Source organism: Caballeronia sp. ATUFL_F2_KS9A, from assembly GCF_023630765.1.
In the GTDB taxonomy this organism is placed as follows: domain Bacteria; phylum Pseudomonadota; class Gammaproteobacteria; order Burkholderiales; family Burkholderiaceae; genus Caballeronia; species Caballeronia zhejiangensis.
Genome location: NZ_JALQEK010000022.1, coordinates 172,241 through 229,118, shown reverse-complemented (window position 1 = coordinate 229,118; position 56,878 = coordinate 172,241). Strand labels below are relative to the sequence as shown.

The window sequence follows — 56,878 nt, the reverse complement described above, 5'->3', positions numbered from 1 at the left end:
ATTCTGCTGAAGCTCGTCGGCATCAATCCGGTGATCGTGCATGGCGGCGGCCCTCAGATCGATCAGGCGCTGAAGAAGATCGGCAAGCAGGGCACCTTCATTCAAGGCATGCGCGTCACCGACGAAGAGACGATGGAAGTCGTCGAGTGGGTGCTCGGCGGCGAAGTGCAGCAGGATATCGTCACGCTCATCAATCACTTCGGCGGCCACGCGGTCGGTCTGACCGGCAAGGACGGCGGCCTGATCCACGCGCGCAAGCTGATGATGCCGGACCGCGACAATCCGGGCCAGTTCATCGACATCGGTCAGGTCGGCGAGGTCGAGGCGATCAATCCGGCGGTCGTCAAGGCGCTGCAGGACGACGCGTTCATCCCGGTCATTTCACCGATCGGCTTCGGCGAAGACGGCCTCTCGTACAACATCAACGCGGACCTCGTCGCGGGCAAGCTCGCCGTCGTCCTGAACGCGGAGAAGCTCGTCATGATGACGAACATCCCCGGCGTGATGGACAAGGAAGGCAATCTGCTCACCGATCTTTCCGCGCGCGAGATCGACGCCCTCTTCGCCGACGGCACCATCTCCGGCGGCATGCTGCCGAAGATTTCGTCCGCGCTGGATGCCGCGAAGAGCGGCGTGCGCTCGGTGCACATCATCGATGGCCGCATCGAACATTCGGTGCTGCTCGAAATCCTGACCGAGCAGCCGTTCGGCACGATGATCCGCTCGCATTGAGCTCGTTCCCTTGCTAAAGACGCCCGCCTTCGCGCGGGCGTTCTTACGATAACGGCGCACGATGACCGCGCAACGCATTTCCCGCCGACGCCGCGTCAAGACGCGCGGCCCCGTCTGGCTCTTCGATCTCGACAACACGCTGCATCACGCGTCGCACGCGGTGTTTCCGGCGATCAATCGCGGCATGACGCAGTACATCATGGATCGCCTGAACGTCGACGTCGACGAGGCGAACCGGCTGCGCGTCGGCTATACCGTGCGTTACGGCGCGACGCTGCTCGGGCTCGTGCGGCATCACGGCGTCGATGCCGCCGACTTCCTGCACGAGGTGCACACGTTTCCCGATCTTGCGTCGATGCTGCGCGCCGAACGCGGCCTCACGCGCATGCTGCGCGCGCTGCCCGGACGCAAGATCGTGCTCACCAACGCGCCGACGCTCTACGCGCGCACGGTGCTCGCGGAACTGGGCATCGCGAAGCTGTTCGAGCGCGTGATTGCCATCGAAGACATGCGCAGCGGCCACCATTGGCGCGCCAAGCCGGATGCGCCGATGCTCCGCCACGCGATGCGCCGCGCGCACGTGCGTCTCGAGGACGCGATTCTCGTCGAGGACACGCGCGGGCATCTGAAGTCGTATCGGCGGCTCGGGATTCGCACCGTGTGGATCGTCGGACATCTGCCGGTCGCGAAAACGTCGAACGGCGGGCTGTCGATTCGCAAGCCCGGTTCCGGGCGGCCGCACTATGTGGATCGCACGGTGCGCTCGCTGCGCGCGCTGACGCAATCGCGCCGATTGCCGCTACATCCGAAATAAGCGGCGCGCGAGTATGTCTTCGAGGTCCGAGCGTGCATCGACGACGAGATGCACGTAAATCGTGTCGCCATCGACCTTGTAGATGATGCGGTTCGTGCCGCTCGGCACTTCGTAATAGCCCGACATGCGAAAGTCGACGAGCTCGGGCGGCGTCGAGCCGTTGCGCGGCGCGGCTTCGATCTCGGCAATGGTTTCCGCGAACTTGTTGCGCGTAGCGGCCCACGCCGTGCCGCCGAACTTGTTGATGACATAGCGCCGGAAATCCTGCAGATCCCGACGCACCGGATCCAGGAAAACGGTCTTCATTTGAAGCCTTCCTCGCGGTCCATGCGCTCTATCTCGGCGAAGACATCGCCGGCGCTCACGCAGTGGCCGGCTTCGATGGTCTTCTGTCCCATCGCGAGAATCTTCAGCAAGGCAAGCGTCTGATGCAGGTCTTCATAGGACTGCACATCCTGCACGACGACCCTGCCTTCACCGTTCTGCGTGATGAGCATCGGCTCGCGGCTCTCGACGATATTGCGGATCATCTCGGCCGCGCGGCTCTTCAGGTGACTGAGCGGTCTGACCCGGCTCGGTTTCATGTCCTTTCCTCGGGACGACGAGGCGATTAGACAATATAGACGCTAAAGCGGGCCGCATCCAAGGCGCGGCAGATGGCGGCATTATTGACGGCGTTATGACGTTTTCCGCTATACTTCCCCGCTAACGAGATTTTCTCGAACATGAACAGTGCGCCGATTTGCTGACTCGATTGCGGGCGCGCGAACCTCAGTGATCTTTCGCGGGGTTCACTATAAATGCGGCTAAAGAGGTCGTCAGCCGCGCTCGATTTCTCAGGCAGCGCATCGCCGACACCGTTTAGCCGCCAGGTCAAAGGCGGAATGAATGGAATCGATCGGCATCGTCACTCCCCAAACAATGCGCTTCACCGAGCCGCTGCGGATGCAGAACGGCTCGTCGCTCGGCGACTACGAACTCGTCGTCGAAACCTATGGCGAACTGAACGCCGCGCGCTCGAACGCCGTGCTCGTGTGCCATGCGCTGAACGCGTCGCATCACGTCGCCGGCATTCACGCCGATAACCCGAAGAACGTCGGCTGGTGGGACAACATGGTCGGCCCCGGCAAGCCGCTCGACACGAACCGCTTCTTTGTCATCGGCGTGAACAATCTCGGCTCGTGTTTCGGCTCGACCGGACCGATGAGCATCGACGGCGCAACCGGAAAACCGTATGGCGCGAGCTTTCCGGTCGTCACCGTCGAGGACTGGGTGAACGCGCAGGCGCGTCTCGCGGACCGCTTCGGTATCGAGCGCTTCGCGGCCGTGATGGGCGGCAGCTTGGGCGGCATGCAGGCGCTCGCGTGGAGCATGATGTATCCGGAGCGGCTCGCGCATTGCATCGTGGTGGCGTCGACGCCGAAGCTGTCCGCACAGAACATCGCGTTCAACGAGACGGCGCGCTCCGCGATCCTCTCGGACCCCGACTTCCACGGCGGCGATTACTACGCGCACGGCGTGAAGCCGCGCCGCGGCTTGCGCGTCGCGCGGATGATCGGCCACATCACGTATCTGTCGGACGACGACATGGCCGTGAAATTCGGCCGCGCGCTGCGCCGTGCCGAAGGCGCGCTCGACGCGTACAACTTCAATTTCGATGTCGAATTCGAAGTGGAGTCGTATCTGCGCTATCAGGCCGACAAGTTCGCCGAATACTTCGATGCGAACACGTATCTGCTCATCACGCGCGCGCTCGATTATTTCGATCCCGCGAAAGCCTTCGACGGCGATCTAACGAAAGCGCTCGCCAATACATCGGCGAAATATCTCATCACCAGCTTTACGACCGACTGGCGTTTCGCGCCGGCGCGCTCGCGCGAGATCGTGAAGGCGCTGCTCGACAACAAGCGCACGGTGAGCTACGCGGAAATCGACGCGCCGCACGGCCACGACGCCTTCCTGCTCGACGACGCGCGCTATCACAATCTGATGCGCGCCTACTACGAACGCATTGCCACGGAGATCGGCGCATGAACCAGCACACTCTCGATTCCCTCGCGCTGCGCTCGGACTTTCGCGCGATCGCCCGCTGGGTCGAACCGCGCTCGACGGTGCTCGATCTCGGCTGCGGCGACGGTTCGCTGCTGTCGCTGCTCGGTGAAGAACTGGAAGTGAAGGGCTACGGCATCGAAATCAACGATGCCGGCGTGCTCGCGTGCGCGCAAAAAGGCGTGAACGTGATCCAGCAGAATCTCGAAGACGGCTTGCGTCTCTTCGAAGACGACAGCTTCGACTTCGCGATCCTCTCGCAGACGCTGCAGACGATCCATCAGACCGCCGCGATCCTGCGCGAAACGGTGCGCGTCGGACGCGAATGCATTGTGTCGTTTCCGAATTTCGGTTACTGGCAGCATCGGCTTTCGGTGATTCAGGGACGCATGCCGGTGTCGAAATCGCTGCCTTATCAATGGCACAACACGCCGAACGTGCGCGTGCTCACGATCAAGGACTTCGAGGCGCTCGCGCCGGAAGTGGGCATCGAGATTCTGGATCGCGTGGTGCTGCACGGCGGGCAGGCGGTCCGTTGGGGCGCGAACTGGCGTGGTAGTCTTGCGGTCTATCGCGTGAAGCGCCGGTAACATCGACCGGCGGGTTCCCGCATCGACAACTGCCCGTTATCTGACATGCCCGATACGCCACACGAGGCGCCCGCTCTAACTGCTCACGAAGATCATCCCGGATGGCGCGCGTTCCTCAACAAGCGCATCCTCATTTGCGTCTTTCTCGGCTTTACGTCCGGATTGCCGCTCTTCACGCTTTATAGCCTGTTGCAGGCGTGGCTCACGACCGCGCACATCAACGTCAAGGAGATCGGTCTCTTCGCGCTGATCGGACTTCCGTACACGTGGAAATTCGTCTGGTCGCCGCTGATGGACCGTTTCATTCCGCGCTTTCCCGGCTGGAGTCCGGGCAGGCGGCGCGGCTGGATGTTCGTCACGCAAGTGCTCGTGATGATCGCGATCGGCTCGTTCGGCTTCTTCTCGCCCGAGCAGAATCTCTGGGCCGTCGCCGCGATCGCCGCGCTCGTCGCGTTCTTCAGCGCGAGTCAGGATATCGTCATCGATGCCTATCGCCGCGAGCTCCTCGCCGACACCGAACAAGGGCTCGGCAACGCGGTGCACGTCAACGCATATAAGGTCGCGGGACTCGTGCCCGGTTCGCTGTCGCTGATTCTCGCGACCGTCCTGCCGTGGAAAAGCGTCTTTCTGATCACGGCCGCGTTCATGCTGCCGGGACTCATCATGACGCTCGTCGTGAAGGAGCCGCAGATTCATGGCGCGCCGCCGAAAAATCTGCGCGAGGCGATCGTCGAGCCCTTTCACGAGTTCGTCACGCGTGACGGCTGGCGCGCGGCGCTGCTCGTGCTCAGTTTCATCTTCCTGTACAAGCTCGGCGATACGATGGCCACCGCGCTCGCGACGAAGTTCTTCATCGACGTCGGATTCTCGCTCGCGCAGATCGGCGTGATCGCGAAAGCGGTCGCGTTCTGGGCGAGCATCGCGGGCGGCTTGCTCGGCGGCATCGCGCTCGTGAAGATCGGCATTGCGCGCGGCTTGTGGATCTTCGGAATTCTGCAGATCGTCGCGACGCTCGGCTTCGCATGGCTCGCGAAGATCGGGCCGTCGCCGTTCGCGCTCGGCGTGCTGTACGGCTTCGAAACCTTCGCGACGGGTCTCACGCTCGCGACCTTCACGGCGTATATCGCGAGCACGACCGACCCGCGCTACACCGCGACGCAATTCGCGCTCTTCACGAGCCTCGCGGCCGTGCCGCGCACCTTCGCGGCGGCGGGCAGCGGCTACATCGTGAATGAAACCGGCTGGTTTCCGTACTTCATGATCTGCGTCGCGCTGTCCATTCCGGGCATGTTACTGTTGCCCAAGATCGCGCCCTGGAGAATTCGACGATGACGGTTTCTTTCAAGCTTCGCGCCTTGGTTTGCGCATGGACATGGGCGTCGCTCGCGCCTTCGTCCGCGCATGCCCAGGACGAACAAAAGACGCCGCCGCCGTACTCCGCACCGAACAACCAGATCCGTTTCGGCAATACGGCGCTGTTTCGCAACCTGATTGCGCCCGCGACGCTCGAAGCGCAGGCCGCCGACGAATACGCGCAGGTCATCCACGATGCCGAGCGCAACAAGACGCTGCTCCCCGATACCAACCCGCTCGTCAAACGCGTGCGCGATATCGCGAATCACGAGATTCCGTTCGCGCTCAAGTGGAACGATCGCGCGAAGAGCTGGAAGTGGGAGATCAACGTCATCAAGTCGGCCGACGAGCGCATGGTCTGCCTGCCGGGCGGGAAGATCGTCGTGTACAGCGGGCTGATCGACAAGCTGCATCTGAACGACAACGAGATCGGCATGATGATCGGCCATGAAATCGCGCACGCGTTGCGCGAGCATGCGCGCGAGCGGCTCGGGCGGCAGCAGGCGGCGCAGCTCTCGTCGAACGGCATGCCGCAGCTTTTCGGCTTTTCGAATTACGCGTCGCAGCAGCCCGATATCGGCGATGAACTGCTGACGATGCGCTATTCCCCCGCCGACGAAACCGAAGCCGACGTGATCGGCAGCGAGATCGCGTCGCGCGCGGGCTACGATCCGCGCGCGGCCGTCACGTTGTGGAACAAGATCGATTCGGGCACGCGCCGCGCGGACGATGGCTTCATCTGGCTGCATCCGTACGGGCCGGATCGCCGGCAGGATCTGCTCAAACGCATGCCGGACATGATGCCGCTCTATGCGAAGGCGGTCGGCAAGACCATCGATCAATTGCCGAATTACGCCGGGATGGGGCGGTTCAAGAAGAGCGGGCGCTAGCTCACTTCTTCTTCGCGATCTTCCAGTCGTAATCGATCGTCAGCGGCGCGTGGTCGCTGAACTTGATATCCCGGAAAATCGACGTCTTCTTCGCGGTCGCGGCGACTTCCTTCGTCGCGATCTGATAATCGATACGCCACCCGACGTTCTTCGCATACGCCTGGCCGCGATTGCTCCACCACGTATATTGCTCGGGACGCTGATCGAGCGTGCGGAATACATCGACATAACCGACGTCGTCGAAAAGCTTCGTGAGCCACGCGCGTTCTTCGGGCAAACAACCGGAATTCTTCTGGTTGCTCTTCCAGTTCTTGATGTCGATTTCCTTGTGCACGATATTCACATCGCCGCACAGGATGACTTCGCGCTCCTTCGAAAGCGCGTCCAGATGCGGCATGAACTCGTCCATGAAGCGATACTTCGCCTGCTGACGCTCGTCGCCGCTCGAACCCGACGGCACATACACCGAAACGACCGACAACTTGCTGAAACGCGCTTCGACATAGCGCCCTTCCGGATCGAACTCTTCCGAACCGAAGCCGATGATCACGTCATCCGGTTCGTGGCGCGTGTACAGACCGGCGCCGCTGTAGCCCTTCTTCACCGCGTGCTGGAAATAGCCCTGGAAACCGTGCGGCGCGAGAAATTCCGGCGTCAGATCGTCCTGCGAGCATTTGATTTCCTGGACGCACACGACGTCGGATTTCTGCTCTCCGAACCAGTCGAAGAAACCTTTCTTGGCGGCCGAACGGATGCCGTTGAGATTGGCGGTTATCACGCGAAACATGTTCTTCCTTTTTGATCTTGATTATTCGACCTTCACGCCCTTCAGCGATTCTTTCGCCGGCGGGAATTCGAGCTTCATGTCCTGCATCGTGCGCAACAGCAGCTCTGCGACCATCACGTTGCGATGCGTCTTCGAATTGCCCGGAATGATGTACCAAGGCGCGTAATCCGTCGATGTCGCCGCGAGCGCGTCGGCGTATGCGGCCTGATAGTCGTCCCATTGCTTGCGCGCTTCGAGATCGGAGACGTCGAACTTCCAGTGTTTCGTCGGATCGTCGATGCGCGCCTGCAGTCGCTCGCGCTGCTCGTCCTTCGAAATGTGCAGGAAGCATTTGACGATGGTGGTGCCGCTGTCAGCGAGCAGCGCCTCGAATTCGCGAATATGCCGATAACGCCGTTCGCATTCGTCGGCATCGATCGACTTCAGCACGAGCGGCACGAGCACGTCTTCGTAGTGACTGCGGTTGAAGATCGCGAATTCGCCGGCCATCGGCGCCTGCGCGTGCACGCGCCACAGAAAATCGTGCGCGGCCTCGCGCTCGGACGGCGCGCGAAACGGCACGATGCGCAAGCCGAGCGGATCGACATCGTGAAACACCGCGCGCACCGTGCCGTCCTTGCCGCTCGTGTCCATGCCCTGCAGCACGAGCAGCACGCGCCGGCGGCGCTGCGCGTGCAGTTTCTCCTGAAGATCGTCGAGTTGCACGCCGATCGCCGTGAGACGCTCGCGGTCGATGTCCTTCGTGCCGCTGGAAAACGGCTTCGCGGACGGATCGATCGCGCTCAGGTCGAATGGCTTGCGCTTCTTGCCGGCGTCGAAGAAAGGCACACGGAAGTCGTCGAGTTCGGGTTTTTTTGCCATATTTTTGTGATCACCAAAAAGAAAGGCCGTCGCCTAGCTTAACCGGCAACGGCCCTGTCTTTCACGCACCGAAACAATCAGCCGAGCTTCTTCTTCAAAAGCTCGTTCACCTGCTGCGGATTCGCCTTGCCCTTGGTCGCCTTCATCGCCTGGCCGATCAGCGCGTTGAACGCCTTCTCTTTGCCCGCGCGGAATTCCTCGACCGACTTCTGGTTTGCCGCAAGCACCTCGTCGATGATCGCCTCGAGCGCGCCGGTGTCGGAAATCTGCTTCAAACCCTTCGCGTCGATGATGCGATCCGCGGCGGCCTCGTCGGTCGCCTTCTCTTCCCAGATCGTCTGGAAAATGTCCTTCGCGATCTTGTTGGAGATGGTGCCATCGGCGATGCGCTGAATGATGAGCGCGAGCTGCGCAGCCGATACCGGCGATTCGCTGATATCGAGCGATTCGCGATTCAGTTGCGCGGAGACGTCGCCCATCATCCAGTTCGCGGCGATCTTCGCCTGGGCCGCGCCCGCTTTCTGCACGAGCGCTTCGAAGTAGGACGCCATCGCCTTCGACGAAGTCAGCACGCCCGCGTCATACGGCGTCAAACCGTACGTGTCGACGAAACGCTTCTGCATGTCCGCCGGCAGCTCGGGCATCTCGCCCTTCACGCGATCGATCCACGATGCATCGATCACGAGCGGCATCAGATCGGGATCGGGGAAATAGCGGTAATCGTGCGCGTCTTCCTTGCTGCGCATCGAACGCGTTTCGCGCTTGTCCGGGTCATAAAGACGCGTTTCCTGAACCACCGTGCCGCCGTCTTCGATCAGCTCGATCTGACGGCGCACTTCGTACTGGATCGCTTCTTCGAGAAAGCGGAACGAGTTCAAGTTCTTGATCTCGGCGCGCGTGCCGAATTCCTTCTGGCCGACCGGGCGCACCGAGACGTTCGCGTCGCAACGGAACGAGCCTTCCTGCATGTTGCCGTCGCAGATGCCGAGCCACACGACGAGACCGTGCAGTGCCTTCGCATACGCGACCGCTTCCGCGGCGCTGCGCATTTCCGGCTCAGTGACGATTTCGAGCAGCGGCGTGCCCGCGCGGTTCAGGTCGATGCCCGTCATGCCCGCGAAGTCTTCGTGCAGCGACTTGCCCGCGTCCTCTTCGAGGTGCGCGCGCGTCAGGTTGATGGTCTTCTCGTACGCTTCCTTGCCCGCCTTCTCGTTGGCCGGCACCTGAATCGTGATCTGCCCGCCCTGCACGACCGGAATCTCGTACTGGCTGATCTGATAGCCCTTCGGAAGATCCGGATAGAAGTAGTTCTTGCGCGCGAAGATGCTGCGCGGCGCGATGTGCGAACCGATCGCGAGACCGAAGCGGATCGCGCGCTCGACGGCGCCGCGGTTCATCACAGGCAACACGCCGGGCAACGCGAGATCGACGGGACTCGCCTGCGAATTCGGGCTCGCGCCGAACTGCGTGGGCGCGCCGGAAAAAATCTTGGAGACGGTGGAAAGCTGCGCGTGCGTTTCCAGACCGATGACGACTTCCCACTGCATGTTCACACTCCCGATGCCAATGCCGATGCAGGTGCCTTGCGGTGCCAGTCGGTCGCGCGCTGATAAGCGTCGGCGACCTGGAGCATCCGGGCTTCGTTGAAATAGTTGCCGATGATCTGCAGACCGACCGGCCGATTCGCATTCGCGCCCGCGCCGAAACCGCACGGCACGCTCATGCCGGGCAGGCCCGCGAGGCTCACGGAAAGCGTGTAGATATCGGCGAGATACATCTGCACGGGATCGTCGGCCTTCTCGCCGAGATTCCACGCGACCGACGGCGCGACCGGTCCCATGATGACGTCGCACTGCTTGAACGCTTCCTGGAAATCGCGCGCGATGATGCGGCGAATCTTCTGCGCCTGCAGGTAGTACGCGTCGTAATAACCGTGCGACAACACGTACGTGCCGACGAGAATCCGCCGCTTCACTTCCGGCCCGAAGCCTTCCGCGCGCGACTTCTTGTACATGTCGAGCAGATCGCGGTACTCGGCCGCGCGATGCCCGTAGCGCACGCCATCGAAGCGCGACAGATTCGACGATGCCTCCGCCGGCGCGATAATGTAGTACACGGGAATCGAAAGCTCGGTCTTCGGCAGCGACACTTCGACGAGCGTCGCGCCGAGCGCCTCGTATTGCTTCAATGCGGCGTCGATGGACGCGCGCACGTCGTCGGCGAGACCCGCGCCGAAATACTCCTTCGGCATGCCGATGCGCAGGCCCTTCAGCGGCTTGCCGGCATCATCGCTGCCGTTCCACGTCTTGCCGAGATAGCGCGTGTAGTCTTCGTTCTCGCGTTGAAGGCTCGTGGAATCGCGCTCGTCGAAGCCGCCCATCGCGTTCAGCAGCAGCGCGCAGTCGTGCGCCGTTTGCGCCATCGGGCCGCCCTGATCCAGCGACGACGCGAACGCGATCATTCCATAACGCGAAACGCGGCCATACGTCGGTTTGATGCCGGTGATGCCGGTGAACGAAGCGGGCTGGCGGATGGAGCCGCCGGTGTCCGTGCCGGTCGCGGCGGGCGCGAGACGCGCGGCCACGGCAGCAGCCGAACCGCCCGACGAACCGCCCGGCACGGCCTTCATATCCCACGGATTCTTCACCGCGCCGAAGTACGAATTCTCGTTGGACGAGCCCATCGCGAACTCGTCCATGTTGGTCTTGCCGAGCGTGACCATACCGGCGTTCGCGAGGCGATCGACGACGGTCGCATCGAACGGACTCGAATAGTTTTCGAGCATGTGCGAGCCGGCGGTCGATGTCCAGCCGCGCGTGACGAAGACGTCCTTGTGCGCGATCGGCAAGCCGGTGAGCGCGCCCGCGCGGCCTTCGCCGATGAGCGCGTCGGCGGCTTTCGCCTGTTCGAGCGTGAGCGCGGCGTCGACGCCGATGAACGCGTTCAGTTCCTTCGCGCCCTCGATGCGCCGCAGATACGACTGCGCCAGTTCGACCGCGGATACTTCCTTCGAGTCGAGCGCGGCGCGCAGTTCGGTCAAGCTTTTCTGATGCATTGCAGTTTCCTGATGAGCGCGGTGTGAATCACGCGCTGACGCTGAATGTTTGATGCTTATTCGATGACTTTGGGCACGAGATAGAGTCCGTCTTGCACGGCGGGCGCGCAACGCTGGAACTCTTCGCGTTCGACACGCTCTGAGACAGCGTCGTCACGCAGACGCAGCGCGACTTCCTCGATCTGCTCGATCGGGTGCGCGAGCGGTTCGATGCCGGTCGTGTCGACGGCCTGCATCTGCTCGACGAGACCGAAAAAATCGTTGAGCCGCGTGAGCGTGGGCTCGGCTTCGTGGTCGGGCAATTCGAGCCGCGCGAGGTGCGCGATGCGTTTTACGTCGGTCAGGGTCAAAGACATGGATTCACCGGAGAAAGCGTGGACAGCCTCAATCTCGAAAACTTTCGCTGCAGCAGCCAGTTGCGATCTTGAAAGGAGCCCTCGGAAACAGGTCTGGCGATGGCAAAAACTGCCATCCTTTTCCTATAGATACCCACAAATTATAAGGTATCATTACACGTTCGACTGACTCACCTCTGGAACGGCTTGTCGGCGGCTTTCTCCCGCATTTGATGGATTCCGAGAAACGTTTGCGTCCAGCGTTCCGTTCTGCAGTAGATTTCTTCCCGGATTTGCCCTTCCCGGCGAGCGTTCGCCGCCCCGGCAAACCGTTATTTTTTCCGCTGCCGTCCCCGGCGCTCCTCGCGACGAACGGCCACCCAGCGAGACAGGATTTTTGAATGTTCGGTTTTTTGCGCAGCTATTTCTCCAACGACCTGGCGATTGACCTCGGCACCGCCAACACGCTGATCTACATGCGCGGCAAGGGCATCGTCCTCGACGAACCCTCGGTCGTTTCGATTCGCCAGGAAGGCGGCCCCAACGGCAAGAAGACCATTCAGGCGGTCGGCAAGGAAGCCAAGCAGATGCTCGGTAAAGTGCCGGGCAACATCGAGGCCATCCGCCCGATGAAGGACGGCGTGATCGCCGACTTCACCGTCACCGAGCAGATGATCAAGCAGTTCATCAAGACCGCTCACGAATCCCGCATGTTCTCGCCGTCGCCGCGCATCATCATCTGCGTGCCGTGCGGCTCCACTCAAGTCGAGCGCCGCGCGATCAAGGAAGCGGCACACGGCGCGGGCGCCTCGCAGGTCTATCTGATCGAAGAGCCGATGGCCGCGGCAATCGGCGCGGGCCTGCCGGTTTCGGAAGCAACGGGCTCGATGGTCGTCGACATCGGCGGCGGCACGACGGAAGTCGGCGTCATCTCGCTGGGCGGCATCGTGTACAAGGGCTCGGTGCGCGTCGGCGGCGACAAGTTCGACGAGGCCATCGTCAACTACATCCGCCGCAACTACGGCATGCTGATCGGCGAGCAAACAGCCGAAGCCATCAAGAAGGAAATCGGCTCGGCGTTCCCCGGCTCCGAAGTGAAGGAAATGGAAGTCAAGGGCCGCAATCTGTCGGAAGGCATTCCGCGCAGCTTCACCATTTCGAGCAATGAAATTCTCGAAGCGCTGACCGACCCGCTGAACCAGATCGTGTCGTCGGTGAAGATCGCGCTCGAACAGACGCCGCCGGAACTCGGCGCGGACATCGCGGAGCGCGGCATGATGCTGACGGGCGGCGGCGCGCTCCTGCGCGATCTCGACCGCCTGCTCGCGGAAGAAACCGGCCTGCCGGTGCTCGTCGCCGAAGATCCGCTGACTTGCGTGGTGCGTGGCTCGGGCATGGCGCTCGAGCGCATGGACAAGCTCGGCAGCATCTTCTCGTACGAGTGATCTGCTGCTTCGGGCGTCCGGATATCGACGCAACGCCGAAGCACGCTTGCAAGCACCCGCGTAACGCGACGCGCGCACGGCCCGGCCTCTGTCCGGGCCGTTGTCGGAACAGCGTAGGGCAGGTTTCGCCGCCGGCGAAGTGACCTGCAGCATCGATCCATCCGTTCACGCCCTCGGCGCCGACCATGGAATACAGTCCGCCGCCCCTTTTCAAGCAAGGCCCTTCCGCGCTCGCGCGCCTGATTTTCTTCGTGGTGCTCGCCATCGCGCTGCTCATCTCGGACGCTCGCTTCAGCACGCTGGAAATCGTTCGCGGGATGCTCGGCGCCGGGCTGTATCCGTTGCAGCGCGCGGCGCTGGTGCCGCGCGACATCTTCATGGGCGCCGCCGATCTCGCCGTGACCAGCGCGACGCTGCGCAGCGAAAACCGCAAGCTCAGCGACAAGAATCTGGAGCTTTCCGTCAAGGCGGGCGACGCGGCCCAGCTCGCCATCGAGAACGCGCATCTGCGCGCGCTGCTGAATCTGCAATCGCGCGCAACGACCGAAGAAACGCCCGCCGAAATTCAATACGACACGCGCGATCCGTTCACGCAGAAAGTCGTGATCGGCAAGGGTTCGCAGCAGAATATCCAGGACGGCGCGCCCGTCGTCACCGAAGACGGCGTGATCGGTCAGGTGACGCGCGTGTTTCCGCTGCAATCCGAAGTCACGCTGCTCACCGATAAAGACCAGGCCGTGCCCGTCCAGATCTCGCGCACCGGCTTGCGCAGCGTGATTTACGGCACGCCGAAGGGCGACACGCTCGATCTTCGCTTCGTGCCGATCAGCGCCGACGTCGAAGCCGGCGACGAACTCGTGACGAGCGGCCTCGACGGCATCTATCCGCCGGGACTGCCGGTCGCGAAGGTGCTGCGCGTCGACAAGCAGGCGGATACGGCGTTCGCGCGCGTCGTCTGCGTGCCGATCGCGGCCGTGCGCGGCGCGCGCCAGTTGCTCGTGCTGCACTACAACTTGAATCAGCCGCCGAATCCGGTCGAAGTCGAAGCAGCCGCGGCCGCCAAGGAAGCGAAGGAAAACAAGGGCAAGAAGAAGCCCGCGCCGAAGGCTGCCGCCGCAGCGGGCGCGAGCGGCGCTTCCGCTCCGGTGCCGGGTTCTGCGCCAGCGGCTGCAACACCGGCAGCGCCCGCGCCCGCGAAGCCGTCGGAGAAGGCGGCCGAGCCGAAAGCTGCATCGGGCGCGGCGGCGAAACCGTCGAAGAAGGCGCATGCGCCGAAACCCGCATCATCGGGAGCCGCGCGATGAACCGCCCGCAATACATCCTGCAGCCGGTCAATCCGTACTTCATCACGTTCAGCCTGGCCGCCGCGTTCCTGCTGAACCTCATGCCGTGGGGACGGCTCATCGGCGTGCCGGATTTCGTCGCGCTCGTGCTGCTGTTCTGGAACGTGCATCAACCGCGCAAGGTCGGCATGGGCATCGCGTTCATGCTCGGCATCCTGATGGACGTGCACAACGCGAATCTCCTTGGCGAACACGCGCTGGCCTACACGCTGCTTTCGTACGGCGCGATCACGATTCATCGCCGCGTGCTGTGGATGACACTGCCCGTGCAGATGTTCGTCGTCGCGCCGCTGCTGGTGGGCGCGCATCTCGTGCCTTTCATCATCCGCCTGATGACGGGCGCCGCGTTCCCCGGCTGGAGCTATCTCATCAACGGATTCGTCGAAGCGCTGCTCTGGCCGATCGCGAGCTTCCTCCTGCTGATGCCGCAACGCCGCGCCGCCGACCCGGACGATACGCGTCCAATCTGAGTCTTGCCGCGCGGCGCCGGGTCGGCGAAAAAACCGCCGCGCGCGAACTACACTTGAATCGCGAGCACACCGCGAAAGCTGCATGACCGAAATCAAGAACACCGAGCAACAGTTGTCGAAGTTCCGCCTGCGCGTCGCGGCGGCGGGACTGTTCGTGTTCATCTGCTTCGGGCTGATCGGGCTGCGCTTCCTCTATCTGCAGGTCTGGCATTTCAGCAAATACTCGTTGCAGGCAAACGAGAACCGCATTTCGGTCGCGCCGATCGTGCCGAATCGCGGCATCATCACCGACCGCAACGGGGTCGTGCTGGCGAAGAACTATTCGGCGTACACGCTCGAAATCACGCGCTCCAAGATCAACGGCACGCTCGACGAAACCATCGACGAGCTGTCGCAAGTCATTCCGATCGACGCGCGCGACCGCCGCCGTTTCAAGAAGCTTCTCGAAGACTCGAAGAATTTCGAAAGCCTGCCGATTCGCACGCGTCTCACCGACGAGGAAGTCGCCAAGTTCACGGCGCAGCGTTTCCGCTTTCCCGGCGTCGAAGTGCGCGCGCGCCTGTTCCGCCAATATCCGCTCGGCACGACCGCAGCGCATGTGATCGGCTATATCGGGCGCATTTCGCAGCGCGATCAGGAGCGCATCGACGACGCGAGCGACGCCAACGACGAAAGCTCGGATCACTACGATCCGCGCCTCGACGCCAACAACTACAAGGGCACGGATTACGTCGGCAAGATCGGCGTCGAGCAGAGCTACGAAACGGAGCTGCACGGCCTGACCGGTTTCGAGGAAGTGGAAGTGACCGCGGGCGGCCGTCCGGTACGCACGATGTCGCGCACGCAGGCGACGCCGGGCAACAATTTGCAGTTGTCGCTGGATATCGGCTTGCAGCAGGTCGCGGAGCAGGCATTCGCGGGCAAGCGCGGCGCGCTCGTCGCGATCGAGCCATCGACCGGCGACGTGCTCGCATTCGTCTCCGCGCCGAGTTTCGATCCGAATTCGTTCGTCGACGGCATCGATCAGCAAACCTGGGACGCGCTCAACAATTCGCCGGATCATCCGCTCTTGAATCGTCCGCTGCACGGCACGTATCCGCCGGGCTCGACTTACAAGCCGTTCATGGCGCTCGCCGCGTTGTCGCTGCACAAGCGCACGCCGGGCTGGGGCTTCCAGGATCCGGGCTACTTCACGTTCGGCGGCCACACGTTCCGCAACGACGTGCGCTCGGGTCAGGGCTGGGTGGACATGAACCGCGCGATCGTCGTGTCGAACGACACGTACTTCTACATGCTCGCGCGCGATCTCGGCGTCAATGCGATGGCCGGCTTCATGAAGCCGTGGGGCTTCGGCCAGATCACCGGCATCGATATCGCGGGCGAGGCGAAGGGCATTCTTCCGTCGACGGAATGGAAGCGCAAGGCGTACCGCAAGCCCGAACAGCAGAAATGGTACGAAGGCGAAACGATCAGCCTCGGCATCGGACAGGGCTACAACTCGTTCACGATCCTGCAACTCGCGCACGCGACGGCGACGCTCGCGAATAACGGCGTCGTGATGAAGCCGCACCTCGTGCGCAACATCGAGAATCCGATCAACAAGGACCTGCGCGCGGTCGTGCGCGATCCGAGCAACAAGATTCCGGTGCAGCAAAAGGACATCGACGTCATCAAGCACGCAATGGAAGGCGTCGTGACGAACGGCACGGCAGCGAAGGTTTTCGCGGGCGCGCCCTATCTCGCGGCGGGCAAGACGGGCACGGCACAGGTTTATTCGCTGCAGGGCGCGAACTATCGGGGCCACGGCGGAACGGCCGAGCATCTGCGAGACCATGCGTTGTTCATCGCGTTCGCGCCGGCGGAGCAGCCGAAGATCGCGATCGCGCTGATCGTCGAAAACGGCGGCTGGGGCGCGGAGTCCGCCGGTCCGATCGCGCGCAAGGTGCTCGACTATTACCTCGTCGACCGTCTCAAGCCGGGCGCGGAAGCGGCGGCCGTCGCAGCGGCGGCTTCGGCCACGACCGAAGCGACCGTGCCGGTCATCGGCGGCACGCAACCGCCCGCCGCCGTCGCGCTGCCCGCGTCAGTCGCGAATTCGTCGCCGGCGTTTTCGCCGCAAGCGGCGTCGAATCCGGATGTCGCGAAGGCGGCGTCGGCGCCTGCGGCATCCGCTCCGAAAGTCTCGAAACCGCGCGCTGCATCGGCGCCGCCCGCTGCGCCTGCGGCTGCGGTGCCTGCATCGACGCCCGGCCGATCGCCCGCGCCGAAGAAGCGCCCGAGCGAGCCGACGCCCACCATGGTGCGCAGCAACGAAAACGACGGGGTGCGCGTTCTCGCGCCGTCCGGCGGCATCGACGAGTAAAGGAAACCGCCATGCAACTGCACGTCCAATTCGACAAGCGCGAGCTGCTGGACCGCGCCAAGCGCATGTTCGCGGGCTTCGACAAGCCGCTCGCGCTGATCGTGTTCCTGCTGCTCGGCGTCGGTATCGTGACGCTCTATAGCGCCAGCCTCGACATGCCGGGCCGCGTCGAAGACCAGTTGCGCAACATCATGCTGACCTTCGGCCTGATGTGGATACTCGCCAACATTCCGCCGCAAACGCTGATGCGCTTCGCCGTGCCGCTCTATACGGTCGGCGTCGCGTTGCTGATCGCGGTCGCCGCGTTCGGCCTGACGCGCAAGGGCGCGAAGCGCTGGCTCAATGTCGGCGTGGTGATCCAGCCATCGGAAATCATGAAGATCGCGATGCCGCTGATGCTCGCGTGGTACTACCAGAAGCGCGAAAGCAACATTCGCTGGTGGGATTACATCGTCGGCTTTCTCATTCTGATGCTGCCCGTCGGCCTGATCGCGAAGCAGCCGGACCTCGGCACCGCCGTGCTCGTGTTCGCGGCGGGCATGTTCGTCATCTATTTCGCGGGGCTGAGTTTCAAGCTGATCCTGCCGGTGCTGATCGCGGGCGTCATCGCGGTGGCGGGCGTCGCGACCTTCCAGGAAAAGATTTGTCAGCCCGAAGTCGTCTGGCCGATGATGCACGACTACCAGAAGCATCGCATCTGCACGCTGCTCGATCCGACTTCCGATCCGCTCGGCAAAGGCTTCCACACGATTCAGGCGGTGATCGCGATCGGCTCCGGCGGCACGCTCGGCAAGGGCTGGCTGAAGGGCACGCAGGCGCACCTGGAGTTCATCCCCGAGAAACACACCGACTTCATTTTCGCCGTGTTCTCCGAAGAGTTCGGGCTCGCGGGCGGGCTCGTGCTGCTCTTTCTTTATATGGCGCTCATCGCGCGCGGACTGTTCATCGCGGCGAACGGAGCGACCTTCTTCGGGCGATTATTGGCGGGATCGCTCACGCTCGCGTTCTTTACTTACGCGTTCGTCAACATCGGCATGGTGAGCGGGATTCTGCCGGTGGTCGGCGTGCCGCTGCCCTTCATGAGTTACGGCGGAACCGCGCTGACGACGCTCGGCGTCGCGGCCGGGCTCATCATGAGCGTCGCGCGGCAAAAGCGGTTGATGCAGAGTTAGCGGGCTATCTTCCGCCACATGAGCCGCGGCTTCGACCGCGGTTTTTTTATCGACGCGCGCCGTCACTGCGGCTTTTGCTGCTCGAGTTCGGTGCTGAGCTGCAGATATTTGAGCTTCGCCGCCGGATCGCCCTGCGCGGCCGCTGCCGCGTAATAAGCCCGCGCGACATTCAGATTGCGTTCGACGCCATCGCCGCCGCGCTCGTAGAACGATCCCGCGACGTATTGCGCCGTCATGTCGCCGCCTTCCGCAGCCTTCTTGTACCAGGTGAACGCCTGTGTGTTATCGCGCGCGGTGCCGCGTCCGTCGAGGAACTGGTTGGCGAGCGCGAGTTCGGCCTGTACGTGACCCTGATTCGCCGCGCGCAGGAACCAGCGATGCGCCTCCGCCGGATCTTTCTCGACGAACTGGCCGTCGTCGTACATCTTGCCGTACACGTATTGCGCGTGCGTCATGTTGGCGTCGGCGGCGCGGCGCAGCCATTTCTTGCCTTCGGGCACATCCGCCGGGCCGCCCTCGCCGTTGAGCAGCATCATCGCGTAGTTGAATTCGGCGAGGCGGCTGCCTCTTTGCGCCGCACGCCGAAACTCCGAGCGCGCCGCGACGAAATTGCCCGCGTTGTAATCGGCGACGGCGTTTTGCGTCGCGATGTCGGTCGGCTTCGGCGCGTTGTCGGCGCGGGCCGCACCGGCGAGCGCCAGCGCGATGATCGCAGCGGCGGCGGCTTTCATGATCTCGCCTCCTGCAACGCCTGACGCGTCGCCTTCAACAGCCACATTACATCCGCGCCGATCGCGACGAGCTTGACGCCCGCCTGCGCGTACTGCTTCGCGCTCGCGGCATCGAGTGCGAAGATGCCGCTCGCGATGCCCGCGCGATTCGCCGCGTCGACGATCTTCGTGATCGCCGCCTGCACATCCGGATGCTTGCCGTCGCCGAGATGACCGAGGCTCGCGGCCAGATCCGCCGGCCCGATGAACAGGCAATCGACGCCCGGCGTCGCGGCAATTTCATCGACGGCTTCGAGCGCCGCGACCGATTCGATCTGCACGATCGTCGCAATCTGCGCATTCGCGCTCGCCATGTAATCGCGACGCATACCGTATGCCGCCGCGCGCACCGCGCCCGCCACGCCGCGCAGACCGTGCAGCGCCGCTTCGGTCGGATATTGCGTCAGCCTCACGATGCGCGCCGCCTCATCCGCCGATTGCACGTTCGGGAACATCAGCGTGCGCGCGCCTGCGTCGAGCGCGCGCTTGACGAGCCAGCCTTCGTTCGCCGGCACGCGCACGATCGGCTCGCTCGGCAGATGCGCGGCGGCGATCGCGCGCAACTGGGCGACGACGTCGGCGCTATCGTTCGGCGAGTGCTCCATGTCGATGCAGAGCCAGTCGAAGCCCGCGTGCGCGAGCGCTTCGGCGGCATCGGCGCTGCCGAGCGACAGCCACAGGCCGAACAACGTGCCCGGTTCGGAGAAGCGCTGCTTGAGGGGATTGGTGAAGGTGCTCATCGCGCGTCTCCTTCGAGCGTTTGAAGGACGGCCACGCGCGGCCACTGGAAAAACGGATGAAGTGACGGCATGCGTGCGCTCCGTGTCTCGCCGCCTCGGAGGATGGGCGACTCATCGGACGATCATACCGTGACAAAAGCACGCGCGCCGGAGGTGCTTCCGGCCGCGCGCACGCCTGAAATCAGCCGCGCGCGACGTCGGCCCAGCAGTTTGGCGTTTCGTACAGACGCACGCGCTTCAGCTTGAGATTGACGCCGTAGTGCGCGTCATAGACTTCCGCGAGAATGTTGAACGCGACGGCCGCGAGGTTCTCGACGGTCGGAATGCGATCGAGCACGACGGTCTTGTGATCCGACAGCGTCTGCAGAAATTCGCGCACCTTGACATCGCCCTCGTAGACGATGAACGCGTGATCCCATTTGTTGACGAGATGCTCCATCGCGAGCGCTTTCACGTCGGCGAAGTCCATCACCATGCCGCGATCGGGCGCGCCTTCCACATCGACGAGATCGCCTTGCAGCGTGATTTCGAGCACGTAGCGATGCCCGTGCAGATTGCGGCACTGGCTGCGGTGATCGGGAATGCGGTGGCCCGCATCGAATTCGAGTTTTCGGGTAATCGTCTGCACGGCGTTCAGGGGATATTCAGGTATTTGTGCGTCTGCATCGACAGGCGCCACTTCGGATGCCGCTTGCACCAGTCGATCGCGAGCTTCGTGTTGATGTCGCGCGATGCGTTGTCCATCGGTTGCACGAGAAAGTATTCGAAGTCGAGCTTTTCGTACTCGGCAAGACGCTGGTTGTCCTGCGGCACCACGACTTTCAGCTCGTTGCCTTTCGTCACGACAAGCGGCGCGTCGGCTTTCGGACTCACGCAGATCCAGTCGATGCTCTCGAGCACCGGCAGCGAACCGTTCGTTTCGATGGCCATTTCGAAGCCGGCTTCGTGCAGCGCATCGACGAACGGCTGGTCGATCTGCAGCATCGGCTCGCCGCCCGTGCACACGACGAACTTGTGCGCCTCGCCTTCCGGCCACAGCGATGCGATCTTCGCGACGAGTTCCGCCGGCGTTTTGTACTTGCCACCGTTTTCGCCATCGGTGCCGACGAAATCGGTGTCGCAAAACTGGCAGACGGCGTCCGCGCGATCTTCCTCGCGCCCCGACCACAGATTGCAGCCCGCGAAACGGCAGAACACGGCCGGACGCCCGGCATTGGCGCCTTCGCCCTGCAACGTGTAGAAAATTTCCTTTACCGCGTACGTCATGACTGCTCTGTGAACCTCTAAAAAAATCAGACCGGCGCGGTATCGACCTGCTCGCCCGCGCGATACGCCTCATAACCACGTTTGCGCAGTTTGCATGCCGGGCATTGGCCGCAGCCGAAGCCCCAGTCGTGCAATTCCGCGCGCTCGCCGACATAGCAAGTGTGCGTCTCGACGCGCACCAGTTCGACGAGCGCCTCGCCGCCGAGCGTTTCCGCGAGCCGCCAGGTATCGGCCTTGTCGAGCCACATCAGCGGCGTTTCGAGCGCGTAGCGCGTTTCCATGCCGAGATTGAGCGCGACTTGCAGCGCTTTCATCGTGTCGTCGCGGCAATCCGGATAGCCGGAGAAGTCCGTCTCGCACATGCCGCCGACCAGCACCTTCAGCCCGCGCCGATACGCCACTGCTGCAGCAATCGTCATGAACAGCAGATTGCGGCCCGGCACGAACGTGTTGGGCAGGCCGTTCGCGGTCGCCTGAATCTCGATCTCGCGCGTCATCGCGGTATCGCTGATCGCGCCGAGCACGGACAGATCGATCATGTGATCTTCGCCCAGCCGTTCGGCCCACTGCGGAAACTCGCGCACGATCGCGGCGCGAAAGCCTTCGCGGCACTCGAGTTCCACGCGATGGCGCTGTCCGTAATCGAAACCGAGCGTCTCTACCGTCTTGTAACGTTCGAGCGCCCAGGCGAGGCACGTGGCCGAGTCCTGGCCGCCGGAGAACAGCACGAGCGCGCTGTCTTTAGCGTCTATCCGAGTCACCGTGAAAACTCCGTACTCCGTGAATTTGATGGCGTCGCACGCCGCACAGGCAGTCGGAGTGACCGGACTTCGCGACGAGCGGCGCGGGCAAGACGCCCGCGAGTCCAGTATAGGCCGGCGGCCTTCGCCCGGAAGCGCACGCCTTTTATGCCGCCGATAGCGGAATGCGAGACGGATGACCAGCGCCGGACGAATGTTCCGGCGCGTCGCACGAGCAATTCGGAGCGCCGAAAAGAAAAGGACTTGCGGGGTCCGAGGACGAGGCAAGTCCTTAATTCGGCGCGAATTTTAACACGGAGGGCGGTTGTTCGCCGAGCTCGGCGCGCTGGCGCGCGGGGAAGCGGTAATTCGTGCCATCATCGGAAGAAATAAGCCGGCAATTCCGACGAAGTCTCTAAACCCGCCAACACGCGCGCCGTTATACATGTAACAAAATGGCGCGGCCTCGTTACAGTTTCAGGTATTTTTTTCCTTTCGTTGCAGGACACTGGCGCGCCATCAAAGCCCCGTCGACTGACGGCCGCCGTTAATTCGCACTTCGAAGTTACTCGGCTTGAAATCCTCCCGCAGGGTTAAGCGGGACCGCAGGTCCGTTTCCGATCCGCCCTTTGGCTCGCGGCGCTCCTGAAGACGTACCTACTTCACCGATACACAACATCTCCATTAGTAGTACATACAATGAAACAATACATTCAGACCAGCTTGCGCGTCATTGACGCATTACGGGCACCCAAGGCGAGCCTTATCACCGCTGCCGTGGCAACCAGCGTGGTGCTGGCAGCGTGCGGAGGCGGCGGCAACGACGCGCTCGACACCGCATCGACCACAGCCGCGGCGAGCCGCAAGGCGGCGGCCGCGACAACCACGAGCACGATCTTCTACGGCGCCAACGGTCACAACAACGAAGGCGGCGCGTACGACATCTCCAGCCCGGCAGTGCAGCTCTCGCAGTTGCAGGATCTTGGCGTGAAGCTGTATCGGAACGAGGTGTACAACCAGTCATCGGCGAACAAGCTGGCAGGCATCGCGAAGACGATGGCAGCGGGCGGCGTGACCGTGTATCCCGTCATGCTGATGAGCATCGACTTCAACACCGAGACCGACGCGTATAACGCCGGCTATCAGTTGGGCGTCTGGACGGCCACCGCCTACAAGTACCCGTACTACGAAGTGTCGAACGAACTCGACGCGATGACGATTTACAACAACGTCGACGGCGTCTATCCGCAGCAGTTCGACAACGCGAAATTTCAGATCGCGCGCGGCGTCATTCGCGGCATGATCGCCGGCGTGAAGTCGGTCGATACGAACGGCAAGATCATCATGGGCGGCGGTACGTGGATGCATTACGCCGTGGATCAGATGCTCGCGGCCGGCACGCAGCCGGACGGCACGACGGGGCACCCGGTCGTGAACTGGGACATCACCGCGTGGCACTGGTATTCGGATATGGGCGACATCACCAACGCGTGCGGCGGCACGGGTTGCCATGACGTACTCGGAACACTGCAGCAGTTCGGCAAGCCGATCTGGCTCAACGAATACGGCGTGCGTCCGTGGTATGGCTCGGATCAGCAGATCGCGTCGTATCTCGTCGGCAACAAGATGATGGCGCAGTTCGTCGCGCTGGCGTCGAAGTACAACATCCAGGCGATTCAGACGTACCAGTTGTATGACGATCCCGCAGGCGGCGAAGGCGCGTACGGCCTGCTGAAGAACGACGGCAAAACGCAGAAGGCGTCTTACACCGCGTTCAAGAATTTCGTCGCGGCCAATCCGAAGTAAGCGCCGGATCGCTGAAAAAAGAACGCGCAGTCGGCTTACACGGACTGCGCGTTTTCCACATGCGGAAAATGAAAAAGCCCGAGAGCGATAACACTCTCGGGCTTCTTGCATTCTGGTGGCCTGGGACGGAATCGAACCATCGACACGCGGATTTTCAATCCGCTGCTCTACCAACTGAGCTACCGGGCCAACGAAGAGGTGAAACTATAGCAGAGACTATCCCGCGCCTCAAGCCCCTTTGCGCATTTTTCTGAAAATGTCCGGGGCCGCGCTCACACCTCGTTCTTGTTCTTCCCAAGATCGACGCCGAGCTGCTTCAACTTGCGATACAGGTGCGTGCGCTCCAGCCCCGTCTTTTCGGCGACGCGCGTCATGCTGCCGTTCTCGCGCGCAAGGTGATATTCGAAGTACGCGCGTTCGAACGCATCGCGGGCGTCGCGCAACGGAATATCGAACGAGATCGACGCCGTCTGCCCGGACTGATTCTGCGCCGCGCCGCTCGCCGCCGCATCGTTCGATGCATTCAGCGCCGATGCCGTCGGCAGCGCAGCCGCGACCGGCACGCCCGATGCGTTCACGCTCGACGGAGGCTTCGCCGCCGTCGCCGCGGGCGCCGCCGCAGTGCCGTGCGCGAGTCCCTGCTCGACGGCCTTCAGCAGTTTCTGCAGCGCGATCGGCTTTTCGAGGAAGTTGAGCGCGCCGATCTTCGTCGCCTCGACGGCCGTGTCGATAGTCGCATGCCCCGACATCATGATGACCGGCATCGTGAGCTTGCCCTGCGCGGCCCATTCCTTGAGGAGCGTTACGCCGTCGGTATCGGGCATCCAGATGTCGAGCAAAACGAGATCGGGCGTTTGCTGTAGACGGTAGTCGCGCGCGTGCTGCGCGTTTTCCGCCACTTCCACAACATGGCCTTCGTCGCTCAGGATCTCGGAGAGCAGTTCCCGGATCCCCATTTCATCGTCTACCACCAGGATGGTTGCCATTTACGCTGCCCTTGTCTGCACTGTTGCTTTTGTCGTTCCATGATTCGCCGGCGCACCGGAGCCAGGCGTCGCGCCGGGCGCCGCGGTATCGTCCGCGAGTTGTAGAAACAGAATCGATATCTGCGCGCCTTCGATCACATCCGCGCTCTTCGAGCGGTTGCGTATGTCGATGCGCGCGCCGTGCTCGTCGACGATCTTCTTCACGGTCGCAAGTCCCAGGCCCGTGCCTTTCGCTTTCGTCGTCACGTAAGGCTCGAAAGCACGCGAAAGAATACGCGCCGGAAAGCCCGAGCCGTTGTCCGACACAGTCAGGCGAACCGCGACGCGCGCATGACCCGATGCATCGGGCTCGCCATATTCTACTGTCCTCGTTTCGAGCAGCACGCGCGGCTCCGCGACTTCGGCCACCGCATCCTGCGCGTTCTGCAACAAGTTGTGGATGACCTGGCGGATCTGCGTCGCATCGCCGCGTATCACCGGCAGCTTCGCGAGATCGACTTTGATCGGCGTCTTGCCGTCCTCGATGCCGTACAACGTCAGCACTTCCGCGACGAGATCGTTCAGTTGCAGATTGCCGAGCACCGCGGGCGGCGTGCGCGCGTATTCGCGGAAGTCGTCGACCATCTGCTTCATCGCCTGCACCTGATTGACGATGGTCGTCGATGCGCGCTTCAGCACGTCCGCATCCGGCGGCGCGAGCTTGTCGGCGAGCTTCATCTGCAGACGTTCGGCTGAAAGCTGAATAGGCGTGAGCGGATTCTTGATCTCGTGCGCGAGACGCCGCGCGACTTCGCCCCACGCGACGGAACGCTGCGCGGAGATGACATCCGATATGTCATCGAACACGACGACGTAGCCCGTGGTTTCCGCGTCGTCGGTGTCGCTCTCGGTCACGCTCAACAACTGCGTGCCGCGCACGAGCAACGTGAGCGGATCGCTCTCGCCCGGCACCGTCACCGCGACCTGCTGCTGCCAGTGACCGCGATCGCCGACAGGATGATCGCTGCCGACCGCCGCCGCGTCGCGCTCGGCGAACGCCTTTTTGACCATCGCGCCGAACTCGGCGAGCACCTCGATCTGATCGAGCGGCTGATTGAGCAACGCGGAGAACGGTTGGCGGAAGATGCGCTCCGCGCCGCGATTCGCGGTGGAGAGACGGAACTGCCGGTCGAACACGAACACGCCCGCGGTGAGGTTCGCGAGAATGCTCTCCAGATACGCCTTCGAATGCTCCAGTGCGATGCGATTGTTCTCGACCGCCGCGCGCGCCTCGGAAAGCTGGCGCGTCATCGCGTTGAAGGACTGCGTGAGAAAGCCGAGTTCGTCGCGTGAATTGATCTCGCGTTTGGGCGTGTAGTCGCCTTCGGCCACTTCCTTCGTGCCCTGCGCCAGCAGGAACAACGGCCGCGCGAGCTGATTGCCGAGCGCGAGCGCGAGCATCATCGCGATGAAGGTCGCGAGAAAAAGCGCGAGCGTCAGCGTGCCGATATACATCTTGCGCAAGCCGGTGCGCCCGAGCCGCTTCTCCTGATATTCGCGATACGCGCGCTGCACGGCGTCGGCGTTGCGCGCGAGCTCCTGGCTCACGGGCTGCTCGATCTGCAGGAAACGGTCGACGTGCTGAAATTCCGTGGTCGTCGTCGGATCGGGAATCTTCGTGAGCACGCGCAATCGCAATGCGCCCTTCGGCCCGTTCGATTTCGGATCGCCGTCGATCTCGCCTTCGATCGCGCCGTACGGATGATCCTGCGCCTCCCGCAGCATCGTGCCGGTCGGCTCGTTGGCCGGCAGGAGCGCGTAGTAATTGCCCGATGCCTGCGCGACCGTGCGCAATCCGGGCACGCGTTGCGAACTGTTGTTCGCCGCGAGATCCTCGCGGTTGTACTGATCGCGCGGCCGCTCGAACACGACGGCGTCCTGCACGCCGTACTGATCGCGCAGCCGCAAAAGCGACAGCGTGAGACTCGATGGATCGGCGCTCGCGAGCTGATCGCTCATCTGCCGGCCGCGGTTCTTGAAATCGGCGAGCGATGTCTGGAGCATGCCGCGCCCGAGCGTCAGACCGGAGGTGAGCGCGGTTTCGACATTCACGTCGAACCACGACTCGATGCTGCGCGACACGAACTGATACGAAACCACATAGATGATCGCGCCCGGCACCACGCCGACGAGCGCGAAGATGAACGCGAGCTTGGCGAGCAGGCGCGTGCCGAAGCGCCCTTGCCTCACCCTCGACACGATGATGATGAACAGGCTGATGACGATCAGCATGAAGACCATCGCCACCGCGACATTCGCCGCGTAGAGCCAGCCGTAGTAGCGGTCGAAGAACTCGGTGTTCGCGCTCGCGAGCGCGAGCATCACGAGCAGCAGGACTGCCGTGAGCGCCACCGTGGAGACCAGCAAGCGGACGACGAAACTCTTCATGTCCGTGCGGCCGCGTCGAAATCTATTTCGCACGTTCTGCCGCCGTAAAAGTAAAACGCTTCCAGTCCGAGGAAAGGTTCCAGTCGCGATTGTTCACCGCGTCGATCTGGAACGGCTTGGGCATCAATGCGATGTCGAGCTGCATACGCACCGATGCGGTATAGGTTTCGCCGCCATGCACCTGATTACGGTCGATGACATGCCACGAAGTCACATGCTTGATGACCGCGAGCGCTTCGTTCAACGATGCGAAGCGCAACTGCAGGCCGCCCGTCGACACGCGATATTCGTTCGTGAGCGGTTGAAATGACAGACGGATGCTCTGCGACACGTTGACCGGCTCTTCATCGAACCAGTACCAGCGCGGTCTCGACAGGTTGAAGTCGATCGTGAAATAGAGCGGCACGCTGCGGTTCACGGCATCTTCGAGGCTGTTGTTCAGGTCGAAGTCGAAATGCGCGTCCAAGCTCCAGCCGGCATTGTCCGCTTGCAGCGACGCGCGCTGCACGGCGATCGTCTCGGCGAACGCGGAATCGGCCGCGGCGAACGTCAGCCAGAGCGTCAGCGCAGTCCAGATGACGGCCGCGAGCCGAAGCGGAAAAAAGCGTTTGATCGTCACCGTTTCTGAAAGCGCGCGTAGAAGAATCCGTCGTGGTCCGCGAGAGTCTCCGCGTCCCGATGCGGGTTCGCGAGATTTGTACTGTCCGGTGAACCTTGCGCCGCGACCGCGCTTGCGCGCGCCGCTGTCGGCAACAATTGGCCCGGCGCGTCCAATCGTACCGCATCTTCATGTGCGGTTCCAAACCAGCGGGCCTGCTCTTCGCCCTCCTCGGGAAAGATGGAGCACGTCACGTAGAGCAGCTCGCCGCCCTTCGCGACGAGCGGCCACAGCGCGCTCACGATGCGCCTTTGCTCGGCGACGAGCGCATCGATATCCGATGCGCGCCGCAGCCAGCGAATATCCGGATGACGCCGCACGATGCCCGACGCCGAGCACGGCACGTCCGCGAGAATGCGGTCGAAGGGCGCGCCGTCGAACCATTGCGCGGGATCGCCCGCGTCGCCGATCTTGATTTGCGCGTCGAGTTTCAGACGCTGCAAGTTTTGTCCGATGCGGCCAGAACGCTCGGCGTCGCTTTCGAGCGCGATCAGATCGACGTTCGCGAGTTCGAGAATGTGGCCCGTCTTGCCGCCCGGCGCGGCGCAGGCATCGAGCACGCGCATGCCGTCCTTCTCGCCGAGCAGTTGCGCGGCGAGCTGCGCGCCGGCGTCCTGCACCGACACGACGCCTTCGTCGAACCCGGGAATGCGATCGACGGGCATCGGCGTTCTCAGGCGCACCGCGTGCAGGCCGGCGGCGTCGGCTTCGATACGCGCGTCGCGGAGGCGCGCGAGATAGTCGTCGACGCTCGCGTGCCGCGCGTTCACGCGAAGCGTGAGCGGACCTTGCGCGTTACCCGCTTCGAGGATGCGCTCCCAGGCATCCGGCTGGCCGCGCTTCACCGCGTCGATCCACCATTGCGGATAATTCCAGCGCGCGACTTCGCTTGTGCGCGCTTCGTCGATCAGCATGTCGCGCTCACGCAGAAAATTGCGCAGCACCGCGTTCACCAGGCCCTTCGCAAACGCGAATTCGCGGCGCGCGGCGATCGCGCTCACCGCCTGATCGACCACGGTGAAGGGCGAGTAAGCGGCATGCGCTTCGTCGTCGGTCAGCAGCGCGAACGCGCAGACGAGCACGTTCGCCACATGCGGCGGCGGCGCCTTCTTCACGAGCCTGTGCAGCAGCGCATCGGCGAGCGCGAGACGGCGCATGGTCCGATACGCGATGTCCTGCACCGCCCCGCGCGCGCTCGCGTGCTTCGCCGACGCGACGACCGTCTGCAACGCCGCCGGCAGCGCCGAGCCCGCGCGCACCGCGCCGACGGCCTGCGCCGCGCTGTCGAGCGCGAACGCGAGCGAATCGGGCGCGAGACGCAACGCGCTCAGACGGAAATGCGCGGCGGCGGGCCGGCGGGAAGGCTTGTCGGTCATGGCGAAACGGGGACGGTCAACGGCGACGCGCAGAGTTCGCGCGAACGGGGAATTGTAACGTGCGGGAATTGCGCGCCCGGACGGCGGCGGCCGAACAAGAAAAAGGCCGCTCCGGCGTAACCGGAACGGCCTTGCTTTACGACGTTGCAGGTTTTAGAAGCGGCCGGTGCGCGCCATTTCCATCAGGCGGGCGACGCGCTCTTCGGTCGCCGGGTGCGTCGAGAACAGATTCGCGATGCCGCCGCCCGACAGCGGATTCATGATCATCATCTGCGCAGTCGCCGGATGCTGCTCGGCGGTCGGGAACGGCACGCCGGTCGCGTATGCGTGAATCTTCTCGAGCGCACTCGCGAGCGCTTGCGGATCGCCCGAAATTTCCGCGCCGCCGCGATCGGCTTCGAATTCGCGCGCGCGGGAAATCGCCATCTGGATCAGCGCACCCGCGATCGGGGCGAGAATCGCCACCAGAATGCTCGCGATGGGATTCGCCGGACGACCTTCGTCGTCGCGACCGCCGAAGAACATCGCGAAGTTCGCGAGCGCGGAGATCGCGCCGGCCATCGTCGCGGAGATGGTCGAGATGAGGATGTCGCGGTGCTTCACGTGCGCCAGTTCGTGCGCCATCACGCCGCGCATTTCACGCTCGGACAGCACGCGCAAAATGCCCGTGGTCGCCGCGACCGCCGCGTGCTCGGGATTGCGGCCCGTGGCGAACGCGTTCGGCGCGTCTTCGTTGATCAGATAGACGCGCGGCATCGGCAATTGAGCGCGCGTCGCGAGCTCGCGCACCATGCGATAAAACTGCGGCGCGGTGGTTTCGTCGACTTCCTGCGCGTTGTACATGCGCAGGACCATCTTGTCCGAGAACCAGTACGAAAAGAAATTCATGCCGAGCGCGACGATCAGCGCGAGCATCATGCCCTTCGATCCGCCGATCATTCCGCCGATCACGACAAAGAGGGCCGTGATCGCAGCCATCAGCATCGCGGTTTTGACCCAGTTGAACATGTCCGGAGCTCCTCTCCCTGTATGCAGTGCGCGAAGTGCGCGGTTGCCCCGGCCAACATGACCGGGACGACAATTGTAAGCAAAATGTTAGATAGTGGCAGCCGGCAATAATTCAATCCGAGATTGCGCGATTTATCGATGCGTCGTCGCGAGTTTGATACCGAGTCCGACGAACGCGCTGCCGACCCCGCGATCCAGCCACTTCTTCACGCCCGATTTGCCCGCGAAGCGCTCGGTGACGCTGCCCGCGATCCACGCGACGAAGCTGTTCCAGACCGTGCTCATCGCGATGAACACGACCCCGAGCGCGAGAAACGCGAGCGTCTTGTGCTGGCTGTCGGCGGCGACGAACTGCGGAAAGAACGACACGAAGAACAACACGACCTTCGGATTCAACACGTTCGTGACGAAGCCTTGCGCGAAAAGCTGGCCGAGCGATTTCGGCGTGGCCTTTTCGTTTTGCGTCTCGCGCGCGGTTTCGGTGTCGTCGTGCTTCGCGAAAATGAGGCGCACGCCGAGATAAATCAGATAAATCGCGCCGGCAATCTTGATGACCGTGAACGCCGTCGCCGATGCAGCGAGAATCGCCGTCAACCCGAAGGCGCACGCGAGCGTATGGACGATGCAGCCAGCGGAAATCCCGAGCGCCGAAACGATGCCCGCGCCGCGTCCTTGAGCGACGCTGCGTCCGACGATGTAAGCCGTATCGGGGCCGGGCGTGACGTTTAGAAGAAAGACGGCGACGAGAAAGAAGGTGAAACCGGTAATGCCGAGCATCGAAAAACTCCAGACAGACACGCGCGCGTTGACAACGATTTATTTTAGCGCTGCGTCTGTCCTGCCGTCCTTCACTGCAGCGTGAAACGCTGGCCCTTCGCGAGCGGCGCGCCCGCGAGAAATTCCCGCGCGGGCAAGCGCTTGCCGCCCGGTTTCTGAAGTTGCGTGAGTTTGAGCGCGCCGCTGCCGCACATAACGACGATACCGTCCGGGGAAACATCGGCGATGGCGCCCGGTTCGCCCGCACCGTCGACCGGTTGCGCCGCCCAGATCTTGATCGGCGCACCGTCGAGCGTGCCGAACGCGCCGGGAAACGGATCGAACGCGCGAATCTGGCGCGCGAGCTCTTCCGCCGGACGACGCCAGTCGAGCGCGGCTTCGTTCTTCGCGATCTTTTCCGCGTAGGTCGTGCCTTCGTCCGGCTGCGGCGTGGACGGCAATGCGCCATCGCGTTCGAGATCGCGCAGCGCGGCGACGATCAATTCCGCGCCCATCTGCGCGAGCCTGTCGTGCAGCGTGGCGGTCGTGTCGTCGGCGAGAATCGGCGTGCGCGCCTCACGGATCATCGCGCCGGTGTCGAGGCCGGCGTCCATCTGCATCAGCGTGATGCCGGTTTCTGCGTCGCCCGCTTCGATCGCGCGATGGATCGGCGCCGCGCCACGCCAGCGCGGCAACAGCGAAGCGTGAATGTTGATCGCGCCGCGCGGCGGAATATCGAGCACCTCCTGCGGCAGGATGAGCCCGTACGCGGCGACGACCATCACGTCGTGCGGCGTGGCCTTCAGCAAATCGATGGCTTCCGCCGCTTCCTGCGGATACTTGCCCGCGCGACGCAGCGACGTTGGCTGCGCGACCTTCAGACCATGCTCGACGGCGAAGCGCTTGACCGCGCTCGCGGTCAGCTTCATGCCGCGTCCGGCGGGCCGGTCGGGCTGCGTCAAAACCAGCGGCACGGAAAAACCGGCTGCGTGAATGGCCGCGAGCGCGGCGGCAGCGAATTCCGGCGTACCGGCGAAAACCACGCGCAGCGATTGAGTCATCGGTTACAGCGCCTTTTCCAGCTTTTTCATCTTGCCGCGAATGCGCGTCTGCTTAAGCGTCGACAGATATTCCACGAAAACGTGGCCAGCCAGATGATCCATCTCGTGCTGGATGCACACCGCGAGCAAGCCGTCGCAATCGAGCTCGAAGGTTTCGCCCTTCTCGTTCAGCGCCTTCACGCGCACCTTGTCAGGGCGCTCGACGAAGTCGTAAATGCCCGGCACCGAAAGACAGCCCTCTTCCCATTCCTTCTTCTGCTCGCTCGTCCAGACGAGCTCAGGGTTGATGAAGACCATCAGCTGGTCGTGCGCGTCCGAGACGTCGATCACGATCACGCGCTCGTGCACATCCACCTGCGTCGCGGCGAGGCCGACGCCGGGCGCGGCGTACATCGTCTCGGCCATGTCGGCGACGAGCTTGCGGATGCGGTCGTCGACCACGGCGACAGGTTTCGCCACCTTGTTCAGACGCTTGTCCGGGTAGTTGAGTATCTTGAGCAGAGCCATGATTCGGATTGTCTACGCGCGCCGCGACGCGTGTAAATCGGCCATTCGGCCAGGTTGCGGGTAATGGGGCGGCATGCCGAAGATATGCGGGTGAATCCAGTGGATTCAACGCCGCCGGCAAGCGGCCGATGGGCGTCGCTGCGGGCTTTCAAACGTGCCTGAGCGACCTTTCTTTATCTATTCCGGATCAAAAATCTTAACATGACGACCGCCGACCTGCCGACCGAGGAAGCCGCCTCCACACTCGATGCCGACGAACTGCGCGCCTGGCTGCGGCTCGCGCACGCCAAAGGGCTGCGCCCGCTCGCGCTGCGCACGTTGCTCGGTACTTTCGGCGGTCCGCGCGAGGTTTTGTGGGAGAGTTTTGCGACGCTCGCGGAAACCACCGACGCCCGCACAGCCGAAGCCGTGCTCGCGCCACCCGCGGACATCGAAGGCGTTTCGTTCGACCACTATATTGAAGCGGCTTCGGCGTGGGCATCCGAACCGGGCAACCACGTCCTGACGCTCGCCGACGCCGCCTATCCGCAAGCGCTGCTGACGATGCCCGATCCGCCGCCATTGCTCTATGCGAAGGGCCGGCTCGATCTGCTGCAGGCGCGCGCGGTGGCCATCGTCGGCAGCCGGCATGCGACGCCGCAAGGTCTGGAGGACGCGCGCCGCTTCGCCCGCGTGCTGTCGGATGCGGGACTTGCGGTCGTGTCGGGGCTCGCGCTCGGCATCGATGCGTCCGCGCATCGCGGAGCGCTGGAGGGTGCGACCGGCACGGTGTCGGTCATCGGCACGGGCGCCGATCTCGTGTATCCCGCCGCGCATCACACGCTCGCGCACGAAATCGCCCGCGACGGCGCGATGCTCTCCGAATGGCCGCTCGGCACGCCCGCGCGCTCCGCCAACTTCCCACAGCGCAACCGGCTGATCGCGGGATTGTCGGGCGGCGTGCTGATCGTCGAAGCCGCGATGCGCTCCGGCTCGCTCATCACCGCGCGGCTCGCCAACGAAATGGGGCGCGATGTTTTTGCGATGCCTGGCTCCGTCCACGCGCCGCTTTCGCAGGGTTGTCATCGGCTGATAAAGGAGGGCGCGAAGCTCGTCGAAACGCCGGAAGAAGTGCTCGAAGAGTTCGGTTTCTCGTCGGCGCAGGCAAGCGCGGCGGGGTCGGCGGCAAAGCGCGGGAGGCTGCGGCCGGTGAGCGCATCGTGGGCATCGGCGGCATTGCACGACACGCCGATGAACGCCGATGCCGCGCGCGTGCTCGGCGCGCTCGGCCATGCGCCCGCGACGCTTGAAATCCTCGCGACGCGCACCGATCTGGACGGGGCGGCGTTGCAAGGCGCGCTGCTGCAGCTCGAATTGTCGGGCCAGGTGGCCGCGCTCGCGGGCGGTCGCTACGCGGCGGTGCAGCGCTCGTGATTCCTCGTCGTGCTACATTCGCGGAAAAATGAGCCGTCCCCGCAGCCGATACCAATAAGGATCTCGCACCCGTCATGTCCGCGCTGAATCTCGATACCGACGCCGATCTCATCGCGGAACGCATCGCCGTGCCCGGCACGCTGTTCGTCGCCTGCCTGTGCGCGGAATGGTGCGGAACGTGCCGCGAGTATCGCGAAGGGTTCGACAAGCTGGCGGACGCGCATCCGGACGTCTGCTTCGCGTGGATCGACATCGAGAATCACGCCGACCGTTTCGACGATCTCGACGTGGAAAATTTTCCTACCATCCTGATCGAGGACTCCGTCACGACGCGATTCTTCGGCACGGTTCTGCCGCAGGCTTCCATCGTCGAACGGATGCTCACCGATCTGACCGCGCTGCCGGGCATGGTCGGTGCGCCGAAACTGCGCCCGGCGCTTGCTACGGCCTGATTGCGACGCCCGCGAAACGCACCTTTCGCGTCTCTCGCAACGCGCTTCGCGGGCCGGATATCGAAACGCCCGGATTCGCGGTTCGGCGCCCGCCGCGCAAAGCGTGTGCTATAAAGCGGTCGTTAAAGCAGTCCAAACCGGGCCGCTGCCAGTTACCAACCCTTTTGAGTCATGTCCAAAGCCCTGATCATCGCTGAGAAGCCTTCCGTCGCGAACGACATCGCGCGTGCGCTGGGCGGCTTCACCAAGCATGACGAGTACTACGAGAGCGACGACTACGTGCTCTCGTCCGCGGTCGGCCATCTGCTCGAGATCGCGGCGCCCGAGGAGTACGACGTCAAGCGCGGCAAATGGAGCTTCGCCAATCTGCCGGTCATTCCGCCGCATTTCGACCTGAATCCCATCGCGAAAAGCGAGTCGCGCCTCAAGGTGCTGACGAAGCTGATGAAGCGAAAAGATATCGACCGCCTCATCAACGCATGCGACGCGGGGCGCGAGGGCGAGCTGATTTTCCGTCTGATCGCGCAGCATGCGAAGGCGAAGCAGCCGGTCCAGCGCCTGTGGCTGCAGTCGATGACGCCCGCCGCGATCCGCGAAGGCTTCGCGAACCTGCGCAGCGACGCCGACATGCAGCCGCTCGCCGACGCCGCACGCTGCCGCTCGGAAGCGGACTGGCTCGTCGGCATCAACGGCACGCGCGCGATGACCGCGTTCAACAGCAAGGGCGGCGGTTTCTTCCTGACGACCGTCGGCCGCGTTCAGACGCCAACGTTGTCGATCGTCGTCGAACGCGAAGAGAAGATTCGGCGATTCGTGCCGCGCGATTACTGGGAAGTGCGCGCCGAGTTCATCGCCGCGAAGGGCCTGTACGAAGGCCGCTGGTTCGATCCGAAGTTCAAGCGCGTCGAAAACGATCCGGAGCAGCGCGATTCGCGCCTGTGGAGCCTGCCGGCGGCGGAATCCATCGTCGCGGCCTGCCGCGGCAAGACCGGCACCGTGACCGAGGAATCGAAGCCGTCGACGCAAATGTCGCCGCTGCTGTTCGATCTGACCAGCTTGCAGCGCGAAGCCAACAGCCGCTTCGGCTTTTCGGCGAAGAACACGCTCGGCCTCGCGCAAGCGCTGTACGAAAAGCACAAGGTTCTCACCTATCCGCGTACCGACGCGCGCGCGCTGCCCGAGGACTACCTGAACACGGTCAAAGACACGATGACCATGCTCAAGGAGAGCAACAACTATCTGCCGTTCGCGAAGCAGGTGCTCGACAAGGGCTGGGTGAAGCCGAACAAGCGCATCTTCGACAATTCGAAGATCAGCGACCACTTCGCCATCATCCCGACGCTGCAGGCGCCCAAAGCGCTGTCCGAGCCCGAGCAGAAGCTGTATGACCTCGTCGTCAAGCGCTTCCTGTCGGTGTTTTTCCCGGCGGCCGAATATCTCGTGACGACGCGCATCACCGAAGTTTCCGGGCATCACTTCAAGACGGAAGGCAAGGTGCTGGTCGAGCCCGGCTGGCTGCAGGTCTACGGCCGCGAAGCCGCGGGCGAGGAAGGCAATCTCGTGCCGGTGCAGAAGGACGAAAAGGTCGATGTCGAAAAGGTCGAGGCGCACGGTCTCGTGACCAAGCCGCCCGCGCGCTACAACGAGGCGTCGCTGCTTTCGGCGATGGAAGGCGCGGGCAAGCTCGTCGAAGACGAGGAACTGCGCGACGCGATGGCCGCGAAAGGTCTCGGCACGCCGGCGACGCGCGCGGCGATCATCGAAGGTCTGCTCGGCGAGAAGTACATGGTGCGCGAAGGCCGCGAGCTGATCCCGACGGCCAAGGCATTCCAGTTGATGACCTTGCTGCGCGGTCTCGGCGTCGAGGAGCTCACCGCGCCCGAATTGACGGGCCAGTGGGAGCACAAGCTTTCGCAGATGGAGCGCGGCAACCTGCATCGCGATGCGTTCATGCAGGAAATCGCGCGCATGACGCAAACCATCGTCAAACGCGCGAAAGAGTACGACTCCGACACGATCCCCGGCGATTACGCGACGCTCGAAACGCCCTGCCCGAATTGCGGCGCGCAGGTGAAGGAGAACTATCGCCGGTTCGCGTGCACGAAGTGCGAGTTTTCGATTTCGAAGATTCCGGGCGGACGTCAGTTCGAGATTCCTGAAGTCGAGGAATTGCTGCGCGAGAAGACCATCGGGCCGCTGTCGGGCTTTCGCAGCAAGATGGGCCGTCCGTTCTCGGCGATCCTCAAGCTCGCGTTGGACGACGAAATCAAGAACTACAAGCTCGAATTCGACTTCGGTCAGGATTCCGGCGGCGAAGACGGCGAACCGCCCGATTTCTCCGAGCAGACGCCGGTCGGCGCATGTCCGAAATGCCAGTCGCGCGTGTTCGAACACGGCATGAGCTATGTGTGCGAAAACTCGGTGTCGAATCCGAAGACTTGCGACTTCCGCTCCGGCAAGGTGATCCTTCAGCAGGAAATCACCCGCGAACAGATGGAAAAGCTGCTGGGCGCGGGCCGCACCGATCTGCTGACGAACTTCAAGTCGTCGCGCACCGGACGCAACTTCAAGGCATTCCTCGTGAAGCAGCCGGATGGCAAGATCGGCTTCGAATTCGAGAAGAAAGAGGCCAAACCGGGCGCGAAGACGGCGGCGAAGCGCGGCGCGACAGCGGAAGCTCAAGCCGACAGCGGCGACGACAACGGCGACAGCGATGTCGCAGTCGCCGCCAAGACCACGTCCGCGAAGACTGCAGCCAAGAAAGCGCCCGCGAAGAAGGCGGCAGCGAAGAAAGCTCCGGCGAAGAAGACGAGCTGATCGTTCTCGGAGTCCGTCAGAAAGAAAAACCCCCGCGAGAAACGTCGCGGGGGTTTTTTATTTGCGCCTGGCGCGAGCCTTTCAAAAAGGCGATGCCGCCGGCACACGCCCTCGCGTACGCGACGGTTTCGATAGCTTCGGCGCGAGCTCGCCGTCGATCGGGCGCGCGCGCGGCGCGGGCGTCGCCGGTTCGTCGGCGTGCTCGTAGTGCGAATGCGCCACCGGCCTGCCGCGGCCATCGCGAATCCACTGCTCGCCGAGTTGATGATTCGGCGTCTGGCTGAAATGCTCGACGAGGTGATCGATGAACGTCCGCACCTTCGCCGGCAAATGACGGCGGCTCGGATACGCGACGTTGATCTCGACCTGCGGCAATTGATAGTCGCCGAGCAGACGCACGAGCTGGCCGCGCGTCGTGTCGTTGCCGATCAGATAGCTCGGCAAAATCGCGATGCCCATGCCGAGCAGCGCGAACTGCCGCAGCATCTCCGTGTTGTTCGCGATGATCACGTTCTGCGGCCGCACACGCACTTCGCCTTCCGGACCGGTGAACACGCGCTCGTCGCCCCAGTATTCCGACGGCAAGCTCAGGCACGGATGCTCGAGCAGATGCTCGGGGCGCGTCGGCGTGCCGTGCGTTTCGAGATACGCGGGTGTCGCGCAGACAGTCATGCAGCCCGTCGTCAGACGCCGCGTGACGACGCTTGCGCTTTTCACCTGCCGCGCGATCACGATGCCGACATCGAAGCCTTCCTCGACCAAATCGACCTGACGATCCACCAGCGTCACGTCCGGCACGACTTTCGGATAACGCTGCGCATACGTCTGTAACACGGGCGCGAGATTATGCAGACCGAACACGACGGGCGCGACGATCCTGAGCGAACCGAGCGGTTCGTGATTGCGCGCCACCACCATTTGTTCGACGTCTTCCAGTTCGTCGAGAATTTGCCGCGCCCGCTCCAGATAAACCTGGCCGGACTCGGTGAGCGAGAGGCTGCGCGTCGTGCGGTTGAGCAAGCGCGTGCCGAGGCGTCCTTCCAGGTCCGCGACGTGCCGCGTAGCCACCGCATTGGAGATGTCCATCGCGCTTGCGGCACGGGCGAAACTCCCGAGATCCGCGACGCGGACGAATACTCTCATCGACTGCAAATGATCCATAAGACAACTCCTGCCGCTAGACGGCTCGAATTCTGCTGCAAAGCAATTCAGGATTATCCTAGGACCGGCGTTTTTGTGCAGAAGTTGCCCGGAAGCATAAAAAAATCGAAAAAAATCTGGATGTTAGGCGCGTTACGCGGATGAAAGATCACCGATTGTTGCGATTTGCACAACACCAAGATCAGTGCAATCCGATTGATGGAATTTTGAAAGCACTTGCCGCGTCAATTTCGGCGGTGTACGCGAGGAGCAAATCGGGCCCGTCGCTGCGGGCCCGATAAAAAGGGATTGATTCAGTTTTCGATATAAATCCGGCGCGCGAGCGCGCCGGATGCGACGCTTATGCGGCGAGGCGCTTCTCCATACCGGCCTTGGCGTCCGGCAAAGCTTCCGGCAAACCGTGCTTGAGCTTCGAAAAGAGCTCATCGTGGAGCGCGAGTTCGTCGCGCCAGGCGGCATCGCTGACGGAGATGACCTGCTCGAACTGCTCGCGCGAGAAGCCGAGCGCGCCCCAGTCGATGTCCTCGTAGCGCGGCGAAATGCCGAACGCGTGCTCCTCGCCCTTCGCGGTGCCTTCGATACGGCCGATCATCCAGTTCAGCACGCGCATGTTTTCGCCGAAGCCCGGCCAAACGAACTTGCCGTCGTCGCCCTTGCGGAACCAGTTGACGCAGAAGAACTTCGGCGCTTTCGCGTTCGTCGCTTCGAGGCGCTCGCCCATTTTCAGCCAGTGGCCGAAATAATCGGCCATGTTGTAGCCGCAGAACGGCAGCATCGCGAACGGATCTCGGCGCACGACGCCTTGTTGCCCCGCGGCGGCGGCGGTGGTTTCGGAGCCCATCGTCGCGGCCATGTAGACGCCTTCCTTCCAGTCGCGCGCTTCAGTGACGAGCGGCACGGTGTTGGAGCGGCGTCCGCCGAAGATGAACGCATCGATCGGCACGCCAGCCGGATTTTCCCAATCGGCATCGATCGACGGACATTGCGACGCCGGCGCGGTGAAGCGCGCGTTCGGATGCGCGGCTTTCGCGCCGGTTTCCTTCGCGATTGCCGGCGTCCAGTCGCGGCCCTGCCAGTCGATCAGATGCGCGGGCGGCGTGTCGGTCATGCCTTCCCACCAGACATCGCCGTCGTCGGTCAGCGCGACGTTCGTGAAGATCACGTTTTCCTTCAACGTGGCCATCGCGTTGAAGTTGGTCTTTTCGCTGGTGCCGGGCGCGACGCCGAAATAGCCCGCTTCCGGATTGATCGCGTAGAGACGCCCGTCGCGGCCCGGCTTGATCCACGCGATGTCGTCGCCGATGGTCGTGACCTTCCAGCCGTTCAGGTCGCTCGGCGGAATCAGCATCGCGAAGTTGGTCTTGCCGCACGCCGACGGAAACGCCGCCGCGACGTGATACTTGCGCCCCTGCGGCGAGGTCACGCCGAGAATCAGCATGTGCTCGGCGAGCCAGCCTTCGTCGCGGCCCATCGTCGAGGCGATGCGCAGCGCGAAGCATTTCTTGCCGAGCAGCGCGTTGCCGCCGTATCCCGAGCCGAAACTCCAGATTTCGCGCTTTTCGGGAAAATGGACAATGTACTTCGTGTCGTTGCACGGCCAAGGCACGTCCTTGCGCCCATCGACGAGCGGCGCACCGACGGAATGCACGCACGGCACGAACTCGCCGTTCTCGCCCAACACGTCGTACACGGCGCGTCCCATGCGCGTCATGATGCGCATGTTCGTCACGACATACGGGCTGTCCGACAATTCCACGCCGATATGCGCGATCGGCGAGCCGAGCGGGCCCATCGAGAACGGCACGACATACATCGTGCGGCCGCGCATGGACCCGTCGAACAGGCCGTCGAGCGTGACGCGCATTTCCTGCGGATCGATCCAATTATTCGTGGGGCCGGCGTCTTCGCGCCGCTGCGAGCAGATGAACGTGCGATCTTCGACGCGCGCCACGTCCGAGGGATCCGAGCAGGCGAGGAAGGAATTCGGGCGCTTCTCGGGATTGAGCTTCTTCATCGTGCCGGCTTCGACCATCTGCTGGCAGAGCCGATCGTATTCTTCCTGCGACCCGTCGCACCATTCGATGCGATCCGGCTTGGTCAGGGCCGCGATTTGCTGGACCCATTCGATGAGTCTTCGGTGCCGGACATAGGCCGGCGCTTCGATTTCGACGGCGTTTTTATGGTTGTCTTCGACTACTGCGGGCTGGTTCATCGAGCTGTCTCCGTTCTTCTGCAATGAAAACCAATGGCCCCACTGACGCTGCATGCGAGAGGCGTGTGCGACTCGAACCGCCGGGCGCTTTCGTGCATTTTGCAGCGCTGCTTTACGCGCTTTCATCGCACGAAATGCGGTTCGCGAGCCAGTGCGGCGTCACGGGCATGAATCCTTACGCAGCAAGCCGTACCTTTTCGCGGCTTGCGTCGCAAAGGAACAAACTGTTAAAAAGAGATACTAAGTGGCCTGTCTCCTCGCGGATCATCGTGTTTTCCGCTACTTGTGCCGAATTTCTTTATTTTGGCGCGGCCTGACGAGGCTCCTGAAAAATGGGAGTCAAGCATAACACTGCATTGCATGAACTCGTTGATGCAGCGCAATAACGACGAATAGAGCGCAATTTATCGGTATTTACCCGAACTTAGCGCTACATTCTCGCCTTCGATTAAAAAGCAGCACGTTTGATGCCTAACAAAAGCCACCCAATGCCCATGAAAATCGCCATTCTCGACGACTACCAGGATGCCGTCCGGAAGCTCGATTGCTTCCATCTGCTCGATGACCATGAGGTGAAGGTCTTCAATAACACGGTGCGTGGTCTCGGACAGTTGGCCAGCAGACTTTCGGAAGTGGACGCGCTCGTGCTGATTCGCGAACGCACGCGCATCAGCTCGCAACTGCTCGACAAATGTCCGAAACTGCGCATGATCAGCCAGACGGGACGCGCGGGCGGCGGGCATATCGATATCGATGCGTGCACGGAACGCGGCATCGCAGTGCTGGAAGGCACAGGTTCGCCGATCGCACCCGCCGAACTGACGTGGGCGCTCATCATGTCGGCGCAGCGGCGCATTCCGCAGTACGTCGCAAACCTGAAGCAAGGCGCGTGGCAGCAGTCGGGGTTGAAGACATCGGCGCTGCCGCCGAATTTCGGCTTGGGCCAAGTGTTGCGCGGACAGACGCTCGGCATCTGGGGCTACGGCAAGATCGGCAAGCTCGTCGCGGGCTACGGCAAAGCGTTCGGCATGAACGTGCTCGTCTACGGACGGGAGCATTCGGCAAGCGCCGCGCGCGAAGATGGATTCGCGGTCGCCGAAAGCCGCGAGGCGCTTTTCGAACAGAGCGACGTGCTCACGCTGCATCTGCGTCTGACGGACGAGACGACTGGCATCGTCAAGCAGGACGATCTGATGCGTATGAAGCCGACCGCGCTGTTCGTCAACACGAGCCGCGCCGAACTGCTCGAAGAGAACGCGCTGCTCAACTCGCTGCACCACAACCGGCCGGGCATGGTCGCCGTCGATGTGTTCGAAAGCGAGCCGATTCTGCAAGGCTACGGCCTGCTGCGTCTGGAGAACGTGATCTGCACGCCGCACATCGGCTATGTGGAGCGCGAGAGTTACGAGCTGTATTTCGGCGCGGCGTTCAGGAACATCCTCGCGTTCGATGCGGGCGATACCTCGAGCGTTTTCAACAAGGAAGCGCTTCACCACGCGCGCCGCCGTTGAGTTTCGTCGCGGCGAAGATCAGAGCGTCGAGATTTCGATCGACGGCTCGCAGCGCACCGGAAAATTCACCGAGTTCGCGATGAAGCAAAAGCGGTGCGCCTCTTCGTGCAGGCGCGCCGCGAGACCGGCGTCGCTGCCCGCGCCGACCGTCACCTTCGGACGCAGCAGCACATCGACGAAACGTCCGTCGCCCTTCGATTCCTCCTGCATCGTGCCGATGGCTTCATCGACATAACCGGTCACCGCGATCTTGTTCGTCGCGCACAAGTGCAGATACCAGAGCATGTGGCACGACGAGAGCGACGCCACGAACAACTCTTCGGGATTGTGACGCGCGGGATCGCCGCGAAACGCCGGATCGCTCGACGCCTCGATCGCCGTCTTCGTGCCGACGCGCACGAGGTGATCGCGCGAATACGCGTCGTAAGCCGATGTGCCGGAACCGAGATTGCCGGTCCAGTCGACGGTCAGTTCGTACGTGTGTTTCTTCGCCACGGTCTGCTCCTCAAGCGAGATGCGAAGCGGTTTCCATCAGGCGCGGAAGACGTTCCAGGAAGTCTTCGCCGTCCGCGCGGCCCAGATCATAAGCATGTTGCATTTGCGCCGGACTCGTATAGTCCCAGCTCGAAATCGGCACTTTGCGCGACGGCTGGATGTAAAGGCGCTTCTGCTCGCCGTGCGGCACGACGAACATGCGCTCGCGCGGATAGAGGCGCGTGACCATCACGAGGACGAGTCCCGGCGATGGATCGAGCGCGGAGACGGGCACGTTGTCGACCATGCCGCCATCGAGAACCGGGCGGCCGTTGCGCCGGAGGATCGGCGTGAACGGCGGCGTGCTCGACGATTGCAGGATGAGATCGGCGAGATCTTCGATCGTCGCGCATTCCTGCGCCTTCACGAATTCCGGATGAAAGCCGAGCGCCTGGCCGAGCGTCGGATGCAGCGTCTTGCGCACGTATTTTTCGATGTTGTACGCGATGAGGCCCGCCGCGACCGCGCTGCGCGCGCCGAGCCAGCGCGGCAGATGCGACACGCCGATGCGGATCTCGGGCGCCGACGCGAGTTCGTGGAAGCGGTTCGCGAAGATGTCGAGCAGCGCCTGGCGATAGATGCGGTAGTGCGGAAACACCGATCGGCCGCGCAGCAGGTTGCCCCAGTAGGCGTTGCGCGTGTTGTCGCGCAGGGCGTGGGCATAGTAGTCCATCACCCAGCGCGACTGGTTCGTGTAGAGCATGCACGCCGTGGCCGCGCCCGCCGATATGCCCGCGATGATGCGCGGCGTGAGATCCAGTTCCGGCTGGATGACGTCCCAGAAGCCGGCTTGCCACCAGCAGCGGTTTCCGCCGCCGGCGAATACGACTTGGTCGAACATTTATTTGTCGTTCACTTGTTGATGAGCGCGTAGGTAGTCGTGGCGTGCGCGGCGAGTTCGCCTTGTTCGTCGTGCATCTCGATTTCGCCGAAGACGAGATTGCGGCCGCGGCGCTGGATGTGCGCGGTGATCAGCACGTCGCCGGTTTTGACCGGGCGCATGAATGTGGTGTTGAGGGAGACGGTGGTCATCGGCTGGAACCCGCCGAGAATGTGCGAGACGGCGATGACCATCGCGGTGTCGGCGGCGGCCATGAAAACTTGCCCACAGATGACGCCGCCCGCGTGACGCAGATGATCCGAATACGGCAAGCGCAGCGTGACGGCGTTTTCGGCGATGGATCCGGGCGCGAGGCGCAGTTCCTTGACCCACGGCGCGAGGATGTCGTCGAGCAAGGCGCGGATGGCGATTTCGTCCATGGTTCTTCTTTCGCGATGCGGTGGCTGAAGATGCGTCATGATACCGGGGCGTCGCGCGCTCGCAGACGCCCTTCAGGGACGGTTTCGTCAGAAAGTTAAGAATTTTCGCTGCGAGGGCTTGCGCTTCTGCAAAAGCTCCCGCTATAATTTCGCTTCTGTTGGGGCGTTAGCTCAGTTGGTAGAGCAGCGGACTCTTAATCCGTAGGTCGAGTGTTCGAGTCACTCACGCCCCACCAAAGAATTCCGAAGCCCGGTTAGCGAAAGCTGACCGGGCTTTTTGCTTTTCGTGCGCGTCGGATCAGCACGGCGTCTTTCTCATGCAACGACCGTCGCGCGCGCAGTGCATCGCAAACCCGGCCGAACGTAGCGACCTCCAACCGGGTTGATTTCGTTTGTCAGTTGTCGCATACACCTCGCCGACAACCTACGCGTCGACAATTCTCAAAGCACTTCGAACCAGGCCTTGATCTTGAGGGCCATCAACTTTCGACGCTCCTCCAGAAAGACGTCATATTCGTCGACATTTCCATACAGCATGGAGACCGGAACGCAGTTGGCTTCAAGATTTGCGATGAGATCCTCTCGCTTGTCGATGGCACCATACTTCCTGTCTCCACCTGTACATTGCATCAACAGCTCCTCGAAGTAGACTTTGGGGTCTTTCGCGCCAATCGCAATGTTGATTTCGCTTTGCGCCACGACATAATTCGCGATCTGGTTGTACATGGCCGCCTTGAATTGCTGAGTGGCCAGATGTTTCTTGGGATAGAGATGGTGCACGTCCGCCTGATTGAGTAACAGATCCATCACTGTTATATCCCGGGAGAGGAATCCCTTATCACCCAGCTTCGCTTGGGCAGCCATATAGCATAGAAAGTATGGGCTCTTAATCGAAGACGTCGTCATGAACTGCGGCAGCATCCCAGTCCAGAAACTGTCTGGCAACTCGTTCGCAATGACCGCATCGACGTATTGCTTGACGCCTTGCGATTCGACTTGTCGGATATCGAAGTCGAACTGAGACTCGGGTGATCCGCTATAGCGCCCCCGAAGCGTAGACATTGCGTACCAGCGTCGAACGATCCGCTCGAGTTCCGCCGCAGGAATGCCATTCTTGCGCCCTCGGAGATAAAGAACGTAGGCGAAATTCACTGCGTTCTGGCTGCTGATGAGCGACCTGGAGACAAATCCGGCCGAGCGCAGAATCATCGTGAATCGGTTGAAGTGCGTCTCGTTAATAAACGAAAGCACGCCGCTTTTCAACTGACCAAAGGATTGCTCCGCAATAGCCTCTTCGAACTGCTTCGTTTCGAAGTTCCGGCCCGATAGAAGCGCAACGAGATCCTGAAGCTTTCCGCGGCCGAATTCTGACGTGAACGCAACGCGCAACATGTCCGTGTAGGTGGGATCGTAAATGTCATCGTTGACATTGCAGATCCATTTCATCTTTTCGTAAAAGCCCGATGAAACGAATCTCTTGTCGGATGCTTCAATCTTTGCTTTGAAGTCCGGCGCGACGGCCAAATGGCAGAAATAGTCGATCGCCTTGCGCAACATGTTTCCGCCATGCGTCTCGTTCACCGCGATCTTCGACATCGCGAAATCGGCTTGCGACAGCGATGCTCCAGCCGAGTTGACACGAATGAAGATCTCCGTGACGGTTTCGATGTCGAGATCCTCGGCCAGCTCGATGACGCCCACGTGATTGTGAACAATGCCGCGCAGTTTCTCGAGAACGTTAAAGATCCTGTCTTGCGTACATCCGTTGTTGGCGATGCAGTAGTCGCTGACCAACTGGAAAACGCTGGTCTGTGAGTCGAAGACTGCTGCTATGTCCGGCAACCAAGCACTGTTCTTGCGAATAGCCGGGTTCGATACTTCGAACGTCTCCTCTTGAGGATTGAACGCGATACGAATCTGAACTGTTTCGTAGTCGTCGTTGAGAACCTCCACACCGAGCAACGAAGCCATTAACGCTGTCACGCGCTGCTGACCGTCGATCAAAATCCGCTTGCCCATCGACGTCGAACCATCCTTGAGCTTTACGTTCGGATTCTTCCACGCAATGAGATAGCCGACCGGATACCCCTGATACAGCGAATCAAGCAGGTTCCGGACGCGAGTTGCCTCCCAAACGAATGGGCGCTGAATTTCTGGAATGGCGATTTCACCGGACTTCACCCATGTCAGCAAAGTTTCGATCGGATGAGGAGTAACGGAATAACGTTGAGTTGACATTTCTGAAACAATCTTAGCTTTTTACTCGGATGCACTACTAACTACTTGCCCCATCGCGACATCCGTTCGGGTTGAATTCAGACATCCGAATCAGATTGCCGACGCGCCCGCCCAGCCGCGGGCGCTCACTTGAAGCCGAATTATAGACTCCGGCTCTGGAGTTATCGGACTCTCAAACCACCTCCGCCCCGCGCGCCTGCAACAACTCCCGCAGCACCGAGCGATGACACCGCGCCTCATCCTCGCAATAACACCCGACCGAAAAGTTCGCGGTATGCGACAACGCCGCCAGCAAATCGAGCGTCTTGCTCGCATCCGACTCAGCCATCTCCGCTTTGAACTTCTTCACGAACGCGCGCCAATCCTTGTCGTTCTCGGCATGAAGCGCCTGCGTCACCAGTTCCGGCGTCGGCGCTAGCACCGGATACCACACGTCATAAAAATCGCGCTTCGCGAACTCGGCCTTCGGCACGCCGCGCGGCGGCCGCCGCACCGTGCCGATCCGCAATCCTTCGTTCTCCGCGCGCGGCGTTCCCAGTCTCACGATCCGTATCGTCATCATCGGTCTCCTTCGATGAACCAAAGCCGTAAAAGCATAACCGCTGACATCGCTTTGAAAGCTCCCGGGCACCCATCCAGCGAAACCGCGAATCTTCCCGTATCGTTTCGGATTATTCTCCGTCCGCTTACATCCGGAATGCCCGTCGTGCCCACCGAAGAACGCCCGCAAGACCTGCCTCACGACCCCGACGCCCCGATGACCCCGCTCGAGCGCCGCGGCATGGCCGCGATCCTGCTCTCGGTCGCGCTGGCGACGCTCGACACCGCCATCGCCAATACCGCGCTGCCCGCGATCGCCGCCGATCTGCACACGACGCCCGCGGCCTCCGTCTGGATCATCAACGCCTATCAGCTCGCGATGGTCGCGACGCTGCTCCCGTTCGCCGCGCTCGGCGGCATTCTCGGGCATCGGCGCGTCTATCTCGGCGGGCTGATCGTGTTTCTGATCGCGTCGGCGGTATGCGCGTTTTCGTGGTCGCTGCCGACGCTCGTCGCCGCGCGCCTGCTGCAAGGCCTCGGCGCGAGCGCGATCATGAGCGTCAACGCGGCGCTCATCAGCGCGATTTTTCCGCCGCACCGGCTCGGACGCGGCGTCGGGCTGAATGCGCTCGTCGTCGGGATCGCGTTCGCGATCGGGCCGACGGTCGCGTCGATCGTCCTCTCGCTCGGCACCTGGCCGTGGCTCTTCGCGGTCAACTTGCCGGTCGGCGTGTTCGCGTTGATGATCGCGTGGCCGTCGCTGCCGCAGACGAAGCGCGCAGCGCACGGCTTCGATCGTTTCGCGGCGCTGCTCAACGTCGTCACGTTCGCGTCGCTGATCTTCGCGCTCGGCGAAGCGGCCCAGCGCGCGCCCGCGCACACCGTGCTCGCGTCGTTCGGCGTCGCGCTCGTCGCGGGCTTCCTGCTGCTGCGACGCGAACGCGGCCATCCCGCGCCGATGCTGCCCGTCGATCTCTTCCGCCGCCCGATGTTCGCCCTTTCGACGATGACCGCCATCTGCTCGTTCGCCGCGCAAGGGCTCGCGTTCGTGTCGCTGCCGTTCTTCTTCGAAAGCGTGCTCGGTCGCAGTCAGGTCGAAACAGGATTTCTGATGACGCCGTGGTCCGCGCTCGTCGCGCTCATGGCGCCGATCGCCGGACGTCTTTCCGATCGTCACGCGCCCGGTCTGCTCGGCGGCGTCGGGCTGGCGATTCTATGCGTGGGAATGGTTTCGCTCGCGATGCTGCCCGCAGAGCCGCATGCGCTGGAGATCTGCATTCGCATGGCGATTTGCGGCGCGGGCTTCGGTTTCTTTCAGTCGCCGAATCTGAAGGCGTTCATGTCGAGCGCGCCGCGCGAACGCAGCGGCGGCGCGAGCGGCATGATCGCGACGTCGCGTCTGATCGGACAGGCGACGGGCGCGGCGCTCGTCGCGTTGTGTTTCAGCATCGCCGGAAAGCATGGCCCGGCGCTCGCGTTGTCGCTGGGCGCGGCGTTCGCGGGCGCGGGAAGCATCGCGAGCGGATTGCGGCTCGTCACGCGCAAACAGTCGTCCGAGCGTATCGTGGGAGACGCGTCGCGCGAGGCGTGAGCGCGCTCACATCCGGCGCACTTTCACTTTGCGGCCTTTGAGCTTGCCCGCGCTCAGCTTGCGCACGGCGTCGTCCGCGACCTTTCGCTCGACGGCCACGTAGGTGACCATGTCCATCACGTTGATCTTGCCGATCTGCTTGCCGTCGAAGCCCGCTTCGCCGGTGAGCGCGCCGAGCACGTCGCCGGGGCGAATCTTGTCCTTGCGGCCGCCGAGAATTTGCAGCGTCGCCATCGGCGGCTTCAGATGACCCGGTTCCGCCGACGTCAGTTCGTCGAGCGGATGCCATTCCACTTCCGCGCGCTGCGCCTCTTCGATCGCGCCGACGCGCCCCATTTCGTCCATGCTCGCGAGCGACAGCGCCCAGCCTTCCTCATCGCCGCGACCGGTGCGGCCAATGCGATGCACATGCACTTCCGGGTCCGGCGTCACATCGACGTTGATCACCGCTTCCAGTTGCGCGATGTCGAGCCCGCGCGCGGCGACATCGGTGGCGACGAGCACCGAGCAACTGCGATTCGCGAACTGCACGAGCACCTGGTCGCGCTCGCGCTGCTCCAGTTCGCCGTGCAAGGTCAGCGCTTCGAAGCCTTGCGCGGACAGAACGTCGAGCAGATCGCGGCATTGCTGCTTCGTGTTGCAGAACGCGATCGTACTGACCGGGCGATAGTGATCGAGCAGCAAGCCGACGGCATGCAGGCGCTCGTGATCCTCGACCTGATAGAAGCGCTGCTTGATCTTCGCGTTGCTGTGCTGTTCCTTGAGCTTGATTTCGCGCGGATTGCGCAGGAACTGCTGGCTCAGTTTCGCGATGCCTTCCGGATACGTCGCCGAAAAGAGCAGCGTCTGACGATCTTTCGGGCATTGGCGCGCGACCGACGCGATATCGTCGAAGAAACCCATGTCGAGCATGCGATCCGCTTCGTCGAGGACGAGCGTGCGGACCGCATCGAGCGAAAGCGTCTCGCGCTGCAGGTGATCCATGATGCGTCCCGGCGTGCCGACGATGATATGCGCGCCGTGCTCGAGACTCGCGATCTGCGGGCGCATCGGCGTGCCGCCGCACAGCGTCAGCACTTTCACGTTCTCTTCCGCGCGCGCCAGGCGGCGGATTTCCTGCGTGACCTGATCGGCGAGTTCGCGCGTCGGACAGAGAACGAGCGCTTGCACCGCGAAGCGGGTCGCATCGAGTTTGGCGAGCAGCGGCAGCGTGAAAGCAGCGGTCTTGCCGCTGCCCGTTTTCGCCTGCGCGATGAGATCGTGGCCCGCGAGCGCCGGCGGCAGGCTCGCGGCCTGGATCGGCGTCATCGACAGATAGCCGAGCTGCTGCAGATTCGACTGCATCGCCGGCGAGAGCGGCAGGCTGCTGAAAGAGGTGTCGGTGGTCATGTCGGTTATCGCTTGCCGTGCGGCGTGATGTCCTGGACTTGCTCGTAGGTCACGTCGCCGTCGTTGGTCTCGTGGCGCGTGACGTAGTTGCGCGCGCCGCACATCGGGCAGCGGAACAGCAGGCCTTGGCCCTCGTTGTGAATATCGACGTCCGACAGCGCCCAATCGGCGCCGCAGGACTGGTTTCGGCAGGTGAACATGTTCGTATTTCTCGGTTCGTGGCGCGTTCGTGCGCTCAAAGGCGAAAGTGTACGCGTGTCTCGTGGCGGCGCGGTCGGCGCAAGTCCGCAAGAAATGCTAAAGCGGGTCGTGCTACGTTTCCTGACATCGGGTTCTCTTTCCTTTCGGAGCTGGCGATGAGCGAAAAGTCTTATGAGACGCGGCTCGCGCGCGTGGTCGCGTATATCCACGATCATCTCGACGACGCGCTCGATCTCAATCGGCTCGCCGAGGTGGCGTGTTTGTCGCCGTATCACTGGCATCGGATTTATCACGCGTTTTATGGAGAGACGGCGGCGGCGACCGTCCGACGCTTGCGGCTGCATCGCGCGTCGAACGAGCTTTTGCAGGGCGCCCTGCCGATCGATTCGATCGCCGAACACGCGGGTTACAGCAGCGTGCAGGCGTTTTCGCGGGCGTTTCAGGCGAGTTATCGGATTCCGCCGGCGCAGTTTCGCAGTGAGGGCGGCGCTTCGAGATTCGTTCCTTTGGATGAAGTTCGATCAGGAGATACGGCGATGCATCAGGTCGATATTCGTAGTCAGCGTGGATTTACGGTCGCGGCGATGGAGCATCGCGGGTCGTACATGAATATCGGGCGGGGGTTCGAGATGCTGTTTCACTGGCTCGCGGTGCGCGGGCTGGTCGATCCGCGGGCGCGCTCGCTCGGGATTTATTTCGATGATCCTTCCGCCGTCGCCGAAGACGATTTGCGCTCGATGGCTTGTTGTGAGCTCTTCTCCCCCGACGATGTGAAGTTCGAACCGCCGGTTTCGCGGGTGGAAGTCGCGGGTGGGGAGTTTGCGGTGCTCACGCATATCGGGCCGTATGCGCAGCTTTGTTTTGCGTATCAGTGGTTGTATGGGGAATGGTTGCCGCGCTCCGGGCGTGAAACCGGAGAGGCGCCGGTTTTCGAGGTTTATGTGAATGATCCGAGGGAGACCGCGCCGGGGGATCTGGTGACGGAGATTTGGTTGCCGTTGCGGCAAAGCGCGTGATGCGCGAAAAGACAAACCCGTGCCGCTTGCGCGGACACGGGTTTGGATGATGCAGAGACAATCAGCAATCAAACATCAATATTCCCCGCGCGCAGCGCGTTATTCTCGATAAACGCCCGACGCGGCTCGACATCATCACCCATCAGCGTCGTAAAGATGCCATCCGCCGCGATCGCGTCCTCGATCTGCACGCGCAGCAAACGCCGCACGTTCGGATCCATCGTCGTTTCCCACAGCTGCTCGGGATTCATCTCGCCCAAGCCCTTATAGCGCTGCTTCGAAACGTTGCGCTCGGCATCCGCGATCAGCCACTTCATCGCGCTCTTGAAATCCGTCACCGCCATCGAGCGCTCGCCGCGCTTGATCAACGCGCCTTCGCCGATCAAGCCCTTGAAGGTATCCGCCGTCGAAACGAGCTGCTTGTAATCCGCGGTCAGCTGCAGGTCTTCGTCGAACACCGTGACCTTCACGTTGCCATGATGACGCCGCTTGACATGCAGCGAGCGCAGCTCACGCACCTGATCGTAAGCCGGTTCGACGCTCACTTCCGGCTTCAGCGGGTCGGCACGCAGACGCTCTTCCAGACGCTTCGCCGATGCCTCCGCCGCTTCTTGCGACGACAGATCGATCACCACGCCGTCCATCACGGCCTCCAGCGAAGCCGCGTCGTAAATGCGGCTGAGACGATCGACGACGGCCTGCGCCAGCAAATAAGCACGCGCGAGCTCGCCCAACGCATCGCCGGAGATCGGATCGGCGCCTTCGCTCGGGATGAGTTCGGACCCTTGCAACGCCAGCTTCAACATATGCTGATTGAGCTCGTGCGCGTCCTTCATATAGCGCTCGTCCTTGCCCGCCTTGATCTTGTAAAGCGGCGGCTGCGCGATATAGATGTACCCGCGCTCGACGATCTCCGGCATCTGCCGATAGAAGAACGTGAGCAGCAGCGTGCGGATGTGCGCGCCGTCGACGTCCGCATCGGTCATGATGATGATGCGGTGATAGCGCAGCTTGTCGAGGTTGTAGTCGTCCTTGCCGATGCCGCAGCCGAGCGCCGTCACCAGCGTCACGATCTGCTCGGAAGACAGCAGTTTGTCGAAGCGCGCCTTCTCGACGTTCAGCACCTTGCCGCGCAGCGGCAGGATCGCCTGGAACTTGCGGTCGCGTCCCTGCTTCGCCGATCCACCCGCCGAGTCGCCCTCGACGATATAAATCTCGGACTTCGCCGGATCCTTCTCCTGACAATCCGCGAGCTTGCCCGGCAAACCGATGCCGTCGAGCACGCCCTTGCGACGCGTCATCTCACGCGCCTTGCGCGCGGCATCGCGAGCACGCGCGGCATCAACGATCTTGCCCGTGATGATCTTCGCGTCGTTCGGCGTTTCCTGCAGATAATCTTCCAGCGCCTTCGCGACGATTTCCTCGACCGGCGCGCGCACTTCCGACGACACGAGCTTGTCCTTCGTCTGCGAGCTGAACTTCGGCTCCGGCACCTTCACCGACAGCACGCACGACAAACCTTCGCGCATGTCGTCGCCGGTGGTCTCGACCTTCGCCTTCTTCGCGATGTCGTTATCGGTGATGTACTTGTTGATGACGCGCGTCATCGCCGCGCGCAGGCCCGTCAAGTGCGTGCCGCCGTCGCGCTGCGGAATGTTGTTAGTGAAGCACAGCACGCTTTCGTTGAAGCTGTCGTTCCACTGCATCGCCACTTCGACGGTCACGTTCTCGCGCTCGCCGACCGCGTGGAATACGGTCGGATGCAGCACCTGCTTCGCCTTGTTGATGTACTCGACGAAACCCTTCACGCCGCCCGCGAACGCGAAATCGTCTTCCTTGCCGGTGCGCTGATCCGTCAAGCGAATCCGCACGCCGTTGTTCAGGAACGAAAGCTCGCGCATGCGCTTGGCGAGAATGTCGTAGTGGAATTCGACATTGCCGAAGATAGTCGCGTCCGCCAGAAAGTGCACTTCGGTGCCGCGATTTTCCGTTTCGCCGACGACCGGCATCGGCGAATACTGCACGCCGTCTTCCTCGACGAGCTCGCGGTTCTGCACGACGCCGCGCGCGAACTCCATGAAGTGCTTCTTGCCGTCGCGGCGCACGGTCAAGCGCAGCCACTCCGACAGCGCGTTCACGCACGACACGCCCACGCCGTGCAGGCCGCCCGACACCTTGTAGCTGTTCTGGTCGAATTTGCCGCCCGCGTGCAACTCGGTCATCACGATTTCGGCGGCGCTACGCTTCGGATCGTGCTTGTCGTCGCGCTTCAGACCCGTGGGCACGCCGCGGCCGTTGTCGGTGACGGAAATCGAGTTGTCCGCGTGAATGACGACGTGAATGTCGTCGCAATATCCGGCGAGCGCTTCGTCGATGGAGTTGTCCAACACTTCGAAAACGAGGTGATGCAGACCGGTGCCATCCGACGTATCGCCGATATACATGCCCGGCCGCTTGCGCACGGCCTCCAGACCCTCGAGGATCTGGATCGACGATGCGCCGTAGCTGTTGTCAGGCTTGTTGTCGGGTTGCGAATTTGTGTTTTCAGTCATGGATTTTTTCCGGTTCTGCGTCACTGCTTCGACACTGCTTCGATAACGCTGCGATTACTGCTCGAACTTTTCAAAACACCTTAAAAACGCCAAAGGGGCGCGCCGCCCCTTGGAGTGTTCTCGGTATTGCGTGCGTCAGATACGCATCGGCATCACCACATACTTGAATTCCTCGTTCTCGGGAATCGTGATGAGCGCGCTGGAATTGGCGTCGCCAAGGCTCACCTTGAGCGTGTCGACCTTCAGATTCGCGAGCACGTCGAGCAGATACGTGACGTTGAATCCGATATCGACGGAATCGCCCTGATAAGCGATTTCCAGTTCTTCCTGCGCCTCTTCCTGGTCCGCGTTCGTGGACATGATCTTGAGCTGGCCCGGCTCGACGAGGCAGCGCACGCCCTTGAACTTGTCGGACGTGAGAATCGCCGCGCGCTGCAGCGAGCGCTGCAACTCTTCGCGGCCGATCTCGAACGTGTTCTTGTGCGACTTCGGAATCACGCGCTGGAAGTCGGGGAACTTGCCCTCGACGAGCTTCGACACCAGTTCCACCTGACCGAAGCTGAACTTCACCTGCGTCGCGGCGATGTCGATCCTCAACGAGTCGTCGATGTCTTCGAGCAGGCGCTGCAACTCGAGAATCGTCTTGCGCGGAATGATGACTTCCTGACGCGGGAACGAACCTTCGATCTTCATCGACGAGAACGCGAGACGGTGGCCGTCGGTCGCGACCGCCATCAGCTGGTCGCCATCCACCACGAGCAGCATGCCGTTCAGGTAGTAGCGGATGTCCTGCTGGGCCATCGCGAAATAAACCATGCCGAGCAACTGGCGGAACGTCTTCTGCGGAACCGAAAGGCTCGCGCCGAAGTCAGTAGCCTGGTTGACCGTGGGAAATTCGTCGGCGGCGAGCGTCTGGAGCGCGAAGCGGCTCTTGCCCGAACGCACCGTGAGACGCTTGTCGGAGAGGTCGAGCACGACTTCGCCCGAAGGCATCGCGCGCAGAATGTCGAGCAGCTTGCGCGCTGCGACCGTCGTGGCGACCTGATCGCTGCCGACGCCGAAATCGGCGCGCGTCGTGATCTGGAGTTCGAGGTCGGTCGAGAGGAACGACACATCGGCGCCGTTCTTGGTGATGAGCAAATTCGCGAGGATCGGCAACGTATGGCGGCGTTCTACGATGCCGCTCACGGTTTGCAGCGGCCTTAGAAGATTATCTCGTTCGGTCTTGACCAGTTGCATAGAGTTCCTTCGTTGATGTGACGGCCTGTCCGCCGGTTTCGCCACCAGATTTGCCCGACGGACAACCTCGTAACACGCGTTGCCGGCCCCCCGCCGGTCACTCGCGAAAACTGCGCTCGAATGCCGCCCAGGCCACGGACGGCTAAACCTATATTGTGCCTCAAAACGGAACCGCTCCCTAAAAATGGGGACGTTTTCGTTAAAAAACAGGCCGCCGGGCGCAATAAATGACGCGTGCGTTCCTGGCAAAGCGTCGATCGGTCGCTTAGCCCTTCAGCGTCTGTTCGAGCACGTGCAGTTCGTGGTTCAACTGCGCATCGGTGCCGCGCTCGGCCGCGATCTTGCGCACCGCGTGGAGCACGGTCGTGTGATCGCGTCCGCCGAACAGTTCGCCGATCTCGGGCAGGCTCTTTTGCGTCAGTTCCTTCGCCAGATACATCGCGATCTGGCGCGGGCGCGCAATGTTAGCCGGCCTCTTTTTCGAATACATGTCGGCGACCTTGATGTTGTAGAAATCAGCCACCGTCTTCTGGATGTTCTCCACCGAGATCTGCCGGTTCTGCACCGTCAGCAGGTCTTTGAGCGCTTCCTTGGTCAGTTCGATCGTGATGTCGCGGCCATGGAACTTCGAATACGCGAGGATCTTGCGCAGCGCGCCTTCGAGCTCGCGCACGTTCGAGCGCAGATGCTTCGCGACGAAGAACGCGACGTCCTCCGACAGGCTCACGCCTTCCGACAGCGCCTTCCTCATCAGAATCGCGACGCGCATTTCCAGTTCGGGCGGCTCGATCGCGACCGTGAGACCGGAGTCGAAGCGCGAGATCAGGCGATCGTCGATGCCGGAGATTTCCTTCGGATACGTGTCGCTCGTGATGATGACCTGCGCCTTGTTCGCGACGAGCGCCTCGAACGCGTAGAAGAACTCTTCCTGCGTGCGCGACTTGCCGGAGAAGAACTGAATATCGTCGATGAGCAGCAGATCGAGCGAGTGGTAATAGCGCTTGAAGTCGTCGAACGCCTTGCGCTGGTACGCCTTCACGACATCGGACACGTATTGTTCAGCGTGGATGTAGCGGATGCGCGCGCCCGCCTTGTCCATCAGCAACTGATTGCCGATGGCGTGAATCAGGTGCGTCTTGCCGAGACCCACGCCGCCATACAGAAAGAGCGGGTTGTACGAAATGCCGGGGTTGTCCGCGACCTGAATGGCCGCCGCGCGCGCGAGCTGGTTCGCCTTACCGGTGACGAAGTTGTCGAACGTCAGCACCGGGTTCAGTTTCGAGCGCTCGTAGGCGGAATCGTTTTCACCCGCGGCCGAAGGCGCGCCGCCCGGACGCCACGTGCGTCGGCCGGCAGCGGCTTCGTTGGCGTCGAGGCTCGGCAGGTCGAGATCGGCCTGATCTTCCTGCGTGGCTTGCGCCTGCTGTGCCGCTTCTGCGGCGAGCGCGTTGATGTGCGCGGTGGCGTTCGCATGCGCAACGACCGTCGGCGCCTGAGGCGCGGCCGCAGCCGGCGCCGGGGCGCGGGGCGCGACGGGCGCGCTCGCGGTCGGACGTGGCCCGGCATTCGGTCCGCCGCCGATGGCGTTGCGCGCGGTCGCTTTCGGATCGAGGACGAATTGCACGTCGATGGGCGCGCTGAAGAAGTCGCGCGCCACATCGGCGATGCGGCCCGAGAACTGGCTCTTCACCCAGTCGAGCTTGAAGCGATTGGGAGCGGCGATGCGCAAGGTGTTCGCGCCGGCATCGAAGTCGACCGGGGTCAGCGGCTTGATCCACGTGACGTACTGCTGCGGCGTGAGTTCGCGCGCAAGCAGTGCGGAACAGTGTTCCCAGAAATCGTTCATCGAATGCGGTCGTTATGGTTTGCTCCGCACCTGCGGGCCGTGCTTGCCGAACGTTCGGACAAGTCCCGGCACGGCCGAGCAGGGATGCTCCGGAGGCTTACGCCGCAAGGGTTTGCGGGCGGACGGCGGGCCGAAGCAGCGGGCGGATATTTGGGAGTAAGGCGAGATTCTAACGCCAAACGAGGGTGGCGCGCGAGTTATCCACAGGGTCAAATCAGCACGTCGAACGCGGTGGAAATGCGCAGGAATACGCGTTCGGTGGCGCTAAACTATTGACGGTCAATAGGAAAACGGTTTAAATAGCGGGTTCCGCGAAAACAGAATTCCTGAACCTCCGGCCATCGCGCTTGCAGTGACCACACTGGAGCCTTAGCCCGCGCGGTCAATCAACTCAAGTGAGAGCACCATGAAACGTACTTACCAACCTTCCGTTACCCGTCGCAAGCGCACCCACGGCTTTCGCGTTCGCATGAAGACCGCTGGCGGCCGCAAGGTCATCAACGCTCGCCGCGCGAAGGGCCGCAAGCGCCTGGCCATCTAAGTCTGC

Annotated in this window: 51 protein-coding genes and 2 tRNA genes (1 of these 53 only partly in view); 20 read left to right on the top strand and 33 right to left on the bottom strand. The window is 62.6% G+C overall.

Features of this window, described 5'->3' with window-relative positions; translation table 11 throughout:
- A protein-coding gene (gene argB, locus NCS67_RS13775; protein WP_008352001.1) for an acetylglutamate kinase crosses the window boundary here: on the top strand, positions 1-732 show its 3' portion. The gene continues 168 nt to the left of window position 1, outside the view; 732 of the gene's 900 nt are visible here — the last part of the coding sequence; its start codon lies off the left edge, out of view; it ends in the stop codon at positions 730-732.
- 61 nt (positions 733-793) lie between these two features.
- Positions 794-1,546 (top strand): pyrimidine 5'-nucleotidase, encoded by a 753-nt coding sequence (locus tag NCS67_RS13770; protein WP_008352002.1) that lies wholly within the window; start codon positions 794-796, stop codon positions 1,544-1,546.
- Here the strand turns inward: NCS67_RS13770 and NCS67_RS13765 are convergent.
- Together NCS67_RS13765 and NCS67_RS13760 are read right to left on the bottom strand one after the other, a co-directional pair.
- Positions 1,532-1,852: a type II toxin-antitoxin system RelE/ParE family toxin gene (locus NCS67_RS13765; RefSeq protein ID WP_008352003.1), complete on the bottom strand. Its 321-nt coding sequence runs from the start codon at positions 1,850-1,852 to the stop codon at positions 1,532-1,534. The two genes, NCS67_RS13770 and NCS67_RS13765, sit on opposite strands and share 15 nt — an antisense overlap.
- The gene (locus tag NCS67_RS13760) at positions 1,849-2,130 is read right to left on the bottom strand and encodes a type II toxin-antitoxin system Phd/YefM family antitoxin (RefSeq protein ID WP_034470337.1); all 282 of its coding nucleotides are present in this window, start codon (positions 2,128-2,130) and stop codon (positions 1,849-1,851) included. Before NCS67_RS13760 ends, NCS67_RS13765 begins: the two co-directional genes overlap by 4 nt.
- A gap of 304 nt (positions 2,131-2,434) precedes the next feature.
- On the opposite strand from NCS67_RS13760, the gene metX reads away from it, so the two are divergent.
- Genes metX through NCS67_RS13740 form a run of 4 tightly spaced genes read left to right on the top strand, consistent with a single transcriptional unit; the run spans position 2,435 to position 6,428 of the window.
- A complete protein-coding gene (gene metX / locus NCS67_RS13755) occupies positions 2,435-3,580 on the top strand; it encodes a homoserine O-succinyltransferase MetX (RefSeq protein WP_008352005.1) in 1,146 nt (381 codons plus the stop codon).
- Entirely contained in the window at positions 3,577-4,185 is a 609-nt protein-coding gene (metW, locus tag NCS67_RS13750; protein ID WP_250435427.1) for a methionine biosynthesis protein MetW, read from the top strand. The genes metX and metW overlap by 4 nt, the downstream gene beginning before the upstream one ends.
- Before the next feature lie 45 nt (positions 4,186-4,230).
- Complete coding sequence (locus NCS67_RS13745) at positions 4,231-5,517, top strand: AmpG family muropeptide MFS transporter (protein WP_008352007.1); 1,287 nt, start codon at positions 4,231-4,233, stop codon at positions 5,515-5,517.
- On the top strand, positions 5,514-6,428 hold the full coding sequence (locus tag NCS67_RS13740; protein ID WP_250435426.1) for a M48 family metallopeptidase: 915 nt from the start codon (positions 5,514-5,516) through the stop codon (positions 6,426-6,428). Before NCS67_RS13745 ends, NCS67_RS13740 begins: the two co-directional genes overlap by 4 nt.
- Before the next feature lies 1 nt (position 6,429).
- Here NCS67_RS13740 and NCS67_RS13735 read toward each other — a convergent pair whose 3' ends face one another.
- From NCS67_RS13735 to gatC, 5 genes are all read right to left on the bottom strand, one after another.
- Complete coding sequence (locus NCS67_RS13735; protein ID WP_250435425.1) at positions 6,430-7,215, bottom strand: exodeoxyribonuclease III; 786 nt, start codon at positions 7,213-7,215, stop codon at positions 6,430-6,432.
- Positions 7,216-7,236: 21 nt separating this feature from the next.
- Positions 7,237-8,076, bottom strand: coding sequence for a PPK2 family polyphosphate kinase (locus tag NCS67_RS13730; RefSeq protein WP_250435424.1), 840 nt, complete (start codon positions 8,074-8,076; stop codon positions 7,237-7,239).
- 77 nt (positions 8,077-8,153) lie between these two features.
- Positions 8,154-9,623, bottom strand: a complete 1,470-nt coding sequence (gatB, locus tag NCS67_RS13725) for an Asp-tRNA(Asn)/Glu-tRNA(Gln) amidotransferase subunit GatB (protein WP_250435423.1) — start codon at positions 9,621-9,623, stop codon at positions 8,154-8,156.
- Between the two features lie 2 nt (positions 9,624-9,625).
- Positions 9,626-11,131, bottom strand: coding sequence for an Asp-tRNA(Asn)/Glu-tRNA(Gln) amidotransferase subunit GatA (gene gatA / locus NCS67_RS13720; protein ID WP_250435422.1), 1,506 nt, complete (start codon positions 11,129-11,131; stop codon positions 9,626-9,628).
- Positions 11,132-11,187: 56 nt separating this feature from the next.
- A complete protein-coding gene (gene gatC, locus NCS67_RS13715) occupies positions 11,188-11,487 on the bottom strand; it encodes an Asp-tRNA(Asn)/Glu-tRNA(Gln) amidotransferase subunit GatC (RefSeq protein WP_008352020.1) in 300 nt (99 codons plus the stop codon).
- 380 nt (positions 11,488-11,867) lie between these two features.
- Here gatC and NCS67_RS13710 point away from each other — a divergent pair, with 380 nt between their 5' ends.
- The 5 genes from NCS67_RS13710 (at position 11,868) to rodA (ending at position 18,258) form a co-directional block, all read left to right on the top strand.
- Complete coding sequence (locus NCS67_RS13710) at positions 11,868-12,911, top strand: rod shape-determining protein (RefSeq protein ID WP_004189550.1); 1,044 nt, start codon at positions 11,868-11,870, stop codon at positions 12,909-12,911.
- Positions 12,912-13,096: 185 nt separating this feature from the next.
- Positions 13,097-14,215, top strand: a complete 1,119-nt coding sequence (mreC, locus tag NCS67_RS13705; protein ID WP_250435421.1) for a rod shape-determining protein MreC — start codon at positions 13,097-13,099, stop codon at positions 14,213-14,215.
- Positions 14,212-14,724, top strand: coding sequence for a rod shape-determining protein MreD (gene mreD, locus NCS67_RS13700; RefSeq protein WP_008352165.1), 513 nt, complete (start codon positions 14,212-14,214; stop codon positions 14,722-14,724). Before mreC ends, mreD begins: the two co-directional genes overlap by 4 nt.
- A gap of 82 nt (positions 14,725-14,806) precedes the next feature.
- Positions 14,807-17,086, top strand: coding sequence for a penicillin-binding protein 2 (gene mrdA, locus NCS67_RS13695; RefSeq protein ID WP_008352166.1), 2,280 nt, complete (start codon positions 14,807-14,809; stop codon positions 17,084-17,086).
- An 11-nt stretch (positions 17,087-17,097) separates the two neighbouring features.
- Complete coding sequence (gene rodA / locus NCS67_RS13690) at positions 17,098-18,258, top strand: rod shape-determining protein RodA (protein ID WP_008352167.1); 1,161 nt, start codon at positions 17,098-17,100, stop codon at positions 18,256-18,258.
- 62 nt (positions 18,259-18,320) lie between these two features.
- Here the strand turns inward: rodA and NCS67_RS13685 are convergent, their stop codons facing one another.
- The 5 genes from NCS67_RS13685 to queC form a co-directional block, all read right to left on the bottom strand.
- On the bottom strand, positions 18,321-18,989 hold the full coding sequence (locus tag NCS67_RS13685; RefSeq protein ID WP_034470327.1) for a tetratricopeptide repeat protein: 669 nt from the start codon (positions 18,987-18,989) through the stop codon (positions 18,321-18,323).
- Positions 18,986-19,768 (bottom strand): HpcH/HpaI aldolase family protein, encoded by a 783-nt coding sequence (locus tag NCS67_RS13680; protein WP_250435419.1) that lies wholly within the window; start codon positions 19,766-19,768, stop codon positions 18,986-18,988. Before NCS67_RS13680 ends, NCS67_RS13685 begins: the two co-directional genes overlap by 4 nt.
- 181 nt (positions 19,769-19,949) lie before the next feature.
- Complete coding sequence (gene queD / locus NCS67_RS13675; protein ID WP_008352173.1) at positions 19,950-20,396, bottom strand: 6-carboxytetrahydropterin synthase QueD; 447 nt, start codon at positions 20,394-20,396, stop codon at positions 19,950-19,952.
- 5 nt (positions 20,397-20,401) lie between these two features.
- Entirely contained in the window at positions 20,402-21,034 is a 633-nt protein-coding gene (gene queE, locus NCS67_RS13670; protein ID WP_008352174.1) for a 7-carboxy-7-deazaguanine synthase, read from the bottom strand.
- 26 nt (positions 21,035-21,060) lie between these two features.
- Complete coding sequence (gene queC, locus NCS67_RS13665) at positions 21,061-21,795, bottom strand: 7-cyano-7-deazaguanine synthase QueC (RefSeq protein WP_008352176.1); 735 nt, start codon at positions 21,793-21,795, stop codon at positions 21,061-21,063.
- 756 nt (positions 21,796-22,551) lie between these two features.
- Between queC and NCS67_RS13660 the strand changes: the two genes are divergently transcribed.
- Positions 22,552-23,580, top strand: coding sequence for a glycosyl hydrolase (locus tag NCS67_RS13660; RefSeq protein WP_250435417.1), 1,029 nt, complete (start codon positions 22,552-22,554; stop codon positions 23,578-23,580).
- Positions 23,581-23,693: 113 nt separating this feature from the next.
- Here NCS67_RS13660 and NCS67_RS13655 read toward each other — a convergent pair.
- From NCS67_RS13655 to def, 9 genes are all read right to left on the bottom strand, one after another.
- Positions 23,694-23,769: transfer RNA gene (locus NCS67_RS13655), tRNA-Phe, on the bottom strand.
- 83 nt (positions 23,770-23,852) lie between these two features.
- A complete protein-coding gene (gene esaR / locus NCS67_RS13650) occupies positions 23,853-24,566 on the bottom strand; it encodes a response regulator transcription factor EsaR (RefSeq protein ID WP_008352180.1) in 714 nt (237 codons plus the stop codon).
- On the bottom strand, positions 24,567-26,993 hold the full coding sequence (locus NCS67_RS13645; RefSeq protein WP_175979703.1) for a sensor histidine kinase: 2,427 nt from the start codon (positions 26,991-26,993) through the stop codon (positions 24,567-24,569).
- 22 nt (positions 26,994-27,015) lie between these two features.
- Positions 27,016-27,612 carry a DUF4390 domain-containing protein gene (locus tag NCS67_RS13640; protein WP_008352184.1) on the bottom strand — a complete coding sequence of 199 codons (597 nt, stop codon included), beginning with the start codon at positions 27,610-27,612 and terminating at the stop codon, positions 27,016-27,018.
- Positions 27,609-29,027 carry a 16S rRNA (cytosine(967)-C(5))-methyltransferase RsmB gene (rsmB, locus tag NCS67_RS13635; protein ID WP_250435415.1) on the bottom strand — a complete coding sequence of 473 codons (1,419 nt, stop codon included), beginning with the start codon at positions 29,025-29,027 and terminating at the stop codon, positions 27,609-27,611. Before rsmB ends, NCS67_RS13640 begins: the two co-directional genes overlap by 4 nt.
- Before the next feature lie 153 nt (positions 29,028-29,180).
- Positions 29,181-30,035, bottom strand: a complete 855-nt coding sequence (htpX, locus tag NCS67_RS13630; RefSeq protein ID WP_008352188.1) for a zinc metalloprotease HtpX — start codon at positions 30,033-30,035, stop codon at positions 29,181-29,183.
- Between the two features lie 132 nt (positions 30,036-30,167).
- Positions 30,168-30,812 carry a LysE family translocator gene (locus tag NCS67_RS13625; protein ID WP_008352189.1) on the bottom strand — a complete coding sequence of 215 codons (645 nt, stop codon included), beginning with the start codon at positions 30,810-30,812 and terminating at the stop codon, positions 30,168-30,170.
- Positions 30,813-30,883: 71 nt separating this feature from the next.
- Entirely contained in the window at positions 30,884-31,852 is a 969-nt protein-coding gene (fmt, locus tag NCS67_RS13620) for a methionyl-tRNA formyltransferase (RefSeq protein WP_250435413.1), read from the bottom strand.
- A gap of 3 nt (positions 31,853-31,855) precedes the next feature.
- Positions 31,856-32,359, bottom strand: coding sequence for a peptide deformylase (gene def / locus NCS67_RS13615; protein ID WP_008352192.1), 504 nt, complete (start codon positions 32,357-32,359; stop codon positions 31,856-31,858).
- A gap of 201 nt (positions 32,360-32,560) precedes the next feature.
- Here def and dprA point away from each other — a divergent pair, with 201 nt between their 5' ends.
- From dprA to NCS67_RS13600, 3 genes are all read left to right on the top strand, one after another.
- Positions 32,561-33,772 (top strand): DNA-processing protein DprA, encoded by a 1,212-nt coding sequence (gene dprA, locus NCS67_RS13610; RefSeq protein ID WP_175979699.1) that lies wholly within the window; start codon positions 32,561-32,563, stop codon positions 33,770-33,772.
- 74 nt (positions 33,773-33,846) lie between these two features.
- The gene (locus NCS67_RS13605) at positions 33,847-34,224 is read left to right on the top strand and encodes a thioredoxin family protein (RefSeq protein WP_008352194.1); all 378 of its coding nucleotides are present in this window, start codon (positions 33,847-33,849) and stop codon (positions 34,222-34,224) included.
- A gap of 171 nt (positions 34,225-34,395) precedes the next feature.
- Positions 34,396-37,041 (top strand): DNA topoisomerase III, encoded by a 2,646-nt coding sequence (locus NCS67_RS13600; protein WP_034470315.1) that lies wholly within the window; start codon positions 34,396-34,398, stop codon positions 37,039-37,041.
- Positions 37,042-37,122: 81 nt separating this feature from the next.
- Here the strand turns inward: NCS67_RS13600 and NCS67_RS13595 are convergent, their stop codons facing one another.
- Positions 37,123-38,202 carry a transcriptional regulator GvmR gene (locus NCS67_RS13595; protein WP_008352196.1) on the bottom strand — a complete coding sequence of 360 codons (1,080 nt, stop codon included), beginning with the start codon at positions 38,200-38,202 and terminating at the stop codon, positions 37,123-37,125.
- Between the two features lie 340 nt (positions 38,203-38,542).
- The gene (locus NCS67_RS13590; RefSeq protein WP_250435411.1) at positions 38,543-40,414 is read right to left on the bottom strand and encodes a phosphoenolpyruvate carboxykinase (GTP); all 1,872 of its coding nucleotides are present in this window, start codon (positions 40,412-40,414) and stop codon (positions 38,543-38,545) included.
- A gap of 494 nt (positions 40,415-40,908) precedes the next feature.
- Between NCS67_RS13590 and NCS67_RS13585 the strand changes: the two genes are divergently transcribed.
- Positions 40,909-41,925: a D-2-hydroxyacid dehydrogenase family protein gene (locus NCS67_RS13585; RefSeq protein ID WP_008352199.1), complete on the top strand. Its 1,017-nt coding sequence runs from the start codon at positions 40,909-40,911 to the stop codon at positions 41,923-41,925.
- Positions 41,926-41,943: 18 nt separating this feature from the next.
- On the opposite strand, the gene NCS67_RS13580 is transcribed toward NCS67_RS13585, so the two are convergent.
- From NCS67_RS13580 to NCS67_RS13570, 3 genes are read right to left on the bottom strand one after another with little or no spacing between them, the layout of a single operon-like run.
- On the bottom strand, positions 41,944-42,420 hold the full coding sequence (locus NCS67_RS13580) for an OsmC family protein (protein ID WP_250435409.1): 477 nt from the start codon (positions 42,418-42,420) through the stop codon (positions 41,944-41,946).
- 10 nt (positions 42,421-42,430) lie between these two features.
- Positions 42,431-43,300 carry a patatin-like phospholipase family protein gene (locus NCS67_RS13575; protein ID WP_250435408.1) on the bottom strand — a complete coding sequence of 290 codons (870 nt, stop codon included), beginning with the start codon at positions 43,298-43,300 and terminating at the stop codon, positions 42,431-42,433.
- Positions 43,301-43,311: 11 nt separating this feature from the next.
- Positions 43,312-43,719, bottom strand: a complete 408-nt coding sequence (locus NCS67_RS13570) for a PaaI family thioesterase (RefSeq protein WP_250435407.1) — start codon at positions 43,717-43,719, stop codon at positions 43,312-43,314.
- Positions 43,720-43,879: 160 nt separating this feature from the next.
- On the opposite strand from NCS67_RS13570, the gene NCS67_RS13565 reads away from it, so the two are divergent.
- Positions 43,880-43,955, top strand: a tRNA-Lys gene (locus NCS67_RS13565).
- 205 nt (positions 43,956-44,160) lie between these two features.
- On the opposite strand, the gene NCS67_RS13560 is transcribed toward NCS67_RS13565, so the two are convergent.
- Positions 44,161-45,957, bottom strand: coding sequence for a GmrSD restriction endonuclease domain-containing protein (locus NCS67_RS13560; protein WP_250435406.1), 1,797 nt, complete (start codon positions 45,955-45,957; stop codon positions 44,161-44,163).
- Positions 45,958-46,129: 172 nt separating this feature from the next.
- Positions 46,130-46,516: a DUF488 domain-containing protein gene (locus NCS67_RS13555; protein WP_034470746.1), complete on the bottom strand. Its 387-nt coding sequence runs from the start codon at positions 46,514-46,516 to the stop codon at positions 46,130-46,132.
- 198 nt (positions 46,517-46,714) lie between these two features.
- On the opposite strand from NCS67_RS13555, the gene NCS67_RS13550 reads away from it, so the two are divergent.
- Positions 46,715-48,088: an MFS transporter gene (locus tag NCS67_RS13550; protein ID WP_034470744.1), complete on the top strand. Its 1,374-nt coding sequence runs from the start codon at positions 46,715-46,717 to the stop codon at positions 48,086-48,088.
- Positions 48,089-48,094: 6 nt separating this feature from the next.
- On the opposite strand, the gene dbpA is transcribed toward NCS67_RS13550, so the two are convergent.
- Both dbpA and NCS67_RS13540 read right to left on the bottom strand, forming a co-directional pair.
- Positions 48,095-49,477, bottom strand: coding sequence for an ATP-dependent RNA helicase DbpA (dbpA, locus tag NCS67_RS13545; RefSeq protein WP_034470302.1), 1,383 nt, complete (start codon positions 49,475-49,477; stop codon positions 48,095-48,097).
- Between the two features lie 5 nt (positions 49,478-49,482).
- Positions 49,483-49,677 (bottom strand): hypothetical protein, encoded by a 195-nt coding sequence (locus NCS67_RS13540; protein WP_008352215.1) that lies wholly within the window; start codon positions 49,675-49,677, stop codon positions 49,483-49,485.
- Between the two features lie 156 nt (positions 49,678-49,833).
- On the opposite strand from NCS67_RS13540, the gene NCS67_RS13535 reads away from it, so the two are divergent.
- Positions 49,834-50,694, top strand: a complete 861-nt coding sequence (locus NCS67_RS13535) for an AraC family transcriptional regulator (RefSeq protein WP_250435440.1) — start codon at positions 49,834-49,836, stop codon at positions 50,692-50,694.
- A gap of 68 nt (positions 50,695-50,762) precedes the next feature.
- On the opposite strand, the gene gyrB is transcribed toward NCS67_RS13535, so the two are convergent.
- From gyrB to dnaA, 3 genes are all read right to left on the bottom strand, one after another.
- Entirely contained in the window at positions 50,763-53,246 is a 2,484-nt protein-coding gene (gyrB, locus tag NCS67_RS13530; protein WP_008352217.1) for a DNA topoisomerase (ATP-hydrolyzing) subunit B, read from the bottom strand.
- Positions 53,247-53,381: 135 nt separating this feature from the next.
- On the bottom strand, positions 53,382-54,485 hold the full coding sequence (gene dnaN / locus NCS67_RS13525; RefSeq protein ID WP_250435405.1) for a DNA polymerase III subunit beta: 1,104 nt from the start codon (positions 54,483-54,485) through the stop codon (positions 53,382-53,384).
- A gap of 265 nt (positions 54,486-54,750) precedes the next feature.
- On the bottom strand, positions 54,751-56,331 hold the full coding sequence (gene dnaA / locus NCS67_RS13520) for a chromosomal replication initiator protein DnaA (RefSeq protein ID WP_250435404.1): 1,581 nt from the start codon (positions 56,329-56,331) through the stop codon (positions 54,751-54,753).
- Positions 56,332-56,737: 406 nt separating this feature from the next.
- On the opposite strand from dnaA, the gene rpmH reads away from it, so the two are divergent.
- Entirely contained in the window at positions 56,738-56,872 is a 135-nt protein-coding gene (gene rpmH / locus NCS67_RS13515) for a 50S ribosomal protein L34 (protein WP_004198824.1), read from the top strand.
- The last annotated feature ends 6 nt before the right edge of the window (positions 56,873-56,878 follow it).

Bases quoted from the DNA above. Each gene is read 5' to 3' on its own strand.
- NCS67_RS13770 (WP_008352002.1), top strand. From the start codon at position 794: ATGACCGCGCAACGCATTTCCCGCCGACGCCGCGTCAAGACGCGCGGC.
- NCS67_RS13765 (WP_008352003.1), bottom strand. From the start codon at position 1,852: ATGAAGACCGTTTTCCTGGATCCGGTGCGTCGGGATCTGCAGGATTTC.
- NCS67_RS13760 (WP_034470337.1), bottom strand. From the start codon at position 2,130: ATGAAACCGAGCCGGGTCAGACCGCTCAGTCACCTGAAGAGCCGCGCG.
- metX (WP_008352005.1), top strand. From the start codon at position 2,435: ATGGAATCGATCGGCATCGTCACTCCCCAAACAATGCGCTTCACCGAG.
- metW (WP_250435427.1), top strand. From the start codon at position 3,577: ATGAACCAGCACACTCTCGATTCCCTCGCGCTGCGCTCGGACTTTCGC.
- NCS67_RS13745 (WP_008352007.1), top strand. From the start codon at position 4,231: ATGCCCGATACGCCACACGAGGCGCCCGCTCTAACTGCTCACGAAGAT.
- NCS67_RS13740 (WP_250435426.1), top strand. From the start codon at position 5,514: ATGACGGTTTCTTTCAAGCTTCGCGCCTTGGTTTGCGCATGGACATGG.
- NCS67_RS13735 (WP_250435425.1), bottom strand. From the start codon at position 7,215: ATGTTTCGCGTGATAACCGCCAATCTCAACGGCATCCGTTCGGCCGCC.
- NCS67_RS13730 (WP_250435424.1), bottom strand. From the start codon at position 8,076: ATGGCAAAAAAACCCGAACTCGACGACTTCCGTGTGCCTTTCTTCGAC.
- gatB (WP_250435423.1), bottom strand. From the start codon at position 9,623: ATGCAGTGGGAAGTCGTCATCGGTCTGGAAACGCACGCGCAGCTTTCC.
- gatA (WP_250435422.1), bottom strand. From the start codon at position 11,131: ATGCATCAGAAAAGCTTGACCGAACTGCGCGCCGCGCTCGACTCGAAG.
- gatC (WP_008352020.1), bottom strand. From the start codon at position 11,487: ATGTCTTTGACCCTGACCGACGTAAAACGCATCGCGCACCTCGCGCGG.
- NCS67_RS13710 (WP_004189550.1), top strand. From the start codon at position 11,868: ATGTTCGGTTTTTTGCGCAGCTATTTCTCCAACGACCTGGCGATTGAC.
- mreC (WP_250435421.1), top strand. From the start codon at position 13,097: ATGGAATACAGTCCGCCGCCCCTTTTCAAGCAAGGCCCTTCCGCGCTC.
- mreD (WP_008352165.1), top strand. From the start codon at position 14,212: ATGAACCGCCCGCAATACATCCTGCAGCCGGTCAATCCGTACTTCATC.
- mrdA (WP_008352166.1), top strand. From the start codon at position 14,807: ATGACCGAAATCAAGAACACCGAGCAACAGTTGTCGAAGTTCCGCCTG.
- rodA (WP_008352167.1), top strand. From the start codon at position 17,098: ATGCAACTGCACGTCCAATTCGACAAGCGCGAGCTGCTGGACCGCGCC.
- NCS67_RS13685 (WP_034470327.1), bottom strand. From the start codon at position 18,989: ATGAAAGCCGCCGCCGCTGCGATCATCGCGCTGGCGCTCGCCGGTGCG.
- NCS67_RS13680 (WP_250435419.1), bottom strand. From the start codon at position 19,768: ATGAGCACCTTCACCAATCCCCTCAAGCAGCGCTTCTCCGAACCGGGC.
- queE (WP_008352174.1), bottom strand. From the start codon at position 21,034: ATGACGTACGCGGTAAAGGAAATTTTCTACACGTTGCAGGGCGAAGGC.
- esaR (WP_008352180.1), bottom strand. From the start codon at position 24,566: ATGGCAACCATCCTGGTGGTAGACGATGAAATGGGGATCCGGGAACTG.
- NCS67_RS13645 (WP_175979703.1), bottom strand. From the start codon at position 26,993: ATGAAGAGTTTCGTCGTCCGCTTGCTGGTCTCCACGGTGGCGCTCACG.
- rsmB (WP_250435415.1), bottom strand. From the start codon at position 29,027: ATGACCGACAAGCCTTCCCGCCGGCCCGCCGCCGCGCATTTCCGTCTG.
- htpX (WP_008352188.1), bottom strand. From the start codon at position 30,035: ATGTTCAACTGGGTCAAAACCGCGATGCTGATGGCTGCGATCACGGCC.
- NCS67_RS13625 (WP_008352189.1), bottom strand. From the start codon at position 30,812: ATGCTCGGCATTACCGGTTTCACCTTCTTTCTCGTCGCCGTCTTTCTT.
- fmt (WP_250435413.1), bottom strand. From the start codon at position 31,852: ATGACTCAATCGCTGCGCGTGGTTTTCGCCGGTACGCCGGAATTCGCT.
- def (WP_008352192.1), bottom strand. From the start codon at position 32,359: ATGGCTCTGCTCAAGATACTCAACTACCCGGACAAGCGTCTGAACAAG.
- dprA (WP_175979699.1), top strand. From the start codon at position 32,561: ATGACGACCGCCGACCTGCCGACCGAGGAAGCCGCCTCCACACTCGAT.
- NCS67_RS13605 (WP_008352194.1), top strand. From the start codon at position 33,847: ATGTCCGCGCTGAATCTCGATACCGACGCCGATCTCATCGCGGAACGC.
- NCS67_RS13600 (WP_034470315.1), top strand. From the start codon at position 34,396: ATGTCCAAAGCCCTGATCATCGCTGAGAAGCCTTCCGTCGCGAACGAC.
- NCS67_RS13595 (WP_008352196.1), bottom strand. From the start codon at position 38,202: ATGGATCATTTGCAGTCGATGAGAGTATTCGTCCGCGTCGCGGATCTC.
- NCS67_RS13590 (WP_250435411.1), bottom strand. From the start codon at position 40,414: ATGAACCAGCCCGCAGTAGTCGAAGACAACCATAAAAACGCCGTCGAA.
- NCS67_RS13585 (WP_008352199.1), top strand. From the start codon at position 40,909: ATGAAAATCGCCATTCTCGACGACTACCAGGATGCCGTCCGGAAGCTC.
- NCS67_RS13575 (WP_250435408.1), bottom strand. From the start codon at position 43,300: ATGTTCGACCAAGTCGTATTCGCCGGCGGCGGAAACCGCTGCTGGTGG.
- NCS67_RS13570 (WP_250435407.1), bottom strand. From the start codon at position 43,719: ATGGACGAAATCGCCATCCGCGCCTTGCTCGACGACATCCTCGCGCCG.
- NCS67_RS13560 (WP_250435406.1), bottom strand. From the start codon at position 45,957: ATGTCAACTCAACGTTATTCCGTTACTCCTCATCCGATCGAAACTTTG.
- NCS67_RS13555 (WP_034470746.1), bottom strand. From the start codon at position 46,516: ATGACGATACGGATCGTGAGACTGGGAACGCCGCGCGCGGAGAACGAA.
- NCS67_RS13550 (WP_034470744.1), top strand. From the start codon at position 46,715: ATGACCCCGCTCGAGCGCCGCGGCATGGCCGCGATCCTGCTCTCGGTC.
- dbpA (WP_034470302.1), bottom strand. From the start codon at position 49,477: ATGACCACCGACACCTCTTTCAGCAGCCTGCCGCTCTCGCCGGCGATG.
- NCS67_RS13540 (WP_008352215.1), bottom strand. From the start codon at position 49,677: ATGTTCACCTGCCGAAACCAGTCCTGCGGCGCCGATTGGGCGCTGTCG.
- NCS67_RS13535 (WP_250435440.1), top strand. From the start codon at position 49,834: ATGAGCGAAAAGTCTTATGAGACGCGGCTCGCGCGCGTGGTCGCGTAT.
- gyrB (WP_008352217.1), bottom strand. From the start codon at position 53,246: ATGACTGAAAACACAAATTCGCAACCCGACAACAAGCCTGACAACAGC.
- dnaN (WP_250435405.1), bottom strand. From the start codon at position 54,485: ATGCAACTGGTCAAGACCGAACGAGATAATCTTCTAAGGCCGCTGCAA.
- dnaA (WP_250435404.1), bottom strand. From the start codon at position 56,331: ATGAACGATTTCTGGGAACACTGTTCCGCACTGCTTGCGCGCGAACTC.
- rpmH (WP_004198824.1), top strand. From the start codon at position 56,738: ATGAAACGTACTTACCAACCTTCCGTTACCCGTCGCAAGCGCACCCAC.